At 60.4% G+C, this 45,629-nt stretch carries 38 protein-coding genes and 1 pseudogene; 33 read left to right on the forward strand and 6 right to left on the reverse strand.

The window, feature by feature from the left end:
- Nucleotides 1–362 precede the first annotated feature (362 nt).
- Nucleotides 363–1,028, forward strand: a complete 666-nt coding sequence (yrfG, locus tag M3436_03190) for a GMP/IMP nucleotidase (protein MDQ3563170.1) — start codon at nucleotides 363–365, stop codon at nucleotides 1,026–1,028.
- Between the two features lie 4 nt (nucleotides 1,029–1,032).
- Here the strand turns inward: yrfG and clpA are convergent, their stop codons facing one another.
- Together clpA and clpS are read right to left on the reverse strand one after the other, a co-directional pair.
- The gene (gene clpA, locus M3436_03195; GenBank protein ID MDQ3563171.1) at nucleotides 1,033–3,297 is read right to left on the reverse strand and encodes an ATP-dependent Clp protease ATP-binding subunit ClpA; all 2,265 of its coding nucleotides are present in this window, start codon (nucleotides 3,295–3,297) and stop codon (nucleotides 1,033–1,035) included.
- 12 nt (nucleotides 3,298–3,309) lie between these two features.
- Nucleotides 3,310–3,630, reverse strand: a complete 321-nt coding sequence (clpS, locus tag M3436_03200) for an ATP-dependent Clp protease adapter ClpS (protein ID MDQ3563172.1) — start codon at nucleotides 3,628–3,630, stop codon at nucleotides 3,310–3,312.
- Nucleotides 3,631–4,079: 449 nt separating this feature from the next.
- On the opposite strand from clpS, the gene aceA reads away from it, so the two are divergent.
- The 7 genes and pseudogenes from aceA (at nucleotide 4,080) to M3436_03235 (ending at nucleotide 12,443) form a co-directional block, all read left to right on the forward strand.
- On the forward strand, nucleotides 4,080–5,381 hold the full coding sequence (gene aceA / locus M3436_03205; GenBank protein MDQ3563173.1) for an isocitrate lyase: 1,302 nt from the start codon (nucleotides 4,080–4,082) through the stop codon (nucleotides 5,379–5,381).
- Nucleotides 5,382–5,548: 167 nt separating this feature from the next.
- Nucleotides 5,549–6,442, forward strand: a complete 894-nt coding sequence (gene cysM, locus M3436_03210) for a cysteine synthase CysM (protein ID MDQ3563174.1) — start codon at nucleotides 5,549–5,551, stop codon at nucleotides 6,440–6,442.
- A gap of 4 nt (nucleotides 6,443–6,446) precedes the next feature.
- Nucleotides 6,447–8,495 carry a YdbH domain-containing protein gene (locus M3436_03215; GenBank protein MDQ3563175.1) on the forward strand — a complete coding sequence of 683 codons (2,049 nt, stop codon included), beginning with the start codon at nucleotides 6,447–6,449 and terminating at the stop codon, nucleotides 8,493–8,495.
- 10 nt (nucleotides 8,496–8,505) lie between these two features.
- Entirely contained in the window at nucleotides 8,506–9,108 is a 603-nt protein-coding gene (locus M3436_03220; protein ID MDQ3563176.1) for a YdbL family protein, read from the forward strand.
- Nucleotides 9,109–9,126: 18 nt separating this feature from the next.
- Nucleotides 9,127–9,912: a 3'-5' exonuclease gene (locus M3436_03225; GenBank protein MDQ3563177.1), complete on the forward strand. Its 786-nt coding sequence runs from the start codon at nucleotides 9,127–9,129 to the stop codon at nucleotides 9,910–9,912.
- 119 nt (nucleotides 9,913–10,031) lie between these two features.
- A pseudogene (rlmD, locus tag M3436_03230) lies at nucleotides 10,032–11,266 on the forward strand (23S rRNA (uracil(1939)-C(5))-methyltransferase RlmD).
- Nucleotides 11,267–11,285: 19 nt separating this feature from the next.
- A complete protein-coding gene (locus M3436_03235; GenBank protein MDQ3563178.1) occupies nucleotides 11,286–12,443 on the forward strand; it encodes an AI-2E family transporter in 1,158 nt (385 codons plus the stop codon).
- Nucleotides 12,444–12,466: 23 nt separating this feature from the next.
- Here M3436_03235 and M3436_03240 read toward each other — a convergent pair whose 3' ends face one another.
- From M3436_03240 to map, 3 genes are all read right to left on the reverse strand, one after another.
- Nucleotides 12,467–13,522 (reverse strand): DUF2333 family protein, encoded by a 1,056-nt coding sequence (locus M3436_03240; GenBank protein MDQ3563179.1) that lies wholly within the window; start codon nucleotides 13,520–13,522, stop codon nucleotides 12,467–12,469.
- Nucleotides 13,523–13,626: 104 nt separating this feature from the next.
- The gene (gene glnD / locus M3436_03245; protein MDQ3563180.1) at nucleotides 13,627–16,278 is read right to left on the reverse strand and encodes a [protein-PII] uridylyltransferase; all 2,652 of its coding nucleotides are present in this window, start codon (nucleotides 16,276–16,278) and stop codon (nucleotides 13,627–13,629) included.
- A complete protein-coding gene (map, locus tag M3436_03250; protein ID MDQ3563181.1) occupies nucleotides 16,275–17,051 on the reverse strand; it encodes a type I methionyl aminopeptidase in 777 nt (258 codons plus the stop codon). The genes glnD and map overlap by 4 nt, the downstream gene beginning before the upstream one ends.
- 170 nt (nucleotides 17,052–17,221) lie before the next feature.
- On the opposite strand from map, the gene rpsB reads away from it, so the two are divergent.
- From rpsB to M3436_03350, 20 genes are all read left to right on the forward strand, one after another.
- Nucleotides 17,222–18,172, forward strand: coding sequence for a 30S ribosomal protein S2 (rpsB, locus tag M3436_03255; GenBank protein ID MDQ3563182.1), 951 nt, complete (start codon nucleotides 17,222–17,224; stop codon nucleotides 18,170–18,172).
- Between the two features lie 56 nt (nucleotides 18,173–18,228).
- Nucleotides 18,229–19,113 (forward strand): translation elongation factor Ts, encoded by an 885-nt coding sequence (tsf, locus tag M3436_03260; protein MDQ3563183.1) that lies wholly within the window; start codon nucleotides 18,229–18,231, stop codon nucleotides 19,111–19,113.
- 48 nt (nucleotides 19,114–19,161) lie between these two features.
- Nucleotides 19,162–19,866, forward strand: a complete 705-nt coding sequence (pyrH, locus tag M3436_03265) for a UMP kinase (protein MDQ3563184.1) — start codon at nucleotides 19,162–19,164, stop codon at nucleotides 19,864–19,866.
- Complete coding sequence (gene frr, locus M3436_03270) at nucleotides 19,863–20,420, forward strand: ribosome recycling factor (GenBank protein ID MDQ3563185.1); 558 nt, start codon at nucleotides 19,863–19,865, stop codon at nucleotides 20,418–20,420. Before pyrH ends, frr begins: the two co-directional genes overlap by 4 nt.
- 95 nt (nucleotides 20,421–20,515) lie before the next feature.
- Nucleotides 20,516–21,214, forward strand: a complete 699-nt coding sequence (gene uppS / locus M3436_03275; GenBank protein MDQ3563186.1) for a polyprenyl diphosphate synthase — start codon at nucleotides 20,516–20,518, stop codon at nucleotides 21,212–21,214.
- Nucleotides 21,150–22,040 (forward strand): phosphatidate cytidylyltransferase, encoded by an 891-nt coding sequence (locus M3436_03280; GenBank protein ID MDQ3563187.1) that lies wholly within the window; start codon nucleotides 21,150–21,152, stop codon nucleotides 22,038–22,040. The genes uppS and M3436_03280 overlap by 65 nt, the downstream gene beginning before the upstream one ends.
- The gene (gene ispC / locus M3436_03285; GenBank protein ID MDQ3563188.1) at nucleotides 22,037–23,218 is read left to right on the forward strand and encodes a 1-deoxy-D-xylulose-5-phosphate reductoisomerase; all 1,182 of its coding nucleotides are present in this window, start codon (nucleotides 22,037–22,039) and stop codon (nucleotides 23,216–23,218) included. Before M3436_03280 ends, ispC begins: the two co-directional genes overlap by 4 nt.
- Entirely contained in the window at nucleotides 23,218–24,582 is a 1,365-nt protein-coding gene (gene rseP / locus M3436_03290; GenBank protein ID MDQ3563189.1) for an RIP metalloprotease RseP, read from the forward strand. Before ispC ends, rseP begins: the two co-directional genes overlap by 1 nt.
- A gap of 164 nt (nucleotides 24,583–24,746) precedes the next feature.
- Complete coding sequence (bamA, locus tag M3436_03295) at nucleotides 24,747–27,062, forward strand: outer membrane protein assembly factor BamA (protein ID MDQ3563190.1); 2,316 nt, start codon at nucleotides 24,747–24,749, stop codon at nucleotides 27,060–27,062.
- 14 nt (nucleotides 27,063–27,076) lie between these two features.
- Nucleotides 27,077–27,598, forward strand: coding sequence for an OmpH family outer membrane protein (locus M3436_03300; GenBank protein ID MDQ3563191.1), 522 nt, complete (start codon nucleotides 27,077–27,079; stop codon nucleotides 27,596–27,598).
- A 10-nt stretch (nucleotides 27,599–27,608) separates the two neighbouring features.
- Nucleotides 27,609–28,649, forward strand: coding sequence for a UDP-3-O-(3-hydroxymyristoyl)glucosamine N-acyltransferase (gene lpxD, locus M3436_03305; GenBank protein MDQ3563192.1), 1,041 nt, complete (start codon nucleotides 27,609–27,611; stop codon nucleotides 28,647–28,649).
- A gap of 26 nt (nucleotides 28,650–28,675) precedes the next feature.
- Entirely contained in the window at nucleotides 28,676–29,122 is a 447-nt protein-coding gene (fabZ, locus tag M3436_03310; GenBank protein ID MDQ3563193.1) for a 3-hydroxyacyl-ACP dehydratase FabZ, read from the forward strand.
- The gene (lpxA, locus tag M3436_03315; protein ID MDQ3563194.1) at nucleotides 29,119–29,895 is read left to right on the forward strand and encodes an acyl-ACP--UDP-N-acetylglucosamine O-acyltransferase; all 777 of its coding nucleotides are present in this window, start codon (nucleotides 29,119–29,121) and stop codon (nucleotides 29,893–29,895) included. The genes fabZ and lpxA (M3436_03315) overlap by 4 nt, the downstream gene beginning before the upstream one ends.
- 209 nt (nucleotides 29,896–30,104) lie before the next feature.
- Nucleotides 30,105–31,088: a Gfo/Idh/MocA family oxidoreductase gene (locus M3436_03320; protein ID MDQ3563195.1), complete on the forward strand. Its 984-nt coding sequence runs from the start codon at nucleotides 30,105–30,107 to the stop codon at nucleotides 31,086–31,088.
- Nucleotides 31,089–31,237: 149 nt separating this feature from the next.
- Nucleotides 31,238–32,014, forward strand: coding sequence for an acyl-ACP--UDP-N-acetylglucosamine O-acyltransferase (lpxA, locus tag M3436_03325; protein MDQ3563196.1), 777 nt, complete (start codon nucleotides 31,238–31,240; stop codon nucleotides 32,012–32,014).
- Nucleotides 32,015–32,160: 146 nt separating this feature from the next.
- On the forward strand, nucleotides 32,161–33,294 hold the full coding sequence (gene lpxB, locus M3436_03330) for a lipid-A-disaccharide synthase (protein MDQ3563197.1): 1,134 nt from the start codon (nucleotides 32,161–32,163) through the stop codon (nucleotides 33,292–33,294).
- A gap of 270 nt (nucleotides 33,295–33,564) precedes the next feature.
- Nucleotides 33,565–36,324 carry an N-6 DNA methylase gene (locus tag M3436_03335; GenBank protein MDQ3563198.1) on the forward strand — a complete coding sequence of 920 codons (2,760 nt, stop codon included), beginning with the start codon at nucleotides 33,565–33,567 and terminating at the stop codon, nucleotides 36,322–36,324.
- Nucleotides 36,321–37,472 (forward strand): restriction endonuclease subunit S, encoded by a 1,152-nt coding sequence (locus M3436_03340; protein MDQ3563199.1) that lies wholly within the window; start codon nucleotides 36,321–36,323, stop codon nucleotides 37,470–37,472. Before M3436_03335 ends, M3436_03340 begins: the two co-directional genes overlap by 4 nt.
- Nucleotides 37,426–38,337: a nucleotidyltransferase gene (locus tag M3436_03345; protein ID MDQ3563200.1), complete on the forward strand. Its 912-nt coding sequence runs from the start codon at nucleotides 37,426–37,428 to the stop codon at nucleotides 38,335–38,337. The genes M3436_03340 and M3436_03345 overlap by 47 nt, the downstream gene beginning before the upstream one ends.
- Nucleotides 38,338–38,409: 72 nt before the next feature.
- Complete coding sequence (locus M3436_03350) at nucleotides 38,410–38,718, forward strand: S-4TM family putative pore-forming effector (protein MDQ3563201.1); 309 nt, start codon at nucleotides 38,410–38,412, stop codon at nucleotides 38,716–38,718.
- Nucleotides 38,719–39,101: 383 nt separating this feature from the next.
- Here the strand turns inward: M3436_03350 and M3436_03355 are convergent, their stop codons facing one another.
- Complete coding sequence (locus M3436_03355; protein MDQ3563202.1) at nucleotides 39,102–39,257, reverse strand: hypothetical protein; 156 nt, start codon at nucleotides 39,255–39,257, stop codon at nucleotides 39,102–39,104.
- Here M3436_03355 and M3436_03360 point away from each other — a divergent pair.
- The 5 genes from M3436_03360 (at nucleotide 39,256) to M3436_03380 (ending at nucleotide 44,876) form a co-directional block, all read left to right on the forward strand.
- Nucleotides 39,256–39,453: a hypothetical protein gene (locus tag M3436_03360; protein MDQ3563203.1), complete on the forward strand. Its 198-nt coding sequence runs from the start codon at nucleotides 39,256–39,258 to the stop codon at nucleotides 39,451–39,453. The genes M3436_03355 and M3436_03360 overlap by 2 nt on opposite strands.
- 94 nt (nucleotides 39,454–39,547) lie before the next feature.
- Complete coding sequence (locus M3436_03365) at nucleotides 39,548–40,459, forward strand: HipA domain-containing protein (GenBank protein ID MDQ3563204.1); 912 nt, start codon at nucleotides 39,548–39,550, stop codon at nucleotides 40,457–40,459.
- Nucleotides 40,456–41,202: a DNA-binding protein gene (locus M3436_03370; GenBank protein ID MDQ3563205.1), complete on the forward strand. Its 747-nt coding sequence runs from the start codon at nucleotides 40,456–40,458 to the stop codon at nucleotides 41,200–41,202. The genes M3436_03365 and M3436_03370 overlap by 4 nt, the downstream gene beginning before the upstream one ends.
- 53 nt (nucleotides 41,203–41,255) lie before the next feature.
- The gene (locus tag M3436_03375) at nucleotides 41,256–41,450 is read left to right on the forward strand and encodes a hypothetical protein (GenBank protein ID MDQ3563206.1); all 195 of its coding nucleotides are present in this window, start codon (nucleotides 41,256–41,258) and stop codon (nucleotides 41,448–41,450) included.
- A 6-nt stretch (nucleotides 41,451–41,456) separates the two neighbouring features.
- Nucleotides 41,457–44,876, forward strand: a complete 3,420-nt coding sequence (locus tag M3436_03380; GenBank protein MDQ3563207.1) for a type I restriction endonuclease subunit R — start codon at nucleotides 41,457–41,459, stop codon at nucleotides 44,874–44,876.
- Nucleotides 44,877–45,629 lie beyond the last annotated feature (753 nt).

Genomic DNA, 45,629 nt, shown 5'->3' on the forward strand with positions numbered 1-45,629 from the left:
AACAGTCGTCGCACCGCCCAGGCTCCCGACGCCCCCAGCTATCCCCGGAGGCCAGTACTCTTTCACCCTAGGAGGCCAGGCTTTACTACCTTCTTTCAGACTCATCTTTGAATTAGAAAATACTCCCGGTGCGGAACGGAAGAGACTCACGCGGACCTACGTTTCATATCCATGGCTAGCTGTCGAAGGATTTCTTGGGAAACAAAGTGGGAAACAAAGGAGCAAGTCTCAATATATAATAAACCGATATGTCAAAGCCAAACCCTATCCGTCCGCGAGACCAGACCCTGTCCGTCCCGTTCGGCACGGTGGCGGTATACGGTAAATTGCGAGTAGGAATTCATTCCCTGTAGACTTGAGCCATGCTCGACTGGAATTCAATAGAATCCGTCTTTCTCGACCTCGACGGGACGCTGCTCGACCTTCAGTTTGATAATCATTTCTGGCACACGCACGTTCCCCGGCGCTTTGCCGAGCGCTTCAATCTGGCGCCCGAGGATGCAAAGACACGGCTGGTGGCGCGTTACAAAGCCATGGAAGGAACACTCGATTGGTACTGTCTGGATTATTGGTCGCGCGATCTCGGGCTGGACCTCGTCGAGTTGAAACGAGAGGTGGAGCATTTGATCGCCGTGCACCCTCATGTCGTTCCGTTCTTGCGGTCTCTTCGAACGCTAGGTAAGCGCGTCGTTTTGACCACCAACGCGCACGCGAAAAGTCTCGCCATCAAACTCACGCGCACGGGCCTCGACGCTTATTTCGATGCGGTGATTTGCGCACATGATTTCCTGACTCCCAAGGAAGATCCCGATTTCTGGCGGCGTCTAGATAACCACGAACCGTTCCTGGTCGAGGCGACGCTCTTGGTCGATGATAATATCAGTGTGTTGCAGAGCGCACGGACTCATGGGATCCGTTACCTCTACGGGGTGATGCGACCGGACAGCAGCGCACCCGCGAGATCCACGGGGGAGTTTCCAATGATCCGGGATTTTCGCGATCTCATGCCGGCCATGCCCTTAGAGTGAAGTATTAAACCGCGGCCGCGGTCTCTTTCGTCTCGACAGTGAGGGATAGTTCGCCGTCCTTGATGGTAATGTCGACATGGCCGCCGTGTTCAAGCGTGCCAAACAGCAGCTCTTCGGCGAGAGGCCGCTTGATCTTGTCTTGGATGAGGCGGCTCATCGGCCGCGCCCCCATCAATGGATCGTGGCCGTGCTCGGCGAGCCAAGCCCGCGCCGCCTCGTCGACATCGACGGTTACGTTCTTGGTGTCGAGTTGGGATTCGAGCTCGACCAGGAACTTATCGACGACTTGCTGCACGGCGCGTTCATCGAGCGCACTGAATTGGACGATCGCATCCAGGCGATTGCGGAACTCCGGGCTGAACGCGCGTTTGATGACTTCCATGGCGTCGCCCGTATGGTCTTGATGGGTAAATCCGACCGAGGCGCGGTTGATGCGCTCGGCGCCGGCGTTGGTGGTCATGATGATGATGACATTGCGGAAGTCGCTCTCGCGGCCGTTGGTATCGGTCAGCGCGCCGTGGTCCATGATCTGCAGCAACAGGTTGTACACGTCGGGATGCGCTTTTTCGATCTCATCTAATAGCAACACACAGTGCGGATGTTTAGTGATGGCCTCGGTCAAGAGCCCGCCCTGGTCGAAGCCCACGTAACCGGGCGGGGCGCCGATGAGGCGTGAGACGGTATGCCGCTCCATGTATTCCGACATATCGAAGCGCACCAGCTCGATGCCCATGATGCGCGCGAGTTGGCGGCTCACCTCGGTTTTGCCTACGCCCGTCGGTCCGGCGAAAAGAAAGGAGCCGATCGGCCGCCGTGTATCGCCGAGGCCCGAGCGCGACATCTTGATCGCGGCGGCCATCGATGCGATGGCTTGTTCCTGTCCGAAGACGACGAGCTTGAGATCGCGTTCCAGATACCGCAGCACGTCCTTATCCGAGGTCGAGACGGTTTTGGGCGGGATGCGGGCGACCTTGGCGACGATGTTCTCGATATCGGCTACGTTGATGATCTTGCGCCGGCGCGAGGGCGGGACGAGTTGCTGGCTCGCGCCCACTTCGTCGATGATGTCGATGGCCTTGTCCGGCAGATGGCGGTCGTTGATGTAACGGTCGGTCAGTTCGGCGGCCGCTCGCAAGGCTTGATGGGTGTATTTGACCCCGTGATGGCGTTCGAATCGGGACTTGAGGCCCTGAAGGATCTTAACCGTGTCCTCGACCGAAGGCTCGGCGATATCGATCTTCTGGAAACGCCGGGAGAGCGCCCGGTCCTTCTCGAAGATCCCGCGGTATTCCTGATAGGTCGTCGATCCGATGCACTTGAGATCCCCTGAGGCGAGCATCGGTTTGATGAGATTGGAAGCGTCCATCACGCCGCCGGACGCCGCTCCGGCTCCGATGATGGTATGGATTTCGTCGATGAAAAGGATGGCGCCGGGTTCCTTCTGCAACTGGCCGAGGACGCCTTTCAAGCGCTTTTCGAAATCGCCGCGATATTTGGTCCCGGCGAGCAAGGCGCCGAGGTCGAGGGCGTAAATGTTGCTCTCGGCTAGGACCTCGGGGACCTCGCCATCGACGATCATCTTGGCCAATCCTTCGGCAATCGCGGTTTTCCCCACACCCGCTTCGCCGACGTAGAGGGGATTGTTCTTGCGCCGCCGGCACAGGATCTGAATCGTGCGTTCTATCTCTTGGCGGCGGCCGATCAAGGGGTCTATCTTCCCTTTTCGCGCCAGCCTGTTCAGATGGCTCGTGAAGGCCTCTAAAGGGGATTTTCCGCCTTCCGCGGACTCGGGCGCATGGTCCGCCGCGCCGTTGCCCTCGGCCGGTTCATCCTCGTCGGTTTTGGTGATCCCGTGGGAAATGAAATTGACCACGTCCAGGCGTGTGACGTGGTATTTGTTGAGCAGGTAGACGGCCTGGGACTCGCGCTCGCCGAATAGCGCCACCAGCACATTGGCGCCGGTAACTTCCCGTTTGCCCGAAGACTGAACGTGGAAAACCGCGCGCTGCAAGACGCGTTGGAATCCGAGCGTGGGCTGCGTGTCCCGATCGTCGCTGAGGGATAGCACGGGGGCCGTTTCCTGAATGAATAGCTCCAACTCGCCGCGCAATTGCTGGCAGTCCGCACCGCAAGCGCGCAACACCCTGACCGCGGCACCATTGTCGATCAGGGCTAGCAACAAGTGCTCGACCGTGATGAATTCATGCCGCTGCACGCGCGCGTCTTTGTAGGTATGGTTAAGCGTGATCTCCAGCTCTTTGTTTAACATAGCCGTTCCTGCTTATTCGCGCTCCGTGGTACAGAGCAGTGGGTGTTGATGTTCGCGCGCATAGGCGTTGACCTGCGCGGCTTTGGTCTCCGCGATTTCATGGGTGAACAGTCCGCACACGCCGCGACCGCGCGTGTGTACCTCGATCATGATGAGAGTCGCATCTTGCCGGTTCTTGGAAAAAAACTGTTCCAAGATATGCACGACGAAATCCATCGGAGTGTAATCGTCATTCAGCAAGATCACCCTGTACAAGGGCGGACGTTTGAGCTTAGGCCGGGCGTCTTGAAGCGCCAATCCGCCGTCGTGGTCATTTTGGGGTTTCTGTGCCATGACCTAGGTGTTCCAGTCGTCGCTACATAAATTATACGGACCCGATAGCGATATTTCATAGATCATCCTGCCGGCGATCAGATATTTTCGCGAAGGATAAGGAAGCCCGCGCTCGATGTTTACGGGCGCAAAAAGCTTGCCCATTTCCGAGCCGCGGTTCGAAAGCGGCGCGTAGCATGCAACGCTCGCACGTGTTTGTGCAACGCAACGTGATGTTCACATTTAGGGGGCTAGTGGAGTGTACTTCAGGATGGCCGTAAGGTTACAATCGGTCCGTTCCGGAGGCGCAAGCGCGCGAGTTAATTAGGGAAGAATTCGCGCGGCCAGCGATTTGCCGCGCAAACGTGGCGAAGCAGCGGCGCGCAGGGATAAACATATCATGGGGTCTAAGCTACCGGCATTCCTATCGCCGGAGGTCGGGCGATCGTGTTAAACGAGGAGAGATAGTGATGGCGTTCGAAAGTGAAGCGAAGAAACTAGAACAGGAATGGACCACGAACCCCCGCTGGAAGGACCGCAAGCGAGATTACCGCGCCGCAGATGTCGTCAAGCTGCGGGGAAGCGTGCCTATCGAGCATACCCTGGCCAAGCGGGGCGCGGAGAAGCTCTGGCGCCTAATCCATAGCGAGGATTTCGTCAACGCCCTCGGGGCGCTCACCGGAAATCAAGCGGTGCAGCAGGCGAAAGCCGGCTTAAAAGCCATCTATCTCAGCGGCTGGCAGGTGGCGGCGGACGCCAATACTGCTTTCACGATGTATCCAGACCAATCGCTTTATCCGGTCGACAGCGTGCCGACCGTGATCCGGCGCATCAACAACGCCTTGACCCGGGCCGACCAGATCGCGCACGCGGAGGGGGATGACAGCATCGACTATTTCCTGCCGATACTCGCCGACGCCGAAGCGGGATTCGGCGGCGTGCTCAACGCCTTCGAGCTTATGAAACATATGATCGAAGCGGGCGCCGCCGCGGTGCACTTCGAGGATCAGCTCGCCTCGGCCAAGAAATGCGGACATATGGGCGGCAAGGTGCTCGTGCCGACCCAGGAGGCGGTGCAGAAGCTCGCGGCCGCGCGGCTGGCGGCGGACACCATGGGGGTGCCGACCGTGATCATCGCCCGTACCGATGCCGAGGGCGCGAGTCTCATAACCTCGGACGTCGACGAACGCGATCAGGCGTTCCGTACCGGAGAGCGCACGGTCGAGGGTTTTTACGTCACCAAGAAAGGGCTGGATCAAGCGATTGCGCGGGGGATCGCGTATGCACCCTACGCTGACCTTATCTGGTGCGAGACGCAGACGCCGGATCTCGCGTTCGCGAAGAAGTTCGTCGAGGGCGTTCGCAAGCATCATCCGAATCAGCTCTTCGCGTACAACTGTTCGCCCTCGTTCAATTGGAAAAAGAACCTCGACGACGCCACGATCGCGAAGTTCCAGCGCGAGATGGGCGCCATGGGTTATAAATTTCAGTTCATTACGCTGGCCGGTTTCCATGCCTTGAATTACAGCATGTTCAATCTCGCCTATGGTTACGCGCGCCACCAGATGAGCGCCTTCGTGGAATTGCAGGAAGCGGAGTTCGCGGCGGTATCCAAGGGGTTCAGCGCCGTCAAACACCAACGCGAAGTGGGCACCGGCTACTTCGATGCGGTGGCCCAAGTCATTACCGGAGGAAACTCTTCGATCACCGCCCTCAAGGGGTCAACGGAAGAAGCTCAGTTCGAGGATCTCAAAGCCGCAGGCGCGCACTGATTTAGGGGCTTGCAACGACCCGACAGGCGGCCGGAAGGCGCCTGCCGGGTTTGATCCCCTCACCCCAACCCTCTCCCGGTGGGAGAGGGAGAAAAGACGATGCCTGTCCAGGAAGGACAGGGACTTTGGAGGTGTACCCGAAATTTCAAATATGTTTGGATAGGTTTATGCCGTTCCCCAGCATCGAATCCTTTGTCGGCAACACTCCGTTGGTGCGCCTGCAGCGATTGCCGGGCGAGACCACGAACGTGATCTTGGCTAAGCTCGAAGGCGATAATCCCGCCGGTTCCGTGAAGGATCGTCCGGCCCTGAGCATGATCCGGCGCGCGGAGGAGCGCGGCGAGATCAGACCGGGCGACACACTTATTGAAGCCACCAGCGGGAACACCGGGATCGCACTGGCCTTGGTCGCCGCCATCAAGGGCTACCGGATGGTGCTGATCATGCCCGAGCACATGAGCGTCGAGCGGCGCGCGGCCATGCGAGCCTATGGGGCCGAGATTATTCTGACGCCGGCGGTAGGAAGCATGGAAGCCGCGATTGACTTGGCACAGGAAATGGAGCGAGAAGGCCGCGGGAAAGTCCTTGACCAATTTTCCAATCCCGACAATCCGCGCGCCCATTACGAAGGCACGGGGCCCGAGATCTGGCGTGCGACCGAGGGCCGGGTCACGCATTTCGTGAGCTCCATGGGCACGACGGGAACGATCATGGGAACGTCCCGCTTTCTTAAGGAAAAGAACCCCGGGGTCCGGATCGTCGGAGTGCAACCTCAGGCCGGAGCCTGCATTCCGGGGATCCGCCGTTGGCCGCCGGAGTATCTGCCCAAGATCTACGAACCCGCGCGCGTAGACCGGATCATCGACGTGAGCCAGGAAGAGGCCGAATCCTTAACCCGGAGCTTGGCGGCGCAGGAGGGTATTTTCGCGGGGACATCATCGGGCGGAGCGGTCGCCGCCGCATTGCGCCTCGCGCGCGAGCTGCAGCATGCCGTGATCGTCACCGTCATCTGCGATCGCGGGGATCGCTATTTGTCCACTGAGCTTTTCCCGAGCAGTTGAGCGCGTGCTTGGGCGCGGCGCCTGTATCTTAGGGGCCTGCGCACTGCTGCACTCGCAAGCAGTCTTTGGCGCCCTACCGCGTTTTACCGATCTTGCATTTGTGGGGCAGTGGGTGGCGGCGCTGAGCTCCGTTGCGGGATCGGAGCTTGACCTCTCGATCGGGCGGGTGGAAATTCCGCCCCGCTTCGCGTTATCCGATTTCCATGTCCACTGCTCGGGCTGGGTGATGAACGACGATGCTGCCGGGTGCCGCCGGTTCGAGATCCGGCAGCCGTGGCTCGGTCCGTTACGAGGAGAGTTGCGCGTTCGTTCGAGCGGGGAGCATACGGAGATCGCGTTCACGGATATCGCCTGGGCGGGGGCTCGTGGACGGCTCGTCTGGCGGTGGAACCGAGGACACTGGACGCTTCGTTGCACCCTGTCGGGGCTCGATCTATCGCAGCTTGCTCGCCTGCACGGGCGGTGGATCACCGAGGCAGGCGGTTATACCGATATTCAGGGGTCCGCGGACGTGCGGTTCGAGCTTGGCGGTGCCGGTAAGGACGCGGCTAGGTTCCAGGCGGTCATCGGTGTCCGGACAGTCGGATTCAACGGACCGGACGCCGCGCAGGATCTGGCCGCGAAAATGGAACTGCGCGCAGCAGCGCGGCCGAGGAAGCGTTGGGTCGCTTCAAGCCGGCTCGAATTTACGCGCGGGCAGCTCTATCTCGAACCCGGCTTTACCCTGGGCGGAGTTCGGCCTGGCTTTGCGTTGGAGACGCCGGGTTTACTCCTCCGCATTAACGCCGAATGGGATCCTTCCGCCGGCAAGCTCGATGTTTTCGATCTGGTGCTGGATCACAAGAAGACATTACGACTACGCGCGAGCGGATCGTTCAGGCCTTTCACTTCGAAGCCCTGGGATGTGTTGAGACTCAACGCGTCGCTTTTAGATCTTCGCAAAGCCTATCCAATGTACCTGCAACCGCTCCTTTTCGGTACGGTGCTGCGAGACATCAAGCCCGCCGGGCAGCTCGGGATCGACGCCCGGATCACGGCCGGCGTACCGGCGCAGTTGCGGCTCGTGTTCTCGGAGGTAAGTGCGCGCGAGGCGCAGGGGGGATTTGAAATCCGCTCGCTGAGCGGCCAATTACCACTACTTGCCCACGGCCAGCGGCTGCGGTCGCGCCTGCGCTTTGCGCAGCTCAAACTCCAGCGCCTCGCATTCGGTCCGGTCGACCTCGACATCGAATCTCAAGAGGGCGAGTTGCGTTTAGCCCGGCCGGTAAGTATTCCGGTCCTGGACGGAAAGCTTTGGATCGAGTCCTTGCGCGCTTATGATTTCGGCGGCGACGAATTTTCCGTGCAAGCCGACACCAAGGTCGAACCTTTCTCGCTCGCCCGCTTTACGCGCGCGCTCGGCTGGCATCCGTTGTCCGGCCGCCTCTCCGGCGTGGCGCCGGGAATAGACTATCGACACGACACCTTACGGGTCGGCGGCGCCTTGCGCGCACAGGTGTTCGATGGCGCCGTCGTGGTTCAAAACCTATACATCAACGATCCGTTTGGACCGGCGCCGGTTCTCACGGCCGACATTAGCGTTAGGGATCTGGACCTAGAGGCACTGACCGGAGCGTTTTCGTTTGGTAAGATTGAAGGCGGATTGGGGGGGCGGGTGCGCGGCCTGCGGCTGGAGGATGGACAACCGGTAGCGTTCGATGCTGAATTTTCCACCCCGGCCAAGGATCCGAAGCCGCATCGGATCAGTCAGCGGGCGGTCGAGAGCCTCACTCGGCTTGGAGGCGGCGGAAGCGCGAACACATTCTCGCGGGCGTTACTCGGGTTATTCGACACGTTTTCTTACGCGCGTCTCGGGATCACATGCCGCCTGCGTAACGGCGTGTGCGACATGGGCGGAGTCGGGCCGGTAGAGGAAGGAGGCTACTACATTGTGAAAGGAGGCAGAGTCCCGCCCGTGATCGATGTCAAGGGATACAATCGATCCGTCGCGTGGCGGACCTTGATCGATCGCTTAAAGCGCGTGACGGCGAGCAAGGGGGCCGTAGTCAAATGAGAGGTTAGGAATGAAAAGTACAGCCATAACCGCGATCATCGCTTTGAGCTCGGCAGCCTGTGTGACGGTCAACATCTATTTTCCAGCGGCGGCTGCGGAACAAGCCGCTGATCAAATCATACAAGACATCTATGGACGGCCAAAGAAAGGCGACGCGCCGGAAAAACCGTCCAACGAAGACCAAAGCCGGGGCGTTGGCGTGGATACGTCATTGGGAAGCCGTGTGTTGTCTTTAATTGTACCCATGGCATTCGCCGCACAACTGGATATTGACATCTCCAGTCCCGGAATCGATAAGCTGCGCGCTTCCATGCGCAAGCGGAATCGAGCCCTGTCGCCGTTCTACGCGAGCGGTGCGGTTGGAATGACCGCAAACGGTTTGTTAGACGCGCGCGACCTCGCGGCGGTCCCACTCGCGCGCCGCAACGCGCTCAAGCAACTCGTGGCTGAGGAGAATCGGGATCGAAATGCGCTGTATCAAGGGATCGCCCGCGAGAACGGCCATCCAGAGTGGGAGAGTGAGATCCGCGCCACCTTCGCGGAGCGCTGGGTTACGAATGCACCGCGCGGATGGTGGTATCAGGACGACGGCGCCGGGTGGAAAAAGAAATAAGCGCGCTTTGGGCCGGCCGTGAACGTGCTGGTGTTTGACATCGAGACGGTCCCGGACGTGGACACCGGCCGCCGTTTGTATGAGCTCACTGACCTAACGGATAAAGAAGTTGCACAGGTCATGCACAGTAAGCGTATGCAGGAGACCGAGGGAAAAAGCGAGTTCCTGCGTCACCCGGTGCAGCGCGTGGTCGCGATTTCCCTCGTCTTACGCACACCCGCCCGCTTACATGTCTGGTCGATCGGAGAGCCGGGCTTGCCGGAGGCGGAGCTGATCCAGCGGTTCTTCGACGGCATCGAGCGTTATAGCCCCATTCTCGTTTCGTGGAACGGGCGGGGATTCGACCTTCCGGTGCTGCATTACCGCGGACTTCTGCACGGAATCAAGGCGGGCCGCTACTGGGAAACCGGCGGCAATGACCAGGGCTTTCGTTGGAACAATTATCTCAATCGTTTTCATGAGCGTCATACCGATCTCATGGACGTCATCGCGGGCTACGAGCCGCGTGCTTTTGCGTCCTTGCACGATGTCGCGAGCCTGATGGGATTTCCAGGGAAACTGGAGATGAGCGGCGCCGATGTGTGGGAGCGCTTTCGTGCGGGCGATATCGAGGCCATACGCAACTATTGTGAAACCGATGTGTTGAACACCTATCTGATTTATCTGCGCTACGAGCTGATGTGCGGCAAGCAAACCCGCGACGGCTTTGAAGCGGGGTGTCAGGCCTTGCGGCAGGCCTTGGAGCAGGAATCGCGGCCCCATCTGCAAGCCTTCTTGCACGCATGGAACGGCGTCTCTCCGTAGGCATTGCGATCCGGCGATCGGCGGACGCGCGAGGGCCACTCCTCGCCGGTAGCCGGGCCCCGCCGCTCTGCGAGGCGCGCAGCGAGACGCTCTCCGCGGAAGGCCGTGGCGTCGCGCATATCGACGGTAAGACGGTCTTTATCGACGGCGCTTTAGCGGGTGAACGGGTCATGTTTCGCTATCTTCGCCGGCGCGGCCAGTTCGACGAAGGCGTCGCCGATCGGGTCTTGGAGCCAAGTCTCATGCGTGTCCCGCCGCGCTGTCCGCATTTCGGTGTGTGCGGTGGTTGCAGTCTGCAACACCTTGCTTCTAGATCCCAGATCGAGCACAAACAGCGCGTGTTGCTCGATCAGCTTCTGCATCTCGGGCAAGTGCGGAGACGATCCTCCCGCCGATCACGGGGCCTCTCTGGGGCTATCGCCGCAAGGCCCGCTTGAGCGTGAAATACGTCGATATGAAGGGCGGCATCTTAGCCGGGTTCAAGGAAAAAGGAGGACGGCGGGTAGCGGACCTCAGCCGCTGTGAAGTCTTACACCCGAGCATCGGTCTGCGCTTGAATGAACTGCGCCTGCTGGTGCAAGGCCTTAGTGTCGCGCGCGCCGTACCCCAGATGGAGATCGCTGTGGGCGACCACGAGACGGCAATCATCATCCGGCATTTAACGCCTCTAGCAAGCTCGGATGAGGATTATCTTAAATCGTTTTCGGATCGCACCGGGATCGCCGTATATCTGCAAGCCGGTGGACCGGAGACGGTCGTACGGTTGTGGCCGCCGGGGGACCCGATGCTATCCTATACGTTGCCCGGCCAAGTCGAGATCAGGTTTCTACCCTTGGATTTTATCCAGGTGAACGCCGAGATCAATCGGGCTTTGGTCGAGCGGGTGCTGGCTCTATTGGAGCCGCTCGCGAGCGAACGCGTGCTCGACCTCTTCTGTGGTCTCGGAAACTTTACCCTGCCCTTAGCGCGCCACGCCGGATTCGTTGCGGGGGTCGAAGGGGAACGCACGCTCGTTGAGCGCGGGCGGACAAATGCCCGCGCTAACGGTATCTCGAATGTGGAGTTTCATGCGTTTAACCTCAATGATGAAACAGACCCCTTACCCATTGCAGCCGATGGTTATGAAAAGATGTTGCTCGATCCGCCGCGCACCGGCGCATCGCGGATCCTCGGGCGTCTGCCCTTAGCAGCGGTCAAGCGGCTCGCTTACGTGTCTTGCAACCCCGCGACGCTCGCGCGCGACAGCGCAGTCTTGGTGCGCGAGAAAGGTCTGCGCTTCGTCGCGGCCGGGGTTCTCGACATGTTTCCGCATACCAGCCACGTCGAGTCTATCGCCGTCTTTGAACATGCCTGATAGACGGTATTAAATCGTCATGTTCGACTCGAGGTGGTGGTTTCTCATCGCTACGCTTGGCGCGGGTTGGTTGCTGTATCGGCTGGGATCTGTCTTCACCCCGTTCGTATTGGGAGCGGTCTTGGCCTATCTTGGCGACCCCCTCGTCGATCGGTTGCAGCAGGCCCGGCTCTCGCGCACGGCCGCCGTACTCATCGTGTTCATGCTGTTGACGCTGCTGGGGGCCTTGCTGGTATTGTTCCTGGTTCCGGTGATGCGCCAACAAGTGAGCGCTTTGCTGGGTGCGGTGCCGGCGGCGATGGAATGGTTTCGCACCGAAATGTTACCGCAGATCGTCGATACTGAAATTTTCAAGACTTCCGTATTTAGCTCCGAGTCGATCTATGCCGCCGTCTCGGGTCAATGGCAAAGTTTCGCGGGCGCGCTGATGGGGATCATCCGTGGCATCACCGAATCGAGTCAGGTTGCGCTGACCTTGCTTGTCTATCTGTTTCTCGTCCCGATTGTCACCTTTTATCTTTTACGCGACTGGGATCGTATCGTGGAGCGAATACAGGAATTGTTGCCTAGGCGTTACGAGGCCACGATTGTGAGCTTGGTAAGGGAATGCGACTCCGTGCTGGCTGCCTTTTTACGTGGGCAGTTTGTCGTCATGCTGTCCCTAGGCATGGTGTACGCGCTCGGGCTGTGGATCGTGGGAGTGGAGCTGGCTTTATCCCTCGGTATGCTGGCCGGTTTGGTGAGCTTTGTCCCCTATCTTGGGTTTTTCGTGGGGATCGGTATGGCCGGGCTCGCCGCGATCGCTCAATTCCAGGACTTGCTGCATCTGGTTTATGTGATCGCCGTATTCACGGTGGGACAGCTCTTGGAAGGTTACGTGCTCTCGCCCTGGCTGGTCGGCACGCGCATCGGCTTGCATCCGGTGGCGGTCATCTTTTCCGTCATGGCCGGCGGCCAATTGTTTGGCATGGTGGGCGTATTGATCGCGTTGCCGGTGGCGGCCGTCGTCCTGGTGCTTCTCCGCCATTCCCGGGACCGCTATTTGGCGAGCGATTTTTTTTATACGCCGCAGCCGCACCCGCCCGGCGACGGGCCCGGACGCGGCATCAAGAAGGGGCGGTCAGAGATTCGCGGAAAAGCGGTTGCCACAGGTACAGATAGAGGCCGCAACACATAAACGTAAGGGCCGCATACGTATCGTTAGCCTTGCTGGAGCAGTTTTATGAGATCGATCGTGGCGGCATTGGCGCGTGAGATATAAGAGGCCATGACCAAGGAGTGATTGGCGAAGATCGCGAAGCCACCCCCGGTGAGAACCATCGGGCTCATCAGCGCGTCCTGGGTGCGATCCAATTCGCGTATGATCTGGCGCACGCTGGCGAGTGCGTTCTTTTTGTTGAGCACCGATTCGAAGTCGATCTCGATGGCGCGCAGGAAGTGCACAAGAGCCCAAGTCGCGCCGCGGGCTTCATAGAAGACGTCGTCGAGCTCCATCCAAGGGGTTTTTAACGCAGGGGCGGCGAAAAGCGACGCGTCTTCCACAGCGGCCGGGTTAGCGCTGGTAATAAGCACGGGCACCTTCCCGACGCTGGCGCTCAAGCGCTGAGAGTGGTCCCCTAAGCGCTGTGCAACGAGCGACAGATACGCGACCAGGTTATCGGCGCGCGCGTAAAACCGGGCCGCGGACGGCTTCGCGTTCGTTAGCCTCGAATAATAGCGTTCCAGTGCTACGATACCCGCTTTTGCTTGACCCTCGAAGGACGGAAACAACCAGGCATCGGTGTCGTTGTGAAAATCGGGATCGGCGCGGGATAGGTCAGCGTCTTCGGTCGATTGGGTTTGCGAGCGGCTAAAGTCGTTTCGCAACACACGGGTCAAATCCCGCAATTGCACCACCACGCCAAACTCCCAACTCGGCGTGTTGTCCATGAGCAAACCCGGCGGGGTAATATCATTGGCTATATACCCGCCGGGTTTATCGATTAAAAACGACGCGACTTCGATGAGCGTCGAACTCGTGATCGCGCCAGGCACGAGCTTCTTCGGATCTTCAGCCACCTGCTTCAAGGCCGCCTCGCGCACATCAAAGTGCGGCGGATCGAAAAACGCCGTATCAACGTCCCAATAATAGCTCAATCCCAGCAGGACGATTGCGGTGACGGACACGAGGACCACCGTTATCTGGCCGGCGAGCGAGGGATCGTCCTCGTGCGGATAGCCGTCCGTCGTGTTTCTGCCGAAGAGTCGCGCGAGCATGGAACTAGGCTAACGATCCTGCGTGGCTATGGCGCCAGACTAAGAGATATCATCCCGGCCCGCAAGCCATATTGTCCCGCGGTGGTCCGCCACGGGGTGACGCCCTAGGGCTCGAGCGCCGCGGTAATCGAGTTTCTGAGACATTCGAATTTCACGGGATCTTGGATCGGGCGGTTCTCGGTATCGGTAATGTAAAAGATGTCTTCGACGCGCGCACCGAAGGTCGCGATTTTCGCATTTTGCAGGCGCACGCCGCAATGGCGCATGGCCAAGGCGATCTGCGACAACACTCCCGGGCGATCCGTGGCAACGACCTCCATGAGCGTGCGCGCGTTGGCGTTATCGGCGCTAAAGGACACCTCGGTGGGGAGTTTAAAATGTTTGAGTTCGGGCGCCGGCCGCCTATTCGTCTTAACGGACAGGGGTTCCGCCGAACCGAGCTTTGCCTCTAAGGCGGCGGCGATCTCCTGGGCGCGGGCGTCGCTTTGAATCATCTCATAGGTTGCGGCTTCGAGTACGATGTAGGTGTCCAGGGTAAAACCCTTGGGGGAAGAGATGATGCGGGCGTCCATGATGGTGAGCCCAAGCCGATCGAGCGCATGGGTCGCGGCCGCGAACAGGTGGTCTTGGTCGTGCCCGTAGATGAAGATTTCCGTACCGCCGCGGCCCGTTTTGGGGCGGATGAGCACCAGCGGCAGTTCTCCCGCGCGGGCGCCGGCGATGGCCTGGGTGTGCCAGGCGATTTCATCCGGCCCGTGGCGCAAAAAATACTCTTCCCCGAGATCCTGCCATACCGAAAAGATGGCCTCCTTGCTGAGGCTCGACGGCAGCAAGATCGCCAAGGCCTCGCCTTTGATCTCGGCAATCCATTCTTCTTTTTCGATGGGGTTTCGCACCCCTCGGCGGAGCGCCCGTAAGGTGTTCTCATAGAGCTCGGTCAATAAGGCGTCTTTCCAACTGTTCCAGAGTGCGGGGTTGGTGCCGCGGATATCGGCCACCGTGAGCAGGTATAAATAGTCTAGACGCACCCGATTGCTGACCAGCCGGGCGAATTCATTGACCACCTCCGGATCGGAGACGTCGCGCCGCTGCGCCGTCGTCGACATCCGCAGGTGATGTTCGACCAGCCAGGCCACGAGTCTCGTGTCGAAACGCCCAAGCCCGTGGTGCTGGCAGAACTCGGCGGCGATCGTCGCGCCCACTTGCGAGTGGTCCACGCCGCGGCCCTTGGCAAGGTCGTGAAATAGGCCCGCGATGTAGAGGATTTCCGGCTTCGGGATCTGGGCCATGAGGCGAGCGCACATGGGCAGCGCGTCCTTATTTTCGGGGTTGGTGTAGCGGCGCATGTTCTGGACGACGAACAGGGTGTGCACATCGACGGTATAGACGTGGAAGAGATCGAACTGCATGAGCCCGGCGACCGCGCCGAAGGCCGGCAGGTAAGCCTCGAGGACGCCATAGCGGTGCATGCGCTGGAGCTCGTGGCCTAGGCGCCGTGGCTGGCGGACGATCTCGATAAAAAGGCTGCGCACCTTGAGATCGTTGCGGAACTTATCGTCGATAAGATGGCGGTGGTCGCGGATTAAACGGATGGTGCTTGCGCGGACACCCTCGATATGCGGGTTTTGCTGCAACAGTAGAAAGATCTCCAAAAGGGCGAACGGATAGCCTTTGAACACGTGCTCGCCGCAGGCCTCGATGTAAGCGTTCCGGATCTGGAAGCGTTTATTCAAAGGCTGGATCTCGACGGCATGATCGCGCTCGAGGATCGCTTCTTGAAAAAGTTGCAGCAGCATCTCGTTGAGCCGGCTAAGCTCCATCACGATGCGATAATAGTGCTTCATGAAGCGTTCGACTGCGAGTTGATCCTGATCGTCGCTCAGATATCCGAACTGGGCCGCCACGCGCCGCTGATAGTCGAAGAACAAACGATCCTCGCGCCGCCCGGCGAGGGTGTGGAGGGCGAAGCGAATGCGCCATAAGAACGACTGACCGCTGCTCAAGGTCCGGTATTCGTCTGGCGTTAGAAAACCGTGATCGAGCAAGCCCGCTAACGAGTCGGCGCCGAAATGACGTTTAGCGACCCAGGCGATCGTATGGATATCGCGCAGCCCCCCCGGGCCTTCCTTGATGTTGGGTTCGAGATTGTGGGCCGTATCGTGAAACTTACGATGGCGCGCGGCCTGCTCGCAGAGCTTGGCCTCGAAAAAGGCCGCGGGGGGCCAGATAGTCGCCGCTCCGGTCGCGGTGCGCATGGCCTCATAAAGGGCGATGTCACCGGCAAGCAAGCGTGCTTCCATGAGATTCGTCACAATGGTGATATCGTCGGCGGCCATGTCCCGGCATTGCGCTACCGTACGGACGCTGTGCCCAACCTCGAGCCCGATATCCCAGAGGAAGCGCAGAAAAGATTCCATGCGTTCATGGTCCTTGCCCGCCACCCGGGTCCCCGTCAGCACCAAGATATCGACGTCCGAACCCGGATGCAGCTCGCGGCGTCCGTAACCTCCGGCGGCGATCAGGGCAAACGGTTTGCCCGCGAGCTCCCATTGCCGCCAGGCGCGCGTGACCAGCTCGTCCACGAGCCAGGTGCGCTGGGCGACCAGCTCGGTGATCGGCGCGCCCATCGCGAAACGCTGCTCTATGGAAGCCGCTCCGGCCGCAAGCGTGGCCTTATAGACCGCGAGCGGCGCGGCCGCGCGTTTTACATCACGCTCGAAGCGTACCGGATCGAAAAACTCCCGCGGGTTGCTCATAAGGGCTGGGGCGGATCGCCGGGCAGCGAGGTCAAGACCTCGCAGCCGCCGCCGGTCACGAGCACCGTATGCTCCCATTGCGCGGACAGAGCGCGATCCTTGGTGACGACGGTCCACTCATCGGGTAACAGTTTAACGTGGCGTTTCCCGGCATTGATCATCGGTTCGATGGTAAAAGTCATACCCGGCTCCAGCCGCAACCCGGTGTCCCGGCTCCCGTAGTGCAGTACCTGAGGCTCCTCGTGAAATTCCCGGCCGATCCCATGCCCGCAGTATTCGCGCACGACGGAGAAACCGTGCGTTTCCGCGTGCCGCTGAATCGCGTACCCCAAGTCCCCGAGCCGAGCGCCCGGCCAGACGGCTCCGATCCCTATTCGCATGCATTCGTGACACACCTCGACCAGCCGTTTGGCGCGCAAGGCGGGCGTGCCGACAAAAAACATTCTGCTGGTATCGCCGTGGTAACCCTCTTTGATGACGGTGACATCAATATTGATAATGTCACCGTCTTTAAGCCGCTTTTCGCCTGGGATACCGTGACAAACGACATGGTTGACCGAGGTGCAAATGGATTTCGGGAATCCGCGGTAATTGAGCGGCGCCGGGATCGCATCCAGCGTATTGACGATATAATCGTGGCAGAGGCGATCCAGTTCGCCGGTGGTGACGCCTTTGACAACGTGGGGGCGAATCATCGCCAACACGTGCGCCGCGAGCCGGCCCGCGACCCGCATCTTTTCGATCTCCTGAGGTGTTTTAATCGTGACCGGCATGGGATAGCGGGATTGCGCCCGCTCGTGTCCGATTGTTGCCCTACATCAACTATGGTATAAAGCGCGGGCTTTCATAGCAAACTACTCACACACGGTAAGCTGCATTAGGGTGCCCGGTCATAGGGTCAATGCATGGAGTGTGGAGGTCGAACCCTATTAGGAGTGATTCCATGGTTGAGGTAAGCATGCGCCAGATGCTCGAGGCCGGTGTCCATTTTGGCCACCAAACCCGTTACTGGCACCCGAAGATGGCCCCCTTTATCTTCGGAGAACGCAATAAGATCCATATTATCAACCTCGAAAAAACGCTGCCCTTGTTCAATGAGGCCATGGCCTTTCTGCAGAAGCTGGCGGCGCGCAACGGCACCATCCTGGTAGTCGGAACGAAGCGGGCCGCGCAAGAAGTGGTAAAAACTGAGGCGGCCCGCTGTGGGATGCCGTACGTGAACCGCCGCTGGATGGGGGGTACGCTCACCAATTTCCGGACCATCAGGCGTTCCATCAACCGTTTGAAAGAGATCGCGGCCATGTCGGAGGAAGGCGGTCTGGCCGAGCGTCTGAGTAAGAAGGAGGCGCTCCACTACCATCGCGAGCACGAGAAGCTTGAGCGCAGCCTCGGAGGCATCAAGGACATGGAAGGTCTTCCCGATGCGCTGTATATCATCGATGTCGGGCACGAAAAAAATGCAGTGGCGGAAGCAAGGAAACTGAATATCCCCATTGTCGCCGTGGTCGACAGCAACCATTGCCCCGATGGGATCGACTATATGATTCCCGGCAATGACGATGCTATCCGCGCGATCGAGCTTTATCTTAAGACCGCCGCGGATGCCATCGCCCAAGGGCGCGTGGCCTTACCTGAAGCAGTAGTCACGGGAGGGGACGAGTTTGTGGAGCTTGACTCTTCGGGCGAACCGATACGCCTATCCTCCAAGGAAGAAGATGAGCGGGCCGCCCTAAGAAAGAATGCCGTACCGCGTAAGAAAACGGCAAAGAAAAAAGTACCGGTAAGGACGCGAGCGGCGGGCTCTACGAGGACTGCCCGAGGGTCGGAAGATACCGATGCAGTCCCAGCGGCCGAGGAAGCGGCGGCCGATTCTCCGGAGCCGTCCGCTCCTTGATGCGGGCCGTTCGGCCGGGGTTTTAATCGAAACATCATGATGCACAGGGGATGAGGATGGAGATCACCGCCGCGGCGGTAAAAGAGCTTCGGGAACGCACCGGGGCCGGGATGTTGGACTGCAAGAAAGCGTTGCTGGCCGCGGCGGGCGATCTTGAACAGGCTATTGATATCCTGCGTAAATCCGGGGCCGCGAAAGCGGCGAAGAAAGCCGCACGAATAGCCGCCGAAGGCGTTATTGTCATCAGCGTGGCGCCCGGCGCGGCGACGGCGGCGATGGTGGAGGTTAACTGCGAGACGGATTTCGTGACGCGCGCCGATGATTTCAAGGCATTCGCGGAAGCGGTGGGCGGCTGTGTCCTCAGGCACCGGCCTCTCGATGCCGACTCTTTGTTGCGCCTACCCTTGGCGGAGGGCCAGGAGACGGTGGCCGTCTGCTGCGAACAACTGGTCGCCAAGATCGGGGAGAAGATACAGGTGCGGCGCTTCACCTGGCTGGAAGCGGGAAGCGGCGTACTCGGGATCTACCCGCACGGCACCACGATCGGCGTCTTGGTCAGCATGGCCGGAGGGAATGCCGAAATCGCTAGGGACATCGCGATGCACATTGCGTGGAGTCGCCCCCTGTGCGTGCATGAGTCTGAGGTCCCCGCGGACCTCTTGGCGCGCGAGAAAGAGATCTTCGCGGCGCAAGCGGCGGAAACCGGAAAGCCGCCGGCGGTGGTGGAGAAGATCGTGGCCGGTAAGCTGCAGAAATATAAGAGTGAAGTCGCCCTCTTAGGCCAGGCGTTCGTAAAGAACCCCGAGGTGACGGTGGGAAAGCTGTTGGCGGGGGCGGGGGCGAGCGTACGCGCCTTCCAACGATTCGCGGTTGGGGAGGGGCTCGAAAAGCGCGTCGAGAATTTTGCGGCGGAGGTTATGGCCCAAGCACGTGGGGGTTAACTCGCGGTGAGCGCCGGGACCCCGAAATACCGCCGCATCCTGGTTAAGATGAGCGGTGAGGCGCTCATGGGCAAGAGCGATTACGGCATCGACCCCGAGGTGCTACACCGTCTGGCCGGCGAGATCAAAGAACTGGCGGCCTGTGGCGCCCAGGTGGCGATTGTCATCGGCGGCGGCAATATACTGCGCGGCCAAGGGTTGGCGGCCAAAGGAATAGACCGGGTCACGGCCGATCACATGGGTATGCTCGGGACCGTGATTAATGCCTTGGCCTTGCAGGATGCCTTGGAGCGTATCGGTTTGTTCGCCCGGGTGATGTCGGCGATCCGCGTGAATCAAATCTGTGAGGACTATATCCGCCGGCGCGCGGTCCGGCATCTGGAAAAGGGCCGGGTGGTGATCTTCGCGGCCGGAACGGGCAATCCTTTTTTTACCACCGATTCGGCGGCGAGCTTGCGTGCGATCGAGATCAACGCCGAGCTTATGATCAAAGCGACCAAAGTCGATGGCGTCTATTCGGCTGATCCCCGCAAGGTTCGGGATGCGCGCCGCTATGATCAGTTAGATTATGACCAGGTGCTTGTCGATAAACTGGGAGTCATGGATGCAACTGCGGTCGTGCTCTGCCGCGACCACGCCCTGCCGCTGCGGGTGCTTGATATGAGCAAGCCGGGTGCGCTGCTGCGAGCCGTGATGGGTGGCAAGGAAGGAACGCTGGTGACCAGCGTCGCGCACGCCGGGGCGAGACCATGATCGACTCTATTACGCGGGCTGCCGATACGCGCATGCACAAGGCCATAGAGTCCTTGCAGCACGAACTAGCGAAGGTCCGCACCGGACGGGCTCATACCAGCTTGCTCGATCACATCCGGGTCGATTATTACGGATCGGAAGTTCCGATCAGTCAGGCGGCGACGGTCACGGTGATCGATCCGCGCACCCTAGGGGTGACGCCTTGGGATAAGAGCATGGTGAAGACTGTCGAGAAGGCGATCTTGAATTCCGACCTTGGACTCAATCCCGCAACAGTGGGCGATCTCATTCGCGTGCCCTTGCCGGCCTTGACCGAAGAACGGCGGCGCGATCTCATCCGCGTCGTCAAGACGGAGGCCGAGCAGGCCCGGGTCGCTGTCAGAAACATTCGTCGCGATGCGAACCACCAGATGAAAGAACTGGTGAAAAAGAAGGACATATCCGAAGACGACGAGCGCCGGGCCGAGGAGAAGATACAGCGTTTGACCGATGATAATATCGCGCGTATCGAGGAGGTTTTGGCCGCCAAGGAGAAGGATCTATTGGAAGTCTAACCTTGGCTGACGGCAGTTCACGCTCAACGGACCAGGAGCGCGGCGATGATGGCGACAGGAAGCGTGCCACGATCCCCCGCCACCTGGCCATCATCATGGACGGCAATGGCCGCTGGGCAAAACGCCGGAGATTACCGCGCGTTGCCGGTCACCGGGCGGGCGTCGAGGCGGTGCGCCGGATGGTCGCGCCCTGCGCGGAGATGGGCATCGAGGTTTTGACGCTGTTTGCGTTTAGCAGCGAGAACTGGCGCCGGCCCAAGCGAGAGGTCGCGCTTCTCATGGAGTTATTTTTTACCTCGCTGCAGGAAGAGGCGATGAAACTTAGCGAAAACAACGTCCGGCTGCGGGTGATTGGCGATGATTCCGCGTTTCCGTCCAAGCTGCGGGGAAGCATCGATGAGGTACAGAAATTAACCCAAGGAAACAGCGGGCTTATTTTGGTCATCGCGGCGAACTATGGGGGGCGTTGGGATATTACCCAGGCCGCGAGAGCGCTCGCGAGGCGGGTCGCGGCAGGGGTCATGAGGGCTGAGGAAATTACGGAAGCCGCGGTGGAAGCACACCTAAGCCTCGGCGATCTCCCCGACCCCGATCTTATAATTCGCACCGGTGGCGAGCAGCGCATCAGCAATTATTTACTGTGGCAATTGGCGTACACCGAGTTTTTTTTTACCGACTCTCTGTGGCCGGACTTCACGCCGGCTCACCTGGAAATGGCGCTTAACTCTTATGCAATGCGACAGCGGCGATTCGGCAAGACAGGCGAGCAGGTCGAATGCGTTCGCGGCGCTTAGGCGCCGCATTGTCACCGCCGCCATTCTCATCCCGCTGGTGCTCGGGGCCTTGTTTTTTTTGCCGACCGCGGGCGTGGCGGTTGTTTTCGGCGTCTTCATCGCGTTGGGTGCGTGGGAATGGAGTTACCTCGCCGGTTGGTCGGCGTTCCAACCGCGTGTTTACTATACGATCGCGACGTCTGTCTGCATGGCGGCGGCGTACTGGCTCTTGAGCTTGTCGTGGGTTAAGGATCAGATGGCCGGCGCCGCCTTGCTCTTGTTGGGCGGGTGGTGCGCCGCTTTCTATTGGCTGCTCGATTATCAGCGCCGCGGGATCGGTATTCCGAAGTCGCGGCCGTTACTGTGCGCGGCCGGTTGGTTTGTCGTGGTCCCCGGCTGGGCGGCGCTCATCGGTTTGCATGGCCGCGCCGATGGCGGGGTGTTCTTGGTGGTCGCGCTCATGCTGGTGATTTGGTCGGCGGACATCGGGGCCTTTTTCGCCGGCAAGCGCTGGGGGAAGCATCGGCTCGCGGATAAGGTCAGCCCGGGCAAGACCTGGGAGGGATTATGGGGTGGATTGGCTGCCTCGGGAGCGGTCGGGTGGCTATGTTCAGGGTGGATCCCCTTACGTTTTGCGGACCGCGTAGGGTTTATGACCCTCTGTCTCGCCACGGTCATATTCTCGGTGCTCGGAGATCTGTTCGAGAGCTTGGTGAAACGGCAAGCGGGGGTAAAAGATAGCGGTAGCCTGTTGCCCGGGCACGGCGGGATCCTTGACCGCATCGATAGTTTGATGGCCGCCGCGCCGGTGTTCGCCCTCGGCAGTGCCGTCGGGTTGCCATTGTGATTGGTCTGACGATCTTGGGGTCGACGGGCACCATCGGCGTTAACACGCTCGATGTCGTGGCCCGCCATCGCGAGCGTTTCCGGATTATCGCGCTGACCGCCCATCGCAATCTCGAGCGGCTGGCGAGCCAATGCGAGGCCTGGCATCCGCCCTATGCCGTGATGGTGGATGAAACCAAGGCATTGGAACTTGAGCGCCGCTTGGCCACGAGTGCGCCCGGCGTTCGCGTGCTTTCCGGATGCGCCGGCTTGGAAGCGGTCGCGAGCACCCCAGAGGCGGATTATGTGATGGCCGGGATCGTTGGCGCGGCGGGGCTGCTTCCGACGCTCGCCGCAGCGCGCACCGGGAAACGCATTCTCTTGGCGAACAAGGAAGCGCTGGTCATGTCGGGGCGCATCTTCATGGAAGCGGTAAAGAATAGCGGCGCCGAACTGCTGCCCATCGATAGCGAACATAACGCAATCTTTCAATGTCTTCCCCCCTCCTTCCCCGCGGGACTGGAACGGGTGGGCGTCCGGCGTATACTACTTACCGGATCGGGGGGCCCGTTTCGCAGGACGCCGCTTGCCGACCTCCACGCCGTGACCCCCGATCAGGCCTGCGCCCATCCCAACTGGGTCATGGGACGCAAAATATCCGTGGACTCCGCAACTCTGATGAATAAGGGGCTCGAGTTCATCGAAGCCTGCTGGTTATTCGCAACCACGCCGCCACACGTGGAGGTCGTGCTGCACCCGCAGAGCGTGATTCACTCGCTCGTGGAGTTCATCGACGGCTCGGTGCTGGCGCAGCTGGGTAATCCGGATATGCGCACGCCGATTGCCCATGCCCTGGCCTGGCCGGACCGCATTCCCTCGGGGGTCGCGCCGCTCAATCTTCTGGAAGTGGGGCGGCTGGACTTTGAGCCCCCGGATCTCGAGCGTTTCCCGTGTCTGAGTTTGGCCCGTCAGGCGATGGAAGCAGGGGGTACGGCGACCGCGGTATTAAATGCGGGCAACGAGGTCGCGGTCGATTCGTTTCTCAATGGCAGCTTGCGATTCAGCGATATCCCCGCCGTGGTTGCGGACACCTTAGCAGGCGTCCCGAGCGCGGGAGGCGACTCGCTGGAGGCGATCTTGGCCGCGGACGCTGCCGCCAGAGCGCATGCCGCGCGGGCCGTTGCGGCGAGGCGTCAATGATGGATGTTATATTTTCAGTTCTGGCCTTCGTCGTCGCCGTCGGGGTCCTGGTGGTGGTCCACGAGTTCGGTCACTTTTGTGTCGCGCGCAGCGTCGGCATCAAGGTGCTGCGCTTTTCGGTGGGATTCGGAAAACCCATCTGGGGGCGCAGGATCGGCCGTGATCAAACGGAGTTCGTCGTCGCTGCCATCCCCTTGGGGGGATACGTCAAGATGCTCGATGACCGGGAAGGGCCGGTGCCGCCCGCGGATCTCATGCGCGAATTTAACCGCCAACCGCTGGCGGCCAGAACCGCGGTGGTGATGGCCGGACCGCTGTTTAATTTCTTGTTTGCGATCCTCGCTTATTGCGCCATGTATGTGATCGGGATCTCCGGTCTCAAGCCGCAGATAGGCGAGGTGGCGTCGGATTCGATCGCGGCCAAGGCGGGTCTCCGCCAAGGAGTCGAGATCATTTCCGTGGACGAGGAGCCGACCCCCACCTGGGATGCGGTGATCAACGAGACGATTCCCAAGGTCGTGGACGGCGAAACGCTGAACCTCTTGGTACGCGATGAGGACGGCCGCACCCGCAAGGTCGCGATAGACCTGCGCCGAGTGCATATCGATGATCTCGCGCGCGGAAGCCTGTTGCGGCGTCTCGGCATAGAGCCCTATCGGCCCCATCTCGAGGCCGTGATCGGGGAGGTGCTTGCGGGCGGGGCGGCGGAGCGGAGCGGGCTCCGGGCAGGCGATCGGATCCTGCAGGCCGACGGGCGCCCGATGCAGTCTTGGGAGCAATGGGTCGACCATGTCCAGGAGCGGCCGGAGCAGACGATTCAGCTCCGGGTCGAGCGCGGTGAGACGCCTCTCAGCCTTGAGGTGCGGCCGGAACGGGCAGAAGTCGAAGGCAGAACAATCGGGCGCATCGGTGCGGGCGCCGCCCCGCCGAAAGATCTCGACCCGGCGCTGGTCGCCACCCAGCGCTACGCGCTCTTGGATGCCTTTGGCCACTCCGTGTCGAAGACGCTGGAAATGTCCGCCATCACATTAAAGATCATCTTTAAGATGGTACTCGGCGAAGCCTCCGTCCAGAATCTCAGCGGGCCGATCAGCATCGCGCAGTATGCCGGGCAGTCCGCCGGTATCGGAATGGCGGCCTTTTTATCGTTTCTAGCGATCGTAAGCGTGAGTCTCGGGGTGCTCAACTTGCTTCCGGTCCCGCTACTGGATGGAGGCCATTTATTGTATTACCTTATAGAGTTCGTGCAGCGCAAGCCGGTCTCGGTGGAGACGCAACGCTTTGCACAGCAGATTGGGATCGTGCTGCTCGGGAGCCTGATGGCCATTGCGATATACAATGACGTCGCGCGCATCCTCAATTAGGAAGCTCTGCAAGAGTGTCGCGAGCAAGCCCAGATGCGCGAAGCCGCGGAGCGAGTCGCGAGACATATCAGGTAGATAGGCGAGCGACGCGCGAGCACGCGCCAAAGCAGATGGGCTGCGCAGTAACTTTTGCAGAGCTTCCTTAGGATAAAAAAATAAAGAATATGACGGTGGCCGGTCGGACTCTACTGCGGTGGTTGTTGGCGTTGCTCGTGACTGCCCAGACTGCTCTCCCGGCGCTCGGCGGGGAACGGTTTATCGTCAAGGACATTCGTATCGAGGGCTTGCGGCGGATCGCGCCTGGTACGGTTTTCAACTACCTTCCGGTCAAGGTCGGGGACGAGTTCGACGAAAACCGCTCGGGGGAAGCGATTCGCGCGCTGTTCAAGACGGGATTCTTCAAGGATGTCCGGATAGAGCGCGCGGGCGACACCCTGGTCGTGGTGGTCAGCGAGCGCGAAACCATCTCGACAATCGGCATCTCCGGCAATAAGGATATCAAGACCGAGGATCTCTTCAATGCCCTGAAGGAGATCGGGTTCGCCGAGGGAGAGGTCTTCGACCGTTCGCTCTTGGACAAGGTAGAACAAGAGCTTGGACGGCAGTATTTCGGGCAAGGCAAGTATGCGGTTCAGATCGAATCGAACGTAAAGTCGATTGGAAGCAACCGGGTCGCGGTGACGATACACATTGTCGAAGGACGCGCCGCGCGTATTGAGCAAATCAATGTCGTCGGCAACAAGGCGTACGATGACGACGAGCTGCTGAAAAGCTTTAAACTAACGACGCCCACCCTGATTTCGTTTTTCACCAAATCGGATCAGTACTCGAAGCAAAAGCTCGGGGCCGATCTCGAAGCCCTGCGTTCGCACTACCTCGACAGCGGGTTTGTCAATTTCAATATCGATTCGACCCAGGTTTCCATTACGCCCGATAAGAGCGATGTGTATGTCACGATTAACGTGACCGAAGGGGAACGCTACGAAATTTCCGATGTGAAGCTCGCGGGCGATCTCATCGTCCCCGCGGATGATCTTTTTCCCTTGGTGACGACCGGGCGCGGCGAGATATTTTCGAGAAAAGAGGTCACCCAGACGAGCACCCACATTAGCGAGCGGCTCGGCGATGAAGGCTACGCTTTCGCCAACGTCAATCCGGTGCCCCAGATCGATGAAAAAACCAAGACCGTCTCATTGACCTATTTCGTGGACCCGGGCAAACGCGTGTACGTGCGCAGGATCAACTTTTCGGGTAATGCCAAGACCCGCGACGAGGTGTTGCGGCGGGAGATGCGCCAGATGGAGGGCGCGTGGTTCTCGACCGGCAAGGTGAACCGCTCCAAAACCCGGTTGCAAAAGCTCGGTTACTTCGAGGAGGTCAACGTTGAGACGCCGGCCGTTCCCGACACCCCCGATCAGGTGGATGTCAATTATTCAGTGGTGGAACGGGCGTCGGGAAATCTATTGCTAGGCTTGGGGTTTTCGCAAACACAAGGGTTGATCTTCAATACCAGCGTGGTTCAAGACAACTTCCTCGGCAGCGGGAAACGGGTGAACTTCGCCTTCAACAATAGCGACGTGAACCGGGTATTTGCCTTGGGCTACACCGATCCCTATTTTACCATCGATGGTATCAGCCAAGGCTTCGATGTCTCCTACCGGGAGACCGACGCCGGGGATGCGAACATTACCCGGTTTGATTCCAAGGTCGTGAGCGGCGGGGTGAACTTCGGCATTCCGGTGTCGGAGTTTAACTTTCTCAATCTCGGTTTCCACTATGAGAATACGGAGATCAACTCGGGGGGCTTCCCCGGCGATGCGGTGCGAGAGTTTATTGAGCGGGAGGGCAACAAATTCGATGTGTTGCAGATAAGCTCCGGCTTTGCCTACGACACGCGCAATAAAGCGCTGTTGCCGGACCGCGGCACGTATCATCGCATCCGGGGCCAAGTGGCGGTGCCGGGCGTGGATCTTCAGTATTATAAAATCGATTACGATGGCCGCTGGTTTTATCCCGTTACCGAGGACTATGTGCTCGCCCTGCAGGGACAGCTCGGCTATGGTGATGGATACAGCGAAACCGAAGGCCTGCCATTTTTCGAGAACTTCTACGCGGGCGGGCCGCGCACCGTGCGCGGTTACGAAGAGAACACCTTGGGGCCCGAGGATTCCATAAACGGAGTTCCCACAAACCGGGCGCTCGGGGGGAATGTCATGATCGTCGGCAACGCCGAGCTCATCCTCCCCGTACCCTTTCTGACGGACGTGAAGTCGGTGCGCTTTACCGCCTTCGTTGACGCGGGCAATGTTTATGGCGAGGACGAAGATATTGACTTAGGCACTATGCGGCTCTCCGCGGGGCTCTCGGGCCTTTGGGTATCGCCCTTCGGGGTTTTAACCGTCAGCGTGGCGCAGCCTTTCAACGATAGCGACGGCGATGACACGCAACCCTTTCAATTCACGTTTGGCACTTCGTTTTAATTGGAGCAATGATCTTGAAGAAGCTTAAGTTATTTTCGAGTTTGATCGTTTTATGCGGCGCCGTGGCGGGTACGCCGTCCCGGGGCGCGGATTTGCGCATCGGGGTGGTCAATCCCATCAAGGTGTTGGAGGCCGCCCCGCAGGCCGAGGAAGCGCGGAAACGGCTCGAGCGTGAATTTGCCCCGCGCGATAGGAATCTGGGTGCGGCTCAAAGAAGGGCTAAACAGCTTGAAGACCGCCTGGCGAAGGATGCGCCGGTGATGACCGAGACCGAACGCCGCAAGATCGAGCGTGACATCATCGGCGTAAAACGCGATCTCAAACGCGACCAAGATGAGTTTAGAGAGGACCTGAATTTCCGCCGCAATGAAGAATTCGGCAAGATCCAGCGCCAAGTGGTCGAGGCGATCCAAATCCTTGCCAAGGAGGAGGGATTCGATGTCATCGTCGGAGAAGGCGTGATCTACGCGAATGAGCGCGTGGACGTCACCAGCAAGGTCGTCGAGCGTTTAAAGAAAGGCTACAAAGGCAGGTAGTGCCCCGCCGATGCCCGTTCGCTTAGGCGATCTTGCGCGGCACATCGGAGCGACGCTCCACGGTGACGAGGGCTGTCTGGTCGCGAACATAGCGACGCTCGATACGGCCCAAGCGGGCGATGTATCCTTCTTGTTTGACCGGCGTTATCGGAATTTCCTGAAATTCACCGCAGCCTCCGCGGTCATACTGCATCCGGCCGAGTTGAGCGCATGCCCTGTCGCCGCGCTGGTCACCGCGGATCCTTATCTAGCCTATGCGCTCGCCTCCAGCTTTCTGAGCCCGCCACCGGCTTTCGATCCCGGCATTCATACCAGCGCTTGTATCGCTCCCACGGCCAGCGTGGATGCAGCCGCGCATGTGGGGGCTTTCGCGGTCGTTGAAGAGGGCGCTCGGATCGGGTCCCAGGCTTTCATCGGTCCGGGCTGTATTATCGGGCGCGCGGTGCGGATAGGCGATCACTCTCGTCTTAGCGCGCGCGTTACGGTCATCAGCGGCGCGAGCATCGGACAGCGCTGCCTGATTCACCCCGGGGCGGTGATCGGAGCGGACGGATTCGGTCTTGCCCGCGATCAAGACGTGTGGACGAAGATCCCGCAGAACGCGAGCGTGCGCATCGGTGATGACGTGGAGATTGGGGCGAATACCACCATCGACCGCGGTACCTTCAAGGATACGGTCATAGAAGACGGCGTTAAGCTCGATAATCTCATCCAAATCGGACATAATGTGCGTATCGGCGCACACACCGCAATCGCGGGTTGCGTGGGCGTCTCGGGTAGCACGCGCATCGGTAAGCGCTGCTTGATCGGCGGTGGCGCAGGCATCACGGGACACATCGAGATTGCGGACGATGTCGTGATCAAGGGTGCCGCATCGGTTACCAAATCCATTCCCGTGGCGGGTGTTTATTCCTCCGTTTGGCCGGCGCGAGAGGACAAGGAATGGCGGCGGAAAGTCGCCCGCTTCAATAGGCTCGATAAGGCGGCGACCGAACGCCGCAACAGTGCGCGCGGCGGCGCGAATGCCGGAAACGAGGGTGAGAGCTTGTGAATAAGCAGGCGCCGCGAAGGCGATAGATGTTACTCGATATACAGAAAATACGGCGGCTGTTACCGCACCGCTATCCGATCTTGCTCATTGATCGGGTGCTCGAGTGCGTGGATGGTCAATCGCTGGTCGCGGTTAAAAACGTCACTATTAACGAACCTTTTTTCAGCGGTCATTTTCCCGTTCGGCCGATCATGCCGGGGGTGCTGATTCTGGAGGCGCTGGCGCAAGCGACGGCACTGCTGATTTTCAGCTCCGGACAGATCAAGTCCGATCCCGAGACGATTTATTACCTCGTCGGTATCGATAAGTCACGCTTCAAAAAGCCGGTGGTTCCGGGCGACCAACTGCAGTTATATGTGCAGTTGGAGCGCGAGATCCGCGGGATCTATCGCTTCGACGCCATCGCCCGCGTGGACGGTACACCGGTGGCCACGGCCAAGATCATGGGAACCCATTCGGTTGCTAACCGTTGATAGACGCCCAGGCGATCGTAGATCCCGGCGTTAGGCTTGGAAGCGATGTAACGATTGGGCCCTGGTCTCTCATCGGGCCCGATGTGGAGATCGGGGACGGCACGTGGATTGGACCGCATGTCGTGATCCAGGGTCCGACGCGCATCGGCCGAAACAATCGGATCTTCCAGTTTTGCTCGCTGGGCGCGGATCCCCAGGATAAGAAGTACGGCGGAGAGCGTGAGCAAACCCGTCTCGAGATCGGCGATCGCAATACCCTACGCGAATACTGCACCATGAACCGCGGTACGGTCCAAGGCGGGGGGGTGACGCGGATCGGGGACGACAACTGGATCATGGCCTACGTGCACATCGCCCACGACTGCATCGTCGGCAGTCATACCGTGTTTGCGAACGGCGCCTCGCTCGCGGGTCACGTCATCGTCGAAGACTACGCGATTCTCGGAGGCTTCTCGCTGGTGCATCAGTTTTGCCGCGTCGGTGCGTATAGCTTCGCGGCGGTTTCATCGATCGTCGTCAAAGACGTTCCTCCCTACGTGATGATATCCCAGAAGCCGGCGAAGGTGCACGGACTGAATCGGGAAGGGCTCAAACGCAACGGTTTGAGCAATGAAACCATCCATCTCCTGCGGCGAGCGTATCGCATTTTGTACCGTGAGAATCTCACCGTCTCCGAATCGATTGAGCGGCTCAAGGCCCTCGCGCCCGAGTCCCCGGAGGTCGCGCGCTTGATCGACTTCGTAGGAAAAAGTACTCGTGGGATCATTCGCTGAGAGTTTGTGAAAAAACCTACTACGCTCGGGATCTCGCGTTCCGGCGGTGCTCGGAATCCTCATGTACTTCAATATACACTCCGGTTCCTACGCTCCGGCGGAACGCGACCTCCCTTCGCTCGCGACGGTTTTTTCACAAACTCTGAGATCCGCGGCAGGAATGCTGTCTTGAATAACGTCGGTTGCCGGTAAACCCCGCGACTCCCACCATGCAAAGGCTGCGAGCCGCCGTCATCGGCGCGGGCTATCTCGGACGATTCCACGCACAGAAATATGCCGCGCTGCCTAATGTCGATCTGTGCGCGGTGGTCGACCTCATCGAGGAGCGGGCGCTGGAAGTTGCCGCCCCGTGTCGAGCCCAAGCGCTGACCGATTATCGGCGCATACTCGATGTGGTCGATGTCGTGTCGGTGGTGGTGCCGCCCGAGTCGCACTACGTCGTGGCGAAAGATTGCTTGGCGGCCGGTGTCCATGTGCTGGTGGAAAAACCGATGACGCGCACGCTCGCCGAGGCCGACGATCTGATCGCATTGGCCCGGCGTCAAGGATTGGTATTGCAGGTGGGACACCTCGAACGGTTTAACCCCGCGTTACTCGCTTTACGCAGTATGCTGCACCAACCGATGTTCATCGAATCCCACCGCATCGCCTCCTTCCAACCGCGCGGGGCGGGGGTGAGCGTGGTGATGGATCTGATGATCCACGACATCGACATCATTCTCAATATCGTAGCGAGCGAGGTCGCGGCCATCCGCCCGATGGGGCTTCCCGTCCTGACGGCGGAGGTGGATATCGCGAATGCCCGGCTGGAGTTCGCCGATGGTTGCGTGGCCAACGTGACCGCCAGCCGTGTCAGCCACAGTCCGCTGCGCAAGATCCGGATCTTTCAAAGGGATTGTTATCTTTCGATCGATTACTTGGAACACAAGGTCACCATCGCCAGGCGCGAGCGGGATCGCGCTTCGGAGACAGGCGCGATGCGTATCGTTACCGAGGAAAAAAAAATCGAGCGCGCCGATGCGCTTCTGCTCGAGCTACAAGCGTTCGTGCAAGCCGTTATTAATAAGACGCCCCCTGTCGTCTCGGGAGAAGACGGGCGGCGCGCGCTCGCCGTCGCGCTCGCGATCACCGGGTCCATCGAGCACCGATTGCTGGGGCCAAACGCATGTGCCGGCGCCACGGAAGCCACCTGAGAGCTTGTGAAAGAACCGTCGCGAGCGAAGGGAGGTCGCGTTCCGCCGGAGCGCAGGAACCGGAGTGTATGTTGAATTACATGAGGATTCCGAGCACCGCCGGAAGACGAGATCCCGAGCGCAGTAGGTTTTTTCACAAGCTCTGAGCCATGGCGAAGATCCATCCGACAGCGCTCATTGATCCCGGCGCCCAGCTCGCGGAAGGCGTCGCGGTCGGGCCGTTCGCGGTGATAGAAAATGATGTCAGCATCGGGCCCGAGTGCCGGATCGGCGCCCATGCGGTCGTTAAACGTTATTCGCGTCTCGGCCGCGGTAATACCATTCACGAGCACGCGATCATCGGAGGCGATCCGCAAGATCTGTCGGTCAAGCCTTGCGCCAGCTATGTCACCATCGGCGATGACAACGTGATCCGCGAAGGCGTGAGCATACACCGCGCGACGCGCGAGGGTGCAGCCACCTCACTCGGTGATGAAAACTTTCTCATGGTCAACGCCCATGTGGCGCATGATTGCACGCTGGGGAACTTCGTCGTCCTCGCCAATAGCGCCGCCCTCGGGGGCCACGTCTGCGTCGGGGATCGCGCGTTTATCTCCGCGAACGCGGCGGTCCATCAATTCTGCCGCATCGGCCGCATCGCCATGATCTCGGGTCTCGCGGGTGTCAACATGGATTGCCTGCCGTTCACGCTAGCCACCGGCGCCCCGGCGCGAGTGGTCGGGCTCAACCGTGTCGGTTTGCAGCGCGCGGGGGTGAACGCTCAAGAGATCTCAGCGCTGAAACGCGCTTACCAGCTGTTATTCTTGTCCGGCATGGGTACCCGCGAAGTGCTCGCGGAGCTTGCAAGCTCACCCTTCGCGCTGGTACGGGAGTGGGCTGAATTCATCGCGGGCTCCACTCGCGGGTTCGCGCGCCATCGAGGCTAAGGAAGCTCTGCAAGAGTGTCGCGAGCAAGCCCAGATGCGCGAAGCCGCGGAGCGAGTCGCGAGACATATCAGGTAGATAGGCGAGCGAGGAGCGAGCACGCGACAAAGCAGATGGGTTGCGCAGTAAGTATTGCAGAGCTTCCCTAATGCGCATCGGGATGGTCGCCGGCGAGCCATCGGGTGATCGCCTGGGCGCGGGTCTCATAGCGGCGCTGCGTTGCCGTGATGATCATCTTGAAGTCGAGGGCATCGGGGGCGCGCGCATGCAGGAGGCCGGATGCAACGTGCTCTACCCGATGGACCGGTTGGCCGTCATGGGCGTCTTCGAGGTTCTCGGACGTTATCGCGAGTTAGCGGCGGCGCGTTCCCGGCTTGCGGAACATTTCCTCTCTAGGCCTCCGGATCTCTTCGTCGGGATCGATGCGCCCGAGTTCAATCTCGCCCTGGAAGAACGCCTGCGCGCTGCCGGGGTGCGCACTGTACACTATGTGAGCCCGCAGGTTTGGGCCTGGAGGCCCTGGCGGGTCCGGCGGATCGCCCGTGCGGTGGACTTGATGCTGGTGTTGTTTCCCTTCGAGGAGAATTTTTACCGCGCGCACGGCATCCCCGTGAAGTTCGTCGGCCATCCGCTCGCCGATGAGATCGCCGATGCTAACGATAAGGAACCGGCTCGCGCCGCTTTGGGCTTGCCCCTGGATCGGCCGGTGGTCGCACTGCTGCCCGGCAGCCGGGGCAACGAGTGGCGGTATCACGTCGAACCATTCTTGCGATCCGCCCTTGAACTGCGCAAAGCGCGGCCCGATCTCCAGTGCGCGTTCGCCGCCTCGGGGCGCGAGGGCCGCTTATACATCGAAGCCATCCTCCAACGCCTCGACCCGGAAATACCGATTAAGGTATTTGAACACCGTGCGCGCGAGGTGATCGCGGCCGCCGACGTGGTGCTTACCGTGTCCGGCACGGCCTCACTCGAGACCCTGCTTGTCGGCCGGCCCATGGTGGTGAGCTATCGCATGTCGGCGTTGAGCTATCTCGTCGCACGGCTTCTGGTACGCGCGCCTTATTTTTCACTGCCGAATCTGCTCGCAGGCCGACGTCTTGTGCCCGAGATCCTCCAGGGCGAGGTCGAACCGCGGCGCCTGGCGCGGGAAGTGTCGCGTTGGCTTGACGATCCGGTCGCGGTGGAGGATTTGAAACAAGCGTTTTCCGCGATCCGCCTGGCATTGCGGCGGCAAGCCAGCCACGCCGCGGCCGCGGCGCTATTCGATCTCGCGGGTAAGTAGTTTGGCGTGCGCCGTACCCCTATCGGCAAGGAGGCGTTACGGAAGTGGTTAGTGCCGGGATCAAAAAAGACGTGGGCCGACATTCGCAACGCGTTATCCAAAGTGGGTAGAATCCTGAGAGCTTGTGAAAAAATCGTCGCGAGCGAAGAGAGGTCGCGTTCCGCCGGAGCGGAGAAACCGCAGTGTATATTAAAATACATGAGGATTTCGAGCACCGCCGGAACGCGAGATCCCGAGCGCAGCAGATTTCTTCACCACCTCTGAGATTTGATGAACGCCGATACACTTAGGGACATCGAGAAGCTCGAATCCGATCTCTGGGAGGCCGCGGACCACCTCCGCGCGAACTCCAAGCTCACCTCCAGCGATTATTTTATGCCGGTGTTGGGGGTGATCTTTCTTCGCCACGCGGCCAATCGGTTCGAGGCGGCGCACAGGCAGATCGATGCCGACCAGGCGAGCGGCAAGATGCCCAAGCGCAAGGTCCTGCCGGCCGACTACATCGCGCGGCGCTCGCTCTACCTGCCTGAGAAGGCCCGTTACGACTGGATCGTGCAGCAGGCGGCCGTGAGCGGCGCCGACCTACCCAGGCTCGTCACCGAGGCCATGACCGCTATCGAGGCCGAGTTCGAGCCGCTCCTCGGCGTGCTGCCGAAGGACTACGGCATCTTCGAGACCAAGGTGCTCGAAGACCTGATGCGCTTGTTCAACAGCGAACAGATCAAGCAGGCCACCGGCGATGTGTTCGGCCGCATCTACGAATACTTTCTTGCCAAGTTCTCGATCCAGAAGGCGCACGACAACGGCGAGTTCTTCACGCCATCCTCGATCGTGCAGACCATCGTCAACGTCATCGAGCCCGATCACGGTACCGTGTTCGACCCGGCCTCCGGCTCGGGTGGCATGTTCGTGCAGTCCAGCCACTTCATCGAGCACGAGGGCGGCGACACGGCGAAGAAGGTGGTCTTCTACGGCCAGGAGAAGAACCGCGACACCATCCGCATTGCCAAGATGAACCTCGCGGTGCACGGCCTGGAGGGGAAGATCGCCGAGGCCATCACCTATTATCAGGACGAGCACACCCTCGCCGGCCAGTGCGACTTCGTGATGGCCAATCCGCCCTTCAACGTCGATCTCGTCGACGCCGAGCGCATCAAGGGCGACCCGCGCCTACCGTTCGGCCTGCCGGGCGTGAACAAGCAGAAGAAAGTCGGCAACGGCAATTACCTCTGGATCTCGTACTTCTGGAGCTACCTGAACGCGAAGGGCCGCGCCGGCTTCGTCATGTCCTCGCAGGCCTCGAGCGCCGGCCACGGCGAGAAGGAGGTGCGCCGGAAAATCGTCGAGACAGGCGACGTGGACGTGATGATCTCCATTCGCTCCAACTTCTTCTACACCCGCACTGTGCCTTGCGAGCTGTGGCACTTCGACAAGTCGAAGCCGACACCCTCATCTCCGGCCCTTCTCCCAATGGGAGAAGGGAGGAACACCGTAGGTTACCGAGGTGGGTTCAATTACTCCGGGCTCGCAAAGCGAGCGCGCGAGCTTCGGCAGAGTCATACACCGGCGGAAAAAATGCTGTGGCAGTTGATCCGCGATCGGCAGCTGGCGGGCCTCAAGTTTCGCCGTCAACACCAGATCGGCAACTATCTCGTTGACTTCTATTGCCACGAATCCCGACAGGTCGTGGAACTTGACGGCGGCATTCACGACGAACCAGCGAAAGCCACACAAGACGCTACGCGCGAGAAATACCTACGATCGCTTGGCAACACGGTTGTTCGCTTTCGCAATGACGAAGTCATGACCAACCCTCAAAGGGTTTTGGAACAGATCCTTTCCGCGCGCCTTCTCCCTGTGGGAGAGGGCCGGGGTGAGGGAGACGTTGCCCTGAACCAGAAGGGCAACGTCCTGATGCTCGATGCTCGCAACGTCTACCGCAAGGTCACCCGCAAGATCTACGACTTCTCGCCCGAGCAGATGCAGAACCTTGCCGCCGTCGTCTGGCTCTACCGTGGCCAACAGCAGCGCTTCCTCGGGCTGGTGAAGGACTACCTCGACCGCGTCTGTGCCGAGACTGTGGAGATCCCGGCCGTGCTCGGCACCTTCGAAACAACGCTCGCCGACCTGCGCGAGCGCTTTGATCGGCTAGCCGATGCGGCGGCGGGCCCCTCGGGACTCGACCTTACTACGAGCGACAATAGTAATGTCGCGTCTTCCTCGTCATTCCGGGCAAGGTGCGCAGCACCGCAGACCCGGAATCCAGGCGGCGCCAAGAGTATTGCACTGGATTCCCGCTTTCGCGGGAATGACGCAATAAAGGAATGTGACATTACTACTGATCGTATTAATAACCAGAAACAGGTGTTCGCGGATGCCATGACTGAGCTGCGCGAGGCGACCACGCTTTACGAGGGCGACCGGAATAAGCTCTTGTATGCGATTGATAGTTTCGCCATTCGTCATTCCCGCGAAAGCGGGAATCCAGACAACGACGCTCAGCACGCGGCGCGCAAAGCCTTCGACCCCATCGCGGAGGCCATCCGCGGCCTGGTCAAGCAGGTGGATCTGCTCTGCAAACTCGCCGCGCGCGTCGCGGATCTTGGCGCCGAAATCTCCCTCGCCTTTGGAAATGGGGGAGAGGGTCGGGGTGAGGGGGTGGCCTACGACCGCCGCGCCACGGGCCGGCTGGTCAAGCAGCTCGACGAGGAGCGTAAGGCCGCCGTCGAGCAGTTGAAACACGCCGTCTACTTCCATCGGCAGGTGACGTGGCTGCAGGACCGCTTCCCCAAGGCCGAGCTGCAGGCCGTGCCTGGCTTGGTCAAGCTCGTGGACCGCAAGGAGATCGAGGCGGCCGACTGGAGCCTCACCCCCGGCCGCTACGTTGGCGTCGCCCCGCCCGAGGAGGACGATGACTTCGACTTCGAGCAGACCCTGCGCGACATCCACACCGAGTTGGCCGACCTCAACAAAGAAGCGACGGAGCTGGCGGCAACGATTCAGGAGAACTTCGAGGAGTTGGGGGCATGAGCTGGACGCCGCAGCGGTTGGACGAGCTTGGCTATCTGTCGCGCGGTCGTTCTCGGCACCGACCACGCGATGCCGCCCATCTCTATGACGGTCCCTATCCCTTCATCCAGACCGGCGACGTGAAGCACGCCGGGCTCTACATCACGGACTATCAGCAGACCTATAGCGAAGCCGGCCTTGAGCAAAGCGGATTGTGGCCTACAGGAACGCTTTGCATCACAATCGCCGCCAACATCGCTGACACTGCAATTCTCGGGATCGACGCCTGCTTTCCAGACAGCGTCATCGGTTTCATGCCCGACGAAGAGAAGGCAGATGCCCGATTCGTGAAGTACCTCTTCGATGCGACGATTCAGCAGCGTGTTCAACAGTTCACGCAAGGTGCTGCTCAAGACAACCTGAGCCAAGAGAAGCTGCTGTCGATCGAGTTCTCGGTCCCTAGCCTCAACGAGCAGAAGAGAATTGGCGACATCCTCTCCGCCTACGATGACCTGATCGAGAACAACCGGCGCCGGATGGCGCTCCTGGAGGAGGCTGCGCGGCAGCTCTACCGCGAGTGGTTCGTCCGCCTCCGCTTCCCCGGCCACGAGCACACCCACATCATCGACGGCGTGCCGGAGAGGTGGGAGCGCGTTCGGCTTGGCGACCGCGTGACACTGAACTATGGCAAGGCGCTGAAGGCAGATGATCGCGTCGAGGGCGAGTACCCGGTGTTCGGCTCAAGCGGCATAGTTGGTATGCACGATAAGCCGCTTGTTCAAGGCCCTGGAATCGCCGTCGGGAGAAAAGGCAACGTCGGCAGCGTGTACTGGTCCAGCAAGGGCTTCTACCCGATCGACACCGTGTACTTCGTCGGGCCGGAGTGCAGCGACCTCTACCTATATTACGCGCTCAAGCACATGCACTTCATCAGCACGGACGGTGCTGTCCCCGGCCTGAACCGGGACTTTGCCTACAGCCGCCCGCTGCTGATTCCGCCCAAAAGCATCCTGCGGGAGTTTTTGGAGACGGCGACACCATTTTACGCGCAGATGGAGAAGTTAGACGAGGTGAACGAGAAACTCCGCGCTGCCCGCGACCTACTGTTGCCGCGTCTGATGAATGGACAGATCGTTGTTTGGCCAGCCGGAGCCGCGCGACGTGCCTAGAACAATTGAACAGGGATTTCTGGACTTCCACGAGAAGCTGAAACCTAGTCTTATTGAGTCGGGCGCTGCTAAGAGACACCGCGCATCTATAGAGGCGTGTTTGACTAATAACTTTGGCTTAAGGCGGTTTGTTCGCATTGGCTCGTTCGGGAACGGTACAAATATTTCCGGGTATAGCGACGTTGATTACTTGGCCTGTCTGCCTACTGATCAGCTGACTAGGAGTTCTACCTACTCGCTGCAGAAAGTGCGAGATGGCTTGGCCGCTCGGTTTCCAAACACCGGAATAAGAGTCGATTGTCCTGCTGTGGTTTGTCCCTTCGGCACAAATCCGGCAGAACGGACAGAAGTTGTGCCGGCAGACTACGTGGATGAAAACAAGGGTTACCAGGTTTACGACATCGCAGACTGTGTTGGTGGATGGATGAATGCCAGTCCAGACGCACACAATGCGTACGTACGCTACGTCGATAAGAAGCTAGGCGGTAAGGTAAAGCCCCTAATTCGATTCATAAAGGCGTGGAAGTGTTTCCGCGACGTTCCGATTTCATCGTTCTATCTCAAGCTACGGGTTGCCAAATACGCGGCTAGTGAAACGTCGATCTTGTACGACATCGACGTCAAGCGGGTGCTGCGGAGCCTATGGGACGGGCAACTGGCTGACATGCAGGACCCGAGGGGTATCTCCGGCTATATCCCAGCCTGCAAGACAGCGGCATTTCGTGCAGATGCGTTGTCGAAGCTTTCGACTGCCGTCGCCCGAGCAGAAAAAGCGCGGGAGGCAAGCGGCAAGGGTGACATCTCGGGGGCATTTGACTGGTGGCGCCTGCTCTACGACTACGGGTTCCCAACCTATTACTACTGAATGAACTCGATCGCGATAGAACAGAACACGGATCGACAGCTGCAAAGACTGGCCGCGCAGCGTCAACTCTATGTGAGTGCCAAACGAGTGTTTGGCTTTCAGCTGTTCGTCAGCGGACCATTGGCCGTCGCCTCCGCGTTCTTGGCTCTCGCGTTCCCTTCATTGAAGGGGTACGTCGCGCTTTGGGGACTGCTCGTGGTTGCGGGGGATATCTTCTGGCTTACGCCGTGGCAGAAGCGCCTGCGCGACTCGGCGGCGAGAGTTCAGGAGGCGTTCGACTGCGATGTCTTGTCGCTCCCGTGGAACGAGCTGAAGGCAGGAAGGCATCCGGACCCGGAGTTGGTCAAGGAGCAATCGGAAAAGTATTTTCCGCTGGGGTAGCAGGATGCCTCCACTAAACAACTGGTATTCACCCGAGGTTGCCGACCTTCCGATACATATCGGACGGATCGCCTGCCAGCGTTCGAACTGCTGGTGGGATTCGAAACAACGAAGACGCTACGCAGTATCTGTCATTGCCTGTGTTGTCACCGTTTTCGTCGGCGTGCTTTGGATCGCGCTTGGCGGTGGGCTGATTATTGAAGACTTCGTATTAAAGGTCGTCGCTCCGCTCGCGCCAGCGCTTCTGCTGGGGCGTCCGCCAATTCACGGAGCATATGGAAGCAGCCGCAAGGCTGGATAGATTGAAAGAACACGCTGAACGACTTTGGAGCGAGGCCCTGAGCGGAAAGTCGGCGGGCTATGTGACAACGGCGGCGAGGGCACTACAGGATGAGATTCTGGATGGCCGCAAACGGAACCCACTCGTATTCGACGCCGTCTTCAAACGGCTCCGACGGGACTACGAAATCCAAATGAATCACGGCGCTGCTGAGTTGGTTCTCGAAGCCAGACGGAAGTTGTCGCTCCCATGAAGTCATGATCACGGCCGTCAACAGCGAAGACCGGTTGGTCCAGCAGACCTTCGCCGAGCATCGGGAGAAGGCGCTCGGGTGGAATAGCATCTACGCCTACAATGCGAAGATTTGCGGCCGGCGGGTACGCCAGCGGGCACGTCGGAGCGCGACGTCGTGCTCGCGCTGGATCTTCGCGCGGCGGTCGCACGACTTATGTTGAGCGTACGGGATTTCGCCCGCGATAGGGCCATAGAGGATGGCCCCACCGCCCGCGACCTGCTGCTGCCGCGCCTGATGAGTGGGGAGATCGCGGTATGACCGCGACTGACACCGCTCCCTACCCCATCCTCGAGATCCAGCCCGACTGGGTGCTGGAGTCGGAGGCGATGGGGAGTAAGGACAAGTTCTGGTATCGGGATGGCGACGGACCGGACTGGCTGTTCAAGTTCCCGCAGCCCAATACCGGGCAGTATTGGTCGGAGAAGATCGCCGCCGAGGTGGCGGACGGCCTGGACATCCTGCATGCGCAAGTGGAGTTGGCGGTGTTCCAGGGGGTGCGTGGCTCGGCCACGGCATCCTTCGCCCGTGATGGCCGGGAGGTCCACTACGGCAACCAGGTGCTGGCTGGCCATGTGCTAGGCTATGATCCCGGCAAGCAGTTTCGGCAGTCGGATCACACGCTGGACAGCATCTTTCTGGCGCTGGAGCGGGTTTTCCTGGCGCCGGAGGCCGCTCGGTGGGCCAAGGAACGTTTGGCCGACTATCTGGTGCTGGACGCCTTGATCGGCAACACCGACCGACATCACGAGAACTGGGGCATCCTGCGCAAAAGGACGGAGCGGGGGTGGCAGGGCATGCTGGCGCCGACGTTCGATCATGCCTCCTCCCTGGGTCGCGAGCTGGTGGATGACAGCGCTGGCAAGTGCCGCCGCAGGTTGCTGGCAGAAGGCCGATTGGCGCAGTATGCGGAGAAGGCGCCCGGCGCGATTTTCTGGCAAGCGACCGACAAGCATGGAATCAGCCCGCTTGAACTGGTACGCCGCGCTGCTGGTTTGCATCCTGAATTATTCGCACCGGCCTTGAAGCGGCTGGAGAAGCTGGACCGGGCCAGGCTGCACATGATCGTGACGCGGGTGCCCGATGACTGGATGAGTGAACTCGCGCGGGATTTCGCCGTCGAGTTGTTGTGTTACACCCTGGATCAACTGAGAAAGATCGCACCATGACCGACAAGACCCTGTTTCTCGCCTGGCAGGACAAGCGCCTGACGCGCGAGTGGTTCCCCGTAGGGCGGCTTGATGTGCCGGCCGACAAAGGCGTGTATCGCTTCCGCTATATCAAGGGCGCGGAGCGTGCCCGGAGCCGCGCGGGCTTTGATGCCCTGATGGACTTCCCAGAATGGGACAAGACTTACGAATCCGCTGTCCTCTTCCCACTGTTCATGAATCGCATCATTCCAGCAGGGCGAAGGGATTTTCCGGATTACCTGCGGATGCTAGACCTGCCCGAAGAAGCCGAACCCGCAGAGATCCTGGAGGTTGACGGGGGCTATCGGGCCACGGACAGCTTCGAGGTGTTTCCAAAGATCGAGCGCGCGATGGACGGATCGTTTCGTAGCCGGTTTTTCCTGCATGGATGGCGGCATGTGAACCTGGATGCGCAACGCCGGATCGACGCCCTGAAACCAGGGGAAGCACTCTATGTAACCATTGAGCTGACGAATCCCGCTACGCAACTTGCCGTGCAAATCCAGACTATGGAGTACTACATGATCGGCTGGGCGCCGCGGTACTTGGTCGGCGACCTCGTCCATGCTATCGCCCAGGCGCCTGGTGGGTACGTCGCTAAAGTGGTCAGGGTCAACCCTGCCCCTGCGCCGGCGAAGCAACGTCTTCTGGTGGAGCTGGGCGGTCGCTGGCCGAACTATGAGCCTATGACAATGGGCGATTTCGAGCCGCTGCCGCACTGATTGGATTACAGGCGAATCGGGTCCCAACTTTCGGTGGCAGAACGAGTCCGTCCATGAAAGGACAGCCCATATTCCGTCTGCCCGATGCCGACATGCAGGCGGCGCCGGCCGCGTTGCTCCGCGCCGCCCGACGTGGCCGGGAGATTGCGCGGCAGACTGGCACCGCCGTGGTGGTGCGCGACGGCAAGCTGGTCGAAGAAAGCCAGGCGGCCCCGGAGCCGGCTGCCCCAGAGCCATTATCGGGCTGACAGGGCATGGCCCTCACCGACATCAACAGCGAGGACCGACTGGTCCAGGAGACTTTCGCCGAACATCTGGAAAAGGCGCTCGGCTGGGAGAGTATCTACGCCTACAACGCGGAGACGTTCGGGCCGGCCGGCACGCTGGGTCGCGCCTTCGAGCGGGAAGTGGTCCTGGTGCGGGACCTGCGCGCGGCGCTCGCGCGGCTCAACCCGGATATCCCGGAAGCAGCCCGCGAGCAGGCCATCGAGAAGCTGACGCGCACCGACTTCGCGCGCTCGCTGCTCCAACACAACCGTGAGTTCTACGGCTTCGTCCGCGGCGGCGTGCCGGTGGAGTGGCGCGACCCCTTGGGCGAGACGCGCCACGCGCGGGCGCAGGTGATCGACTTCCGCAACGCGGCCAACAACCGCTTCCTGGCCGTCCGTGAGCTGAAGGTCCAGGGTGTCCGCGTGCCGCACTACAACCGGCGCGCGGACCTGGTGTGCTTCGTCAACGGCCTGCCGCTGGTCTTCATCGAGCTGAAGGCGGTCTATCGGAACATCCGAGGCGGGTTCGACCACAACCTCACCGACTACCTCTCCGAGCACAGCATCGCTCATGGCTTCCACCACAACGCCTTCCTGGTGGTTAGCAACGGCGATGCGGCCCGCTACGGTTCGATCACGAGCAAGTGGGAGCACTTCGTCGAGTGGAAGCGCAACGCGGAAACGGACAAGGGGCGCCTGGACGCCGAAGCGCTCTTGGACGGTATGCTGGCGAAGCAGCGGTTGCTCGACTTGGTCGAGAACTTCATCCTGTTCGACGACAGCCGGGCCGGCGGCACGCGCAAGATCGTGGCGCGCAACCACCAGGTGCTCGGCGTGAACAATGCGGTCGCCTCGGTCCTGCGGCAGGAGGAGTTGAAGCGACAGATCCCGCCGGACAAACGCCTGCTCGAATACCGCGTGCCGAAGCGGGAGTTGCTCAAGGCCGCCGAGCCCGGATCCCCCGATTATCTCTCGCCGGTCCCCGCAGGCGCCGGGGACGGTGACCTGCCGCTGGTGAAGCGGGGGTCCGCCGATCTAGGACGGCTGGGCGTGTTCTGGCACACGCAGGGCAGCGGCAAGTCCTACTCGATGGCCTTCTTCGCCGAGAAGGTGCGCCGGGTCGTGCCCGGCAACTTCACCTTCTTGGTGATGACCGACCGCGAGGATCTGGACGTTCAGATCTGGCGCACCTTCATCGGCTGCGGCATCACCGACGAAAAGACCCCGCGCGCCGGCTCGGGCAACGAGCTGCAGGAAATCCTGCGAGGGAATCACCGTTTCGTATTCAGCCTGATCCACAAGTTCAACCAGCCGGTGACCGAGGCTTACAGCGAGCGTGACAACATCATCGTTATCTCGGACGAGGCACATCGGACCCAGGCGGGCAAGTTCGCCCGGAACATGCGCCTGGCGCTGCCGAACGCCTCGTTCATCGGCTTCACGGGCACGCCGCTCTTCAAGCACGACCAACTAACACGTCGGATTTTTGGCGACTACATCTCGCGCTACGACTTCAAGCGCTCGGAGGAGGACCAGTCCACGGTCAAGCTGGTCTACGAGAACCGGGGGGAGAAGCTGGGGATCGCGCGGCTTGACCTGAACGACCGGATCGCCGATGCGGTCGAGAAGGCCGACCTCGATCCTGACCACACTGCGCTCTTGGAGAAGCTGCTGGGCAAGGACTACGAGGTCATCACGGCCGACGACCGCCTGGACAAACTGGCCGCCGACTTCGTCGAGCACTGTTCCACTCGCTGGCAGACGGGCAAGTCGATGCTTGTGTGCATCGACAAGATCACCTGCGCGCGAATGTTCCAGCGCATCGCGCCGCGCTGGCAGGCCAAGCTCGCAGAGATCAAGGCGCTCATCCTCCTCAGGGAAGCGGAGCTAGCCGCGGCAACTGACTCCGACGTGCGGGAGCGCCTGGCCAAGGAGATAGAATCCCTGCGCGGTCAGGTACGGTGGATGGAGAGCACCCTCGTCGAGATCGTCATCAGCGAGGCCCAAAACGAGGTCCGCGACTTTCAGAAGTGGGGCTTCGACATCATCCCGCACCGCGTTGTGATGAAGACCGGCTTCCAGACGCCCGATGGCAAGCGGGTGCCGGTGGAGGACGCCTTCAAGGACCCGCAGCATTCCTTCCGCATCGCCATCGTGTGCGCTATGTGGCTGACCGGCTTCGACGTGGAGTGCCTCGCCACGCTCTACATCGACAAGCCGATGAGGGCACACAATCTGATGCAGGCCATCGCGCGCGCCAACCGCGTCTTTCCGGGCAAGGACTGCGGCGTCATCGTCGACTACAACGGCATGCTCAAGAGCCTGCGCGAGGCGCTGGCTCAGTACGCCGTCGGCGACGAAGACGACAGCGACGGCGACGGCATCGTGGCGCCCATCGAGGAACTGGTCGCAGCCCTGCTTCAGGCCATCGAGGCGGCGGAGAACCACCTCAAGGCCCTGGGCTTCGATCCCGGCCGGCTTCGAGGCGCGAGGGGGTTTACGCGGATCGAGGCGCTGCGGGATGGCGCGGATGCGCTCTACACATCGGACGAGGCCAAGCGCCGGTTCGAGATCATGGCGCGCCAGGTCTTCATCCGCTTCAAGGCGCTGCTGATGGAGCCCAGCGCCTTCGCGTACGCCGAGCGCCACGACAACATCGAGGCGATCTACGAGAAGCTGCAGGACCGGCGCGACACCGCCGACGTGACCGAACTCCTCAAGGAGCTGCACAAGATCGTCAACGAAGCAATTCGCGCACAGGCGGAGGACCACGCCGAGGGCCTGACGGTGGACCTGAGCCAGATCGACCTCACGAAGCTGCGGGATGAATTCGCGAACAAAGTACGCCGGAAGCACGCCGCATTGCAAGACATCCGCGACATCGTCGAGAAGAAGCTGGCGCAGATGCTGGCCCGCAACCCGATGCGGATGGACTACTACAAGAAATACCAGGAGATCATCGCGGACTACAACCGCGAGAAGGACCGGGTGACGGTCGAGGAGACCTTCGCGCGGTTGGTCGCACTCGCCGCTACCCTCGATGCCGAACAGAAGCGCGCGGTCCAGGAGGGCCTAAGCGACGACGAACTGGCTTTGTTCGATCTGCTCTTTAGGGAGGCCATAAGCAAGGCCGACCGGGAGAGGCTCAAGCAAGCGAGCAAGGCGCTCCTCGCGTCGCTGCGTGACTTGCTCCGACCGATGCACGACTGGACGCAGAACACCACGACCCAGGCCGAGGTGCAGGTGTTCATCCTCGATAATCTATGGCGGTCTCTCCCCCGGCCGCCATTCAGCGACGAGGAGACCGAAGAGCGCGCGGCGCGGGTCTACGACTACGTCTGGCAGCGGTCCGCTGCCGGCCATGACTCGCTGACAGTACAGCGTGACTTCACTCGGCAGAGGTAGGGGCACGGGATTGCACGATCCGCCTGGCATTGCGGCGGCAAGCCAGCCACGCCGCGGCGCTACTCGATCTCGCGGGTAAGTAGTTTGGCGTGCGCCGTACCCCTATCGGGAAGGAGGTTACGGAAGTCGTTTTTAGTGCCGCCGCATCAATAAATAAAAAACATGGGCCGACATTCGCAACGCGTCATCCAAGTGGGGAATCCTGGGATTAGATGAACGCCGATACATTTAGGGACATCCAGAAACTCGAATCCGACCTTTGGGAGGCCGCGGACCACCTTCGCGCGAACTCCAAGCTCACCTCCCGCGATTATTTCATGCCGGTGCTGGAGTGATCTTCCTTCGCCAAGCGGCCAATCGCTTCGAGATCGCGCACCGCCAGATCGAGGCCAACCGAGCTAGCGAGAAGATGCCGAAGCGCAAGGTGCTCCCGGCCGACTACCTCCGCCGCCGGGCGCTGTGATCGCCCGATAATTCCCCAATTCTGGACCGAGATAGCGCCTGTTTGACCGCTAATAAATTCGGTCGTATCTTCCCCTTTGAAAAAAAGGGCCTTTGAAATTCCTATTCCTTGCCGACGTCCCAGCCGGATACAATACGCCGCCGACGCGGCCTGCCGCAACCCCCAGTCTATTCCAATGCAAGATGAGTCTGAAGGGAGGGCTTATTTCTAATACAAGATGAGTCTGAAGTAAGGCGGCGACTGTTCATGATGGGAGGATGAAGACCATCATGAACGACGGACAATTAGAG

This window comes from Pseudomonadota bacterium (genome assembly GCA_030859565.1).
In the GTDB taxonomy this organism is placed as follows: Bacteria; Pseudomonadota; Gammaproteobacteria; order JACCXJ01; family JACCXJ01; genus USCg-Taylor.

Excerpts from the sequence above, each read along its gene's own strand:
- yrfG (MDQ3563170.1), top strand. The coding sequence starts at position 363 with ATGCTCGACTGGAATTCAATAGAATCCGTCTTTCTCGACCTCGACGGG.
- clpA (MDQ3563171.1), bottom strand. The coding sequence starts at position 3,297 with ATGTTAAACAAAGAGCTGGAGATCACGCTTAACCATACCTACAAAGAC.
- clpS (MDQ3563172.1), bottom strand. The coding sequence starts at position 3,630 with ATGGCACAGAAACCCCAAAATGACCACGACGGCGGATTGGCGCTTCAA.
- aceA (MDQ3563173.1), top strand. The coding sequence starts at position 4,080 with ATGGCGTTCGAAAGTGAAGCGAAGAAACTAGAACAGGAATGGACCACG.
- cysM (MDQ3563174.1), top strand. The coding sequence starts at position 5,549 with ATGCCGTTCCCCAGCATCGAATCCTTTGTCGGCAACACTCCGTTGGTG.
- M3436_03220 (MDQ3563176.1), top strand. The coding sequence starts at position 8,506 with ATGAAAAGTACAGCCATAACCGCGATCATCGCTTTGAGCTCGGCAGCC.
- M3436_03235 (MDQ3563178.1), top strand. The coding sequence starts at position 11,286 with ATGTTCGACTCGAGGTGGTGGTTTCTCATCGCTACGCTTGGCGCGGGT.
- M3436_03240 (MDQ3563179.1), bottom strand. The coding sequence starts at position 13,522 with ATGCTCGCGCGACTCTTCGGCAGAAACACGACGGACGGCTATCCGCAC.
- glnD (MDQ3563180.1), bottom strand. The coding sequence starts at position 16,278 with ATGAGCAACCCGCGGGAGTTTTTCGATCCGGTACGCTTCGAGCGTGAT.
- map (MDQ3563181.1), bottom strand. The coding sequence starts at position 17,051 with ATGCCGGTCACGATTAAAACACCTCAGGAGATCGAAAAGATGCGGGTC.
- rpsB (MDQ3563182.1), top strand. The coding sequence starts at position 17,222 with ATGGTTGAGGTAAGCATGCGCCAGATGCTCGAGGCCGGTGTCCATTTT.
- tsf (MDQ3563183.1), top strand. The coding sequence starts at position 18,229 with ATGGAGATCACCGCCGCGGCGGTAAAAGAGCTTCGGGAACGCACCGGG.
- pyrH (MDQ3563184.1), top strand. The coding sequence starts at position 19,162 with ATGAGCGGTGAGGCGCTCATGGGCAAGAGCGATTACGGCATCGACCCC.
- frr (MDQ3563185.1), top strand. The coding sequence starts at position 19,863 with ATGATCGACTCTATTACGCGGGCTGCCGATACGCGCATGCACAAGGCC.
- uppS (MDQ3563186.1), top strand. The coding sequence starts at position 20,516 with ATGGACGGCAATGGCCGCTGGGCAAAACGCCGGAGATTACCGCGCGTT.
- M3436_03280 (MDQ3563187.1), top strand. The coding sequence starts at position 21,150 with ATGCAATGCGACAGCGGCGATTCGGCAAGACAGGCGAGCAGGTCGAAT.
- rseP (MDQ3563189.1), top strand. The coding sequence starts at position 23,218 with ATGGATGTTATATTTTCAGTTCTGGCCTTCGTCGTCGCCGTCGGGGTC.
- bamA (MDQ3563190.1), top strand. The coding sequence starts at position 24,747 with ATGACGGTGGCCGGTCGGACTCTACTGCGGTGGTTGTTGGCGTTGCTC.
- lpxD (MDQ3563192.1), top strand. The coding sequence starts at position 27,609 with ATGCCCGTTCGCTTAGGCGATCTTGCGCGGCACATCGGAGCGACGCTC.
- fabZ (MDQ3563193.1), top strand. The coding sequence starts at position 28,676 with ATGTTACTCGATATACAGAAAATACGGCGGCTGTTACCGCACCGCTAT.
- M3436_03320 (MDQ3563195.1), top strand. The coding sequence starts at position 30,105 with ATGCAAAGGCTGCGAGCCGCCGTCATCGGCGCGGGCTATCTCGGACGA.
- lpxA (MDQ3563196.1), top strand. The coding sequence starts at position 31,238 with ATGGCGAAGATCCATCCGACAGCGCTCATTGATCCCGGCGCCCAGCTC.
- lpxB (MDQ3563197.1), top strand. The coding sequence starts at position 32,161 with ATGCGCATCGGGATGGTCGCCGGCGAGCCATCGGGTGATCGCCTGGGC.
- M3436_03335 (MDQ3563198.1), top strand. The coding sequence starts at position 33,565 with ATGAACGCCGATACACTTAGGGACATCGAGAAGCTCGAATCCGATCTC.
- M3436_03340 (MDQ3563199.1), top strand. The coding sequence starts at position 36,321 with ATGAGCTGGACGCCGCAGCGGTTGGACGAGCTTGGCTATCTGTCGCGC.
- M3436_03345 (MDQ3563200.1), top strand. The coding sequence starts at position 37,426 with ATGGACAGATCGTTGTTTGGCCAGCCGGAGCCGCGCGACGTGCCTAGA.
- M3436_03360 (MDQ3563203.1), top strand. The coding sequence starts at position 39,256 with ATGATCACGGCCGTCAACAGCGAAGACCGGTTGGTCCAGCAGACCTTC.
- M3436_03355 (MDQ3563202.1), bottom strand. The coding sequence starts at position 39,257 with ATGACTTCATGGGAGCGACAACTTCCGTCTGGCTTCGAGAACCAACTC.
- M3436_03365 (MDQ3563204.1), top strand. The coding sequence starts at position 39,548 with ATGACCGCGACTGACACCGCTCCCTACCCCATCCTCGAGATCCAGCCC.
- M3436_03370 (MDQ3563205.1), top strand. The coding sequence starts at position 40,456 with ATGACCGACAAGACCCTGTTTCTCGCCTGGCAGGACAAGCGCCTGACG.
- M3436_03375 (MDQ3563206.1), top strand. The coding sequence starts at position 41,256 with ATGAAAGGACAGCCCATATTCCGTCTGCCCGATGCCGACATGCAGGCG.
- M3436_03380 (MDQ3563207.1), top strand. The coding sequence starts at position 41,457 with ATGGCCCTCACCGACATCAACAGCGAGGACCGACTGGTCCAGGAGACT.